General features: G+C 50.1%; 33 protein-coding genes. 17 read left to right on the forward strand and 16 right to left on the reverse strand.

All coding sequences use genetic code 11. The annotated features are described in order from the left end of the window. From ACMHXE_RS09485 to ACMHXE_RS09510, 6 genes are all read right to left on the reverse strand, one after another. A partial coding sequence (locus tag ACMHXE_RS09485) for a transposase (protein WP_413732083.1) occupies positions 1-548 on the reverse strand: 548 nt, incomplete at its 3' end. A 161-nt stretch (positions 549-709) separates the two neighbouring features. Beyond that, positions 710-892 (reverse strand): DUF3545 family protein, encoded by a 183-nt coding sequence (locus ACMHXE_RS09490; RefSeq protein WP_071477005.1) that lies wholly within the window; start codon positions 890-892, stop codon positions 710-712. A 189-nt stretch (positions 893-1,081) separates the two neighbouring features. Further along, positions 1,082-2,719 (reverse strand): glucose-6-phosphate isomerase, encoded by a 1,638-nt coding sequence (gene pgi / locus ACMHXE_RS09495; protein ID WP_413732085.1) that lies wholly within the window; start codon positions 2,717-2,719, stop codon positions 1,082-1,084. 38 nt (positions 2,720-2,757) lie between these two features. Next, positions 2,758-3,711, reverse strand: coding sequence for a transaldolase (tal, locus tag ACMHXE_RS09500; protein ID WP_101055509.1), 954 nt, complete (start codon positions 3,709-3,711; stop codon positions 2,758-2,760). Between the two features lie 243 nt (positions 3,712-3,954). Further along, positions 3,955-5,058, reverse strand: a complete 1,104-nt coding sequence (locus ACMHXE_RS09505) for an OmpA family protein (RefSeq protein ID WP_101055511.1) — start codon at positions 5,056-5,058, stop codon at positions 3,955-3,957. Between the two features lie 287 nt (positions 5,059-5,345). Continuing rightward, the gene (locus ACMHXE_RS09510) at positions 5,346-7,712 is read right to left on the reverse strand and encodes a phosphoketolase family protein (RefSeq protein WP_101055513.1); all 2,367 of its coding nucleotides are present in this window, start codon (positions 7,710-7,712) and stop codon (positions 5,346-5,348) included. A 428-nt stretch (positions 7,713-8,140) separates the two neighbouring features. Between ACMHXE_RS09510 and ACMHXE_RS09515 the strand changes: the two genes are divergently transcribed. Next, on the forward strand, positions 8,141-9,628 hold the full coding sequence (locus tag ACMHXE_RS09515) for an alanine/glycine:cation symporter family protein (protein ID WP_101055597.1): 1,488 nt from the start codon (positions 8,141-8,143) through the stop codon (positions 9,626-9,628). A gap of 112 nt (positions 9,629-9,740) precedes the next feature. Continuing rightward, entirely contained in the window at positions 9,741-10,517 is a 777-nt protein-coding gene (gene yaaA, locus ACMHXE_RS09520) for a peroxide stress protein YaaA (RefSeq protein ID WP_165565426.1), read from the forward strand. A gap of 75 nt (positions 10,518-10,592) precedes the next feature. Here yaaA and ACMHXE_RS09525 read toward each other — a convergent pair whose 3' ends face one another. Then, on the reverse strand, positions 10,593-11,996 hold the full coding sequence (locus ACMHXE_RS09525) for a M28 family metallopeptidase (RefSeq protein WP_101055517.1): 1,404 nt from the start codon (positions 11,994-11,996) through the stop codon (positions 10,593-10,595). 135 nt (positions 11,997-12,131) lie between these two features. Here ACMHXE_RS09525 and ACMHXE_RS09530 point away from each other — a divergent pair, with 135 nt between their 5' ends. After that, on the forward strand, positions 12,132-12,428 hold the full coding sequence (locus ACMHXE_RS09530; RefSeq protein ID WP_025011907.1) for an ArsR/SmtB family transcription factor: 297 nt from the start codon (positions 12,132-12,134) through the stop codon (positions 12,426-12,428). 63 nt (positions 12,429-12,491) lie between these two features. On the opposite strand, the gene rpsT is transcribed toward ACMHXE_RS09530, so the two are convergent. After that, positions 12,492-12,758: a 30S ribosomal protein S20 gene (rpsT, locus tag ACMHXE_RS09535; protein WP_025011908.1), complete on the reverse strand. Its 267-nt coding sequence runs from the start codon at positions 12,756-12,758 to the stop codon at positions 12,492-12,494. A 255-nt stretch (positions 12,759-13,013) separates the two neighbouring features. Between rpsT and murJ the strand changes: the two genes are divergently transcribed. The 12 genes from murJ to ACMHXE_RS09595 all read left to right on the forward strand — a co-directional run bounded on the left by murJ (position 13,014) and on the right by ACMHXE_RS09595 (position 26,843). Then, entirely contained in the window at positions 13,014-14,573 is a 1,560-nt protein-coding gene (gene murJ / locus ACMHXE_RS09540) for a murein biosynthesis integral membrane protein MurJ (protein ID WP_101055598.1), read from the forward strand. 65 nt (positions 14,574-14,638) lie between these two features. Further along, entirely contained in the window at positions 14,639-15,574 is a 936-nt protein-coding gene (gene ribF, locus ACMHXE_RS09545; protein ID WP_039034885.1) for a bifunctional riboflavin kinase/FAD synthetase, read from the forward strand. A gap of 33 nt (positions 15,575-15,607) precedes the next feature. After that, entirely contained in the window at positions 15,608-18,433 is a 2,826-nt protein-coding gene (gene ileS / locus ACMHXE_RS09550; RefSeq protein WP_412486337.1) for an isoleucine--tRNA ligase, read from the forward strand. An 11-nt stretch (positions 18,434-18,444) separates the two neighbouring features. Continuing rightward, entirely contained in the window at positions 18,445-18,960 is a 516-nt protein-coding gene (lspA, locus tag ACMHXE_RS09555; protein WP_101055523.1) for a signal peptidase II, read from the forward strand. A gap of 5 nt (positions 18,961-18,965) precedes the next feature. Further along, positions 18,966-19,388 (forward strand): FKBP-type peptidyl-prolyl cis-trans isomerase, encoded by a 423-nt coding sequence (gene fkpB, locus ACMHXE_RS09560; RefSeq protein WP_025887209.1) that lies wholly within the window; start codon positions 18,966-18,968, stop codon positions 19,386-19,388. Between the two features lies 1 nt (position 19,389). After that, positions 19,390-20,343: a 4-hydroxy-3-methylbut-2-enyl diphosphate reductase gene (gene ispH / locus ACMHXE_RS09565; RefSeq protein WP_039034882.1), complete on the forward strand. Its 954-nt coding sequence runs from the start codon at positions 19,390-19,392 to the stop codon at positions 20,341-20,343. A gap of 255 nt (positions 20,344-20,598) precedes the next feature. Continuing rightward, positions 20,599-21,144: a type IV pilus modification protein PilV gene (gene pilV, locus ACMHXE_RS09570; protein ID WP_413732090.1), complete on the forward strand. Its 546-nt coding sequence runs from the start codon at positions 20,599-20,601 to the stop codon at positions 21,142-21,144. A 4-nt stretch (positions 21,145-21,148) separates the two neighbouring features. Beyond that, positions 21,149-22,123 carry a PilW family protein gene (locus ACMHXE_RS09575; RefSeq protein ID WP_413732092.1) on the forward strand — a complete coding sequence of 325 codons (975 nt, stop codon included), beginning with the start codon at positions 21,149-21,151 and terminating at the stop codon, positions 22,121-22,123. Positions 22,124-22,133: 10 nt separating this feature from the next. Continuing rightward, positions 22,134-22,592, forward strand: a complete 459-nt coding sequence (locus ACMHXE_RS09580; protein WP_039034932.1) for a PilX N-terminal domain-containing pilus assembly protein — start codon at positions 22,134-22,136, stop codon at positions 22,590-22,592. After that, a complete protein-coding gene (locus ACMHXE_RS09585; protein WP_413732094.1) occupies positions 22,589-26,143 on the forward strand; it encodes a pilus assembly protein in 3,555 nt (1,184 codons plus the stop codon). Before ACMHXE_RS09580 ends, ACMHXE_RS09585 begins: the two co-directional genes overlap by 4 nt. 8 nt (positions 26,144-26,151) lie before the next feature. Next, positions 26,152-26,547 (forward strand): type IV pilin protein, encoded by a 396-nt coding sequence (locus tag ACMHXE_RS09590; RefSeq protein WP_039034878.1) that lies wholly within the window; start codon positions 26,152-26,154, stop codon positions 26,545-26,547. Continuing rightward, complete coding sequence (locus tag ACMHXE_RS09595) at positions 26,544-26,843, forward strand: TapY2 family type IVa secretion system protein (protein WP_165565420.1); 300 nt, start codon at positions 26,544-26,546, stop codon at positions 26,841-26,843. Before ACMHXE_RS09590 ends, ACMHXE_RS09595 begins: the two co-directional genes overlap by 4 nt. A gap of 35 nt (positions 26,844-26,878) precedes the next feature. On the opposite strand, the gene ACMHXE_RS09600 is transcribed toward ACMHXE_RS09595, so the two are convergent. From ACMHXE_RS09600 to ACMHXE_RS09625, 6 genes are all read right to left on the reverse strand, one after another. After that, positions 26,879-27,286: a CBS domain-containing protein gene (locus tag ACMHXE_RS09600; protein ID WP_071477011.1), complete on the reverse strand. Its 408-nt coding sequence runs from the start codon at positions 27,284-27,286 to the stop codon at positions 26,879-26,881. Positions 27,287-27,337: 51 nt separating this feature from the next. Next, entirely contained in the window at positions 27,338-29,086 is a 1,749-nt protein-coding gene (locus ACMHXE_RS09605; RefSeq protein WP_413732096.1) for a GNAT family N-acyltransferase, read from the reverse strand. A gap of 15 nt (positions 29,087-29,101) precedes the next feature. Continuing rightward, complete coding sequence (locus ACMHXE_RS09610; protein ID WP_412502684.1) at positions 29,102-29,968, reverse strand: UDP-2,3-diacylglucosamine diphosphatase; 867 nt, start codon at positions 29,966-29,968, stop codon at positions 29,102-29,104. An 89-nt stretch (positions 29,969-30,057) separates the two neighbouring features. Continuing rightward, positions 30,058-33,708 (reverse strand): two-component regulator propeller domain-containing protein, encoded by a 3,651-nt coding sequence (locus ACMHXE_RS09615; protein WP_413732098.1) that lies wholly within the window; start codon positions 33,706-33,708, stop codon positions 30,058-30,060. Positions 33,709-33,845: 137 nt separating this feature from the next. Continuing rightward, positions 33,846-35,204 (reverse strand): YjiH family protein, encoded by a 1,359-nt coding sequence (locus ACMHXE_RS09620; RefSeq protein ID WP_335904200.1) that lies wholly within the window; start codon positions 35,202-35,204, stop codon positions 33,846-33,848. A gap of 290 nt (positions 35,205-35,494) precedes the next feature. Then, positions 35,495-37,039: a methyl-accepting chemotaxis protein gene (locus ACMHXE_RS09625; protein ID WP_101055549.1), complete on the reverse strand. Its 1,545-nt coding sequence runs from the start codon at positions 37,037-37,039 to the stop codon at positions 35,495-35,497. Between the two features lie 526 nt (positions 37,040-37,565). On the opposite strand from ACMHXE_RS09625, the gene ACMHXE_RS09630 reads away from it, so the two are divergent. Continuing rightward, positions 37,566-38,273 (forward strand): hypothetical protein, encoded by a 708-nt coding sequence (locus ACMHXE_RS09630; RefSeq protein ID WP_165565416.1) that lies wholly within the window; start codon positions 37,566-37,568, stop codon positions 38,271-38,273. 36 nt (positions 38,274-38,309) lie between these two features. Here ACMHXE_RS09630 and ACMHXE_RS09635 read toward each other — a convergent pair whose 3' ends face one another. Further along, positions 38,310-39,170 carry a U32 family peptidase gene (locus ACMHXE_RS09635; RefSeq protein ID WP_413732101.1) on the reverse strand — a complete coding sequence of 287 codons (861 nt, stop codon included), beginning with the start codon at positions 39,168-39,170 and terminating at the stop codon, positions 38,310-38,312. Positions 39,171-39,180: 10 nt separating this feature from the next. Then, entirely contained in the window at positions 39,181-40,182 is a 1,002-nt protein-coding gene (gene ubiU / locus ACMHXE_RS09640) for a ubiquinone anaerobic biosynthesis protein UbiU (protein ID WP_101055558.1), read from the reverse strand. A gap of 140 nt (positions 40,183-40,322) precedes the next feature. Here ubiU and ubiT point away from each other — a divergent pair, with 140 nt between their 5' ends. Further along, positions 40,323-40,841 carry a ubiquinone anaerobic biosynthesis accessory factor UbiT gene (gene ubiT / locus ACMHXE_RS09645; protein ID WP_165565414.1) on the forward strand — a complete coding sequence of 173 codons (519 nt, stop codon included), beginning with the start codon at positions 40,323-40,325 and terminating at the stop codon, positions 40,839-40,841. The last annotated feature ends 571 nt before the right edge of the window (positions 40,842-41,412 follow it).

The following is a 41,412-nucleotide window of genomic DNA, read 5'->3' on the forward strand; positions in this document are numbered from 1 at the left end:
ATGGTGTACACAGCTTTGCTGACAAAGCGGCCATTCTCTTTGATTTTATAGTGAATAGCATCAAGCCAGAGGATGGGATACAGGGCTTCTAAATCACGTTCACGCCAAGCCTGAAGCTCAGGTAGCAGTTTATCAGTAATGGCGCTAATGGTGCCATTGGGGACTTCAATGCCGTAGATATCGGCGATATGGGCACGAATATCCTGATAACTTGTGCCCAGTGAAAATAGCGCAATGATTTTCCGCTCCATCTCATCGGTCAGGTATGTCTGGTTCTTTTTTACAACTTGAGGCTCGAAGGTGCCATCTCGGTCACGCGGAGTATGCAGCTCAAAGCTACCGGTAGCGGTCTTCAGTGTCTTACTGGTCTTGCCATTTCTGCGATTACCAGGCTGCTTATCTTCAAGATGTTGGTCGAGCTCAACATTGAGGGCCGCTTCAGTAAGCTGTTTAATGAGTGGGGTGAGAATACCATCTTTGCCGGTCAGGTCTTTACCTGCACGCAGAGCTTCAATGGCGGCTTCCATGTCGAATGTAGGTTTGGTCATTTGAATATCCTTTTGGGTGTATATTACTCAAATGACACAGATTTATGAACACTACCTAAAAATGAGTAAAAACAAGTATCCCATTAAGCCTAAGAAAAATGCCGTTCACACTAAGTGAACGGCATTAAGCGCTACGCGCTCTTTTTTAATGACTCTCATATTCAGAGGAGGCTATCGATATCATAATTAAAACTGCTGTCTATCTCCTGTAACTCTTTCAGCAGACGATGCTTGTCTTTCAATGCTTCAATCTCTCGCCATTTACGCTTCTTGCTGGAGCTTCGAGAGCGGCTTGGTCTTTCAACGACTTCATCTAGCGCACTACCATAATCCAAACGATCCATGGCAACCTCCTTTGTTGTATGTTTTATCAACACTTAAATATCATACTTGGCAAACAGGGTGCAAGAAGAATGTTTCTTTTTTGTTAAAGCGAGATGATGCTTTGATGAAGTCGTTTAGATGAGATGGGTGGTAAAAAAATACCAGCCAGTGGAGCTGGCTGGTATTTCTTGATTTGTAAGCTGAAAAGGCTAGATTTTACCTTGTCTGAAGAGATTAATTAGAGCATTGCTGGAAGAGTCTAGATCCTTACTGTCTAGCTCTGCACCAATACGCGACAGTACTTCATTCCCCAGCTTTTTACCCAGCTCGACCCCCCATTGATCGAATGAGTTAATATCCCAGATAGCGCCTTGAACCAGCGTCCTGTGTTCATAAAGGGCAATCAAGGCGCCCAGGGTTATAGGGGTCAACTTGTCCATCAACAAGGTATTGCTCGGCTTGTTGCCTTCCATGACCTTATGTTTGGCAATAAGCTGTTTCTCTGCCTCAGTGAATGAGCTGTCTGCCAGTTCGGCCAAGGCTTCATCAAAGGTTCGTCCCTGCATCAGCGCCTGGGTTTGACCAAAACAGTTGGATGCCAGTTGCGCATGATGCTCCCCAATAGGGTTATGGCTTTGCAGCGGCAGGATAAAGTCAGCCGGGATCAATGCAGTACCTTGGTGCAACAATTGGTGGTAGGCGTGTTGGCCATTTGTGCCTTCTCCGCCCCAAATGACCGGGCCTGTACTGTAATCCACTGCATTGCCGTCCAGAGTGACGGACTTGCCGTTACTCTCCATATCCAGTTGCTGGAAATAGGCCGGAAGTCCTCTGAGGTAGTGGTCGTAGGTCAACACCACATGGGACTGGGCATTGAAGAAGTTGTTGTACCATACAGAGAGCAGGCCCATGATCACAGGCATATTCTGCTCAAGGGGCCTGGATGCGAAATGTACATCCATAGCTCTGGCGCCTGCCAGCAGTGCTTTGAAGTTATCCATGCCTATCAGGGCGGCTATGGGCAAACCTATGGCCGACCAAAGAGAATAACGCCCGCCAACCCAATCCCACATGGGGAAGATATTGTCTTCATCTATGCCAAACGCCGTTGCCTTGGCGACATTGGAGGTAATTGCCGCAAAGTGCTTGCCGATATCTTGCTGTGAGCCACCTTTGGCCAGGAACCACTCTTTGGCGCTGAGGGTGTTGGTCAGGGTTTCCTGAGTGCCAAAGGATTTTGACGACATCAGGAACAGGGTGGTTTCAGGATCCAGCTTCTTCAGTTTTTCACTGATGGCCGTGCCGTCGACATTGGCGACGAAGTGACACTGTAGCTTACCGTTCCAATAGGGACGCAGGGCCTCGGAGATAATCTTGGGGCCGAGGAAGGAACCGCCAATACCTATGGAGACAAGATCTGTGATTTTCTTGCCGGTATAGCCGCGCCACTGACCTGAATAGAGCGCCTCGACAAAAGCCTCCATTTGAGCCAGGGTTTGCTGAACTTCAGGGACTACATTGACGCCATCGACGCGAATATCCGCATCGGCCGGTGCTCTCAGGGCTGCGTGCAACACGGCACGCTGCTCCGTGGTATTGATTGCTTCGCCGGCAAACATTGCCGCTATTTTTTGCTCAAGTCCGGCTTCTCGGGCGAGCTTGAGTAACTCCTGCAGAACCGCCTCAGTGAGGCGGTTCTTGGAGAAATCTAACAGCAATCCACAATCTTTAATCGACAGTTGATCAAAGCGCTGCGGGTTTTCGGCAAAGAGTTCACGCATGTGAGGCAGATCTGCACTCATCGCCTTGAGAGTCTGCCAGGTAGCAGATTGAGTCAAATGTGTCATGAGTAGTCCCTGATCTTCAGTTTCAGAACAATCCTTGATTAGCTCAGTTTAGCTTTAAGCATGGTCTCGAGTTTGCCCTGATCTATGGCAAAGTTACGGATACCTTCGGCCAGTTTTTCCACTGCCATGGGATCTTCGTTGAACTCCCAGCGGAACTCAGCCTCGGTCAGTGGCTTGGGTGGCTCTTGGGTTTCAGTGGCCGGTTGCAGCTTGGTTATTATCTGGGTGTTTGAGTTGGCCAGTTCTTCCAGCAAAGATGGGCCTATAGTCAGACGATCACAGCCGGCGAGTTCAATGATTTCACCTGTGTTACGGAAGCTGGCGCCCATAACCACAGTCTGATAACCATGCTGTTTGTAATAGTTGTAAATCTGGGTCACTGAGATCACACCAGGATCTTCACTGGCATTATATTCTTTGCCAGTATCTTTTTTATACCAGTCGAGAATGCGGCCGACAAAGGGTGAAATCAGGTAAACTCCGGCTTCGGCGCAGGCTCGGGCCTGGGCGAAGCTGAACAAGAGTGTCAGGTTGCAGTTGATACCCTTTTGTTCCAGTTCCTTGGCGGCGCTGATGCCTTCCCAAGTGGAAGCCAGTTTGATCAGAATGCGAGACTTGTCGATACCGGCCGCTTCATAGAGTTTAACCAGCTTGTTGGCTTTGGCAATTGAGCCGGCTTTATCGAATGAAAGGCGAGCATCTACTTCGGTTGAAATACGTCCCGGTACCAGCTTGAGAATTTCCACCCCTATGTTGACAGCCAACTTGTCTGCGGCGTCTTCCAGTTGTTGCTGTGGATCCTGGCTCTGAGCTTTAGCCCAGGAAATCGCATCATCGATCAGTGGCGCATACTCTGGGATTTGCGAGGCTTTGAGGATCAGCGATGGGTTGGTGGTGGCATCCTGTGGATGATAGAGCTTGATCGCCTCGATGTCACCGGTATCAGCAACTATGGTTGTAACGGATTTGAGTTGCGTGAGTGTGTTTGCCATGAAAAACATCCTTCTCAGATTGCGGCCGTTTACGCGGAAATTGCATTACGCTATTAAAAGCGATTTTGCCTCTGTTTCCAACCAGGATTGAAAAAAAATTACAAAAATGGTGAGAAATTGTCAATGAAGGCCGTTGTCGGTTAAAGGAAGTGTACTCCCATAGCCGAGGGAATTCTAATGACAAAAAAGAGTGAAAATAAAAAAGTCGCTGCAGGGCAGCGACTTTTTCAGAAGAAGTTCAGCTTATTTCAGCAGGGCTTCTTTTTCTTTAAAGCTCAGGAGAGCTTCGATACGGCGGTTAACCTTGTTGGCTTCTGCAGAAGAACCCTGCATCAGCGGCTGGCTTTCACCGTAGCCCTTGGCGCTGATACGGCTGGCATCGATGCCATACTGTTCAACCAGTACTTTGGCAACTGCGTCGGCGCGCTTTTGAGACAGCCACTGGTTGTAATCGGCTTTACCTGGCAGAGAGGCGTGGCCGGCGATTTCCAGATCAGCTTTAGGATACTTGCTCATAAAGTCAGCAACTTTCTGGATTTCAGCCATAGAGTCGGCTTTCAGTACAGATGAGTTGTTATCGAACTCAGCTTTAACTTCCAATGTTTCCAGTTTTTCAACATAGATAGAGCAGCCATTGGCGTCTACCTTGTGGTTGGCTGGTGTGTTTGGACACTGGTCCATATCGTCGTTAACACCGTCGTTGTCGCTGTCAACGGGTTCTACGACCACAGGAGCGACTACAGGGGCTGGTTTTGAAGTGCTGCCGAAACGGTAGCTCAGTTCAAGACCCCAGTAGTTACTTTCCATTTCCAGAGTGTTCCACTTTTCTTCGTCGAGGTTTTCATAACGACGATACTTGGCGGCCAGTTTCAGGTTCTCTGTGATGTTGTAACCGATACCGGCACCGAAGTAAGGCGCAACACCGCTATCGCTGTAGTACTCGCTACCCCATTGTTTGTTGTTGGAAATGTGGTAGTTCATGGCACCGGCTTCAGCAGACAGGCTCCACTTATCGGCGAAAGGCCAGAAAGCCACCAAGCCCAGAGTGGCGCCCTTGACACCAACGTCGTTGAGTTTGTTGCTATAGTCGGTCCATTCGGCACGACCCAGGTCGCGGTACCCCAGTTCTACACCGAAGTAATCATTGAACAGGTAACCTGCAAATACGTCCCAAGCATATGGATCGTCTTCACCACAGGTTTTCATGGTTTTCTGATCACAGTTTGGTTCGTAGTTGTTTACGCCGAGGCCAGCACCGACATACCATGGGCTGAGCTCATCTGCTGCAGATGCTGCAAAAGGCATCATAGATGCAAGCAACAATACTTTAAATGTCTTATTCATCATGTTCTCCAAGTCCATTGCTATTTAATTACCCATATGTCCCGTATAGGAAACACGACTAGCACTTAATGTGGGGTTCCGTTTAGTGTTTTAGCTAGCTGGCTCAATTATCCATTGAAATAAAGCAATTTTCCACTTTTCAAGCGATAATTTTATTGTTCACTATTTGAACTGCTTGGTTTTTTAACAATTGAGACTAAAGAAAAAGCGCCTGTTAGAAGGCGCTTTTTTATTTTTGCAAAACAATTTCTTAACTAAAATTTTTGCTTTTTGTTTAGCTATGGTTCAGCTTAACGGGTCCAAATCCAGTTTTCGATATACTCAGGATCAACACCATTGGCCTTGATATAGTTTCTATGGTCAACCAAACGTTGCAGCATATCTGTGGTAATCGCTACGTGACGGGTCTCATCAATAACACCTTGCTGGAATAATTTGTAAGCCATATCTATTACCAGGTGATAACGAGAAGTACCGTTACGTACGCCCATATCAAATGGCGTGGTGGTTGAGCCTTCTTCTTCATAACCCTTAATTCTGAATCTATGGCTACCTTTGTAATCGAAGATCAGTTTTTTGATGGTGTTTGGATAACCGTGATAGTTAAATACCACACCTTTGTCTTCGGTAAATATCTCATCCATCAACCAAGGCTTTTCCTGGAATTTAAGGCTACCCAGACCACTGCTGTGTAATTCAGTGACGCTGACAAAGCGGATACGCACTCTTGGCAGTAATTCGCGGATTAATACCAATGCCGCCATACACTCCTGAGTGACATAGTCACCACAACCTGCCAAGACGACATCCGGGTTTTCATCAGAGGCAAAATCCCACACCATTACACCTTCTTTGGCTTGTTTACGGGCCTCTTCAAGGCTCAGCCATTGCGGCAGCTCTTTCTTACCGGCGACCAGAATATTCAACTTGTCACGGTCGGCGAAAGCTCGCTCTGTGTAAACCAAAGTGGTGTTGGCATCGGCTGGCAGGTAAGCCGAGATTATCTTGGGGTGTTTCTCAAGCATGGCCCCCAGGAAAGAAGGGTTCTGGTGAGAGTAACCGTTGTGATCCTGACGCTCCAGCAGAGAGGAGAGAACTACGTTACAGGCCGGCAGCGGCTTACGGAAGTGAACCCCTTGGCTGGCATAGACATACTTACAATATTGGTCGGCCATGGAAGACACTACCTGAGAGAAGGATTCATAGGTAGGGAACATGGCGTGACGGCCGGTAACTGTGTAGCCGTGCATCATGCCGAACAGCAGGTTTTCAGATAACAGCTCCATGACCCGACCATCACGGCTCATATCTTCATCCCAGCTTTCAATTGGCCATTGCCAGGCGCGATCTGTGGCTTCAAATACTGCTTGCAGCTGGTTGGAATAAGTTTCATCCGGGCTGAAGATCCGCAGGTTGCGCTGATCTTTATTGAGGCGGAAGGCTTCGCGCATCCACTGACCCATTTTCAGCATGGAGTAACCACGATGGCCTCTTGGGACTTCAGGGCCGTAGGCCAGCTTGGATAGGTCAGGATTGCTGAGGGCGCGCACCACTTCACCACCATAGCTCATCTTTTGACGGCCACAGCAGAGCTCCGCTGGGGGCAGCAGTGACTGGATGTCTTTGTCGAAGACAATCTGGTTCTGCTCGTTGATGGAGTAGAGTTCGGAGAACTTGTAGCTGTCGAGCCAGCCATCTAATGCGGCCAGATGACCTTTGTCGGTGGCACACTTATTGACAATTACCTGGTGAGACTCGCAGTTGCCTTCGAGTTTCTTGCCATCGTATTCGGGAACACCTGTCCAGCCTTTTGCTGTACGCATCAGGATTACCGGCCAACGTGGCTTGACGACATCTTCGCCGTTGCGGGCACGTTTCTGAATATCGTTAATCATCTCATAAGCCGTATCCATCGCCTTGGTCATCTGCAGGTAGACATCTTCTTCCTGCTCGCTGTCCACTATGATGGGATGGTAACCCAGGCCTCTGAATTCAAGTTCCAGCTCTTCGTGGCTCATGCGTCCCATACGGGTAGGGCCGGAAATCTTGTAACCATTAATATGAACAATCGGCAGTATGGCACCGTTGGTGGCGGGAGAAACCAGGCGGTTGGCATACCAGGATGCAGCCAGTGGACCAGTTTCAGATTCGCCGTCACCGACAAGCACTGCGGCAATCAAGTCTGGATTATCCAGCACCGCACCCCAGGCTACAGACAAGGAGTAGCCTAGCTCGCCCCCTTCAAGGATTTGTCCCGGAGCTTCGGGGTTGGCATGTGAAGGGTAACCGTAAGCGGCGGAGAATTTACGGCAGATATCTTCAATACCGGTTTCGTTGTAGGGGATGGTTTCTGGATAGAAGTGGCTTAGAGAGCCTTCAAGGAAGAGGTTGGCCTGTACGGCGGGGAAACCGTGGCCCGGGCCAACCAGATAGAGGAACGGACGCTTGTGCTTGGTAATCAATCTGTTCACGTTAGCATATACAAAGTTGATCCCCGGGCAGGTTCCCCAATGGCCCAAGAGCCTTGGCTTTATATCACTGTGTTGTAACGGGCGTTTGTACAATACATTGTGCTTGAGGTAAATCTGTGAGGTTGCCAGGAAGTTAGTGGCCCGGACAAATTTCTTCAGTGCACCTATCTCTTGCTTTTGGGTCATATCGTGCCTCGCTTGAGCTAGCTAAAAGTGAATCAGATTATCTTGTGGCTACTATATTTGTAGTTTTATTACAAAAACGTGCCCAACATCCAAGTTTTGAAAGTTTGTTTAGCTGGTGGTTTTTTTAGAAAATTCGTGTGACACCATTGTTGTTCAAGTTAAAACTCTAGTTTGTTCTGGTATTTTTATGGTGAATTTACTGTCGGTCGAGTGATTAAGTGTGATCTTGATCACGCGGTAATTTCAAGTTCCTATGCTATTTTCTTCGCCCTCAAGCCCGGCCGGCATACCTTGGGGTATGTAGGATAATTCGAAAAGAAACTGGCCGATGCTTATCCTTTTTCATTCAGGAAGGAATCTTAACCACAAACTTGGCGATATACCGTCAGAGATGGGCCAGGTTTGTCACGGGAAAGCTTACAATTATGATAATAGAAACCATAGTCGATTTTTTGAACTCTCTGCTTTGGGGAAAACTATTGGTCTATGCCTTGGTGGGCGCTGGCTTGTACTTCACTCTAAGGCTTTTGTTCATTCAGCTCACTCACCTGGGGCATTCTGCCAAGGTGATGGCTACCAGTAGGCAGGGCTGTGACAGCGGCTTGTCTTCATTTCAGGTATTTTGTACCAGTATGGCCGCAAGAGTCGGTGCCGGTAATATGGCCGGGGTGGCCGTTGCCATAGGTGCAGGTGGCCCTGGTGCAGTTTTTTGGATGTGGCTCATCGCTCTGTTGGGTATGGCTACGGCCATGATTGAGTCTACTCTGGCTCAGATCTATAAAGTAAAAGATAAAGATGACCAGTTTCGTGGCGGTCCTTCTTATTATATGGAAAGGGGGCTTGGCCAGCGCTGGATGGGGATTCTTTTCTCCGTATTCTTGATCATCGCCTTTGGTTTGGTTTTCAATGCCGTTCAGGCCAATACCATTACGGGGGCATTGGAAATTGTGTTTGATGTCAAAGAGGCTTACTGGTTTGACATTAAAGCAACTTATTGGATAGGTATTCTGCTGGTGATCACCAGTGGCTTGGTCATCATGGGTGGGCTGCGTAAAGTTGCGCGGGTATCCGAGGTAGTTGTACCTATTATGGCTTTTGCTTATATCTTGATCGCCTTGGTCGTTGTCGGGATGAATATTGAGCAATTGCCGACCATTCTCAAACTGATAGTCAACAGCGCCTTCGGTTGGCAAGAGGCCGCTGCCGGTGGGGTGGCTTATACTGTGGCTCAGGCGATGCAGTCCGGGATCGCTCGTGGTTTGTTCTCTAACGAGGCGGGCATGGGGAGTGCTGCCAACGTCGCTGCCAGCGCCTCACCGACACCAAACCATCCTGCCTCCCAGGGGTTTGTACAGATGATAGGGGTGTTTATGGACACTATTGTTATCTGTAGTGCAACAGCCGCAATAATTTTGCTGGCCGGTGATCTCAGCAGTGTTAATATCGGCGAGGGGGACAAAGGGATCCAACTGACAATAGCGGCATTGACCACTCATGTTGGAGATTGGGGTGGCTTTTTTGTGGCTTTTGCCATCTTACTGTTTTGTTTCACCTCAATAATCGCCAACTACTCTTATGCCGAAACCAATGTGCTGTTCCTTTCCAATAATAGCCGTAAGGTGTTGCCCCTGTTCCGCTTGTGTGTGCTAGGCATGGTGATGTTTGGAGCTGTGGCGAAAATAACCTTGGTATGGAATTTGGCCGATCTTTCCATGGGCTTGATGGCGACAGTCAACATCATTGCCTTGGTACTACTTTCCGGTATTGCCATGCGGGTGATTAATGATTACCGCGATCAGTTGAGTGAAGGCAAAGAACCTGTGTTTGACAAGAGCAAGTTTCCTGAGCTTGAAGAACATATTGAAGAGGGTATCTGGACCGGTGAACCTGTGGTTCGCAGTGACAAAGGCTGGTAACTGAATCCGGCCCCAGATTGGGGCCATCGGAAAAACCACGCTATCAATGCGTGGTTTTTTTATTTACTGCCAGTATCATGGGCAGTTCTATACCAAATAAGACGGAGTGAATATGCTGATTTTGGTTTCACCGGCCAAGACGCTGGATTATGACAACCCGGCGGCGGTATCTGAATACAGCCTGCCACAGTTTCTCGAGCACAGCAGCGAGCTTATTCAGGTTTGCCGGGATCTGACCCCAGCCAATATTGCTTCTTTGATGAAAGTCAGTGACAAAATTGCTGGCTTGAATGCCGCCAGATTCGCCGAGTGGCAGCCTGAATTCACCCCCGAGAATGCCAAGCAAGCACTCTATGCTTTCCGTGGTGACGTATACACAGGTCTGGATGCAGACAGCCTTGCCCCGGAAACGGTTGCTCGGGCTCAGCAGCATCTGCGTATTTTATCCGGGCTCTATGGTCTGTTGAGGCCTCTGGACTTGATGCAAGCTTATCGGTTAGAAATGGGTACCTCTTTGGCTAATCCCAGGGGCAGTAACCTGTACGCCTTCTGGGGGAATATCATCACAGATGCCATTAATCAGGCATTGGCTCAGCAAGGGGATGATATTGTAGTGAATTTGGCGTCCAACGAGTACTTCAAGGCGGTTAAGCCCAAGCAGGTTGCCGGACGTATTATCACGCCGGTGTTCAAAGACTGCAAAAATGGTCAGTATAAGGTAATAAGCTTCTACGCCAAGAAGGCCAGAGGCATGATGGCGCGCTACCTGTTGGAGCAAGAGGAACAGACTCTGGAGCGATTAAAGGCATTTAACAGCGCCGGCTATTATTACAGTGAAGCCGAGTCCAGCCCAGGCTCCCCTGTGTTTTTGCGGGAAGAACAGAGCTGATACCCCGTCCCGATATATAAAGATAAGAAAGCCGTTCATTATTGAACGGCTTTTTGCTTCTAAAGCGTGTGTGATTTACTGTTTGGCAGGCAGCGGCCGCAGTTCCAGTTCTGACTGTGCCATCAAATAGGCGAACTGGGCATAGGCCGCAACGTTTTGTGCCAGCGCCTTGGGATCTATCTTGTCCAGGGTATCGTTGGGGGTATGGTGGTAGTCAAAGTAATCGGTACCATCCTGGCGCAGGGACGCCACAGGAACGCCACTGGCCGGTAGCATGGAAACATCCGGGCCACCATAGGCGCTGTTGTCACCTGCGGCAACGCCGTTTCGCTGCATTACTTGGGTCAGTTGCTGTAGTTTGGGCAGCACTTGCTCATTGACCTGAAAGTCGATGCGATAGATAGGGCCAGCCCCGAAATCGGATTCGGCGGCGATATAGTGTTTATCCAGCTCTGCAGCGTGGGCCTTGGCATAAGCCTTACCACCAACCAAGCCTATCTCTTCGGCCGCATAGAGCACGACACGTACTGTGCGTGCAGGTTTTTCCGGTAAATCCTGGATAAGCTTACCGGCAGCGGTGACAATCGCGACCCCGGCACCGTCATCTATGGCTCCCGTGCCTTCATCCCAGGAGTCCAGATGAGCGCCAATCAGCACGATTTCATCTGGCTTGCTGCTGCCGGTGACTTCGGCGATGACGTTATAGGAAATGGCACTGCCCTTGTTCTCGGGTGACATCTTTAAAGCGAGGGTGATATCGGCAGATCGCTTGAGCATGGCATTGACCAGATCCGCATCCGGCGCCGACATGGCCGCTGCCGGGATCCGCTTTAAGCCTTCTTCATAACGCATGGTGCCGGTATGGGCCATACGGTCATGATCTGTACCTATCGAACGGATAACTATCGCCAAGGCACCTTTTCGCGCGGCCTCTATTGCTCCTCGTGAGCGGCCACCTACGCTCTTGCCATAACCTTTACCTGTCTTGTGGCGCTCGGTTTTCTGATCGATAAAGACAATTTTCCCGGTAACATCATCAGGATTGGCTTCTTTAAGTGCAGCCAGGCTGTCGAAACGAACTATCTTGGCCGTGATCCCTTCTGCCGGAGTGGCCACACTACCTCCTAATGCCGTGATAACCAGAGGCTGTTGGAAGGGGGCCACTATGCTGGCACTGGCTTCACCGCGTTCCCACACCGGGACTTCCACTGCTTCTTTATAAACACGGTCAAAACCCAGTGACTGCAGCTTTTTTTCCGCCCAGGCAACCGCCACAGCGTCTTTTGGGCTACCAGCCAGGCGAGGGCCAACTTCCACTGTTAAAGATTCCACAATTTGAAAGCCGAGGTCAGAACCTAGGGCTTTTTGCTGCAATGATTCAGCAAGCAGTTGATTTGTATCGGAAGGTGAGGGGGATTGACAGCCAATAAGTGATGAAATCAACAGTGGAAGTAACAGGGCGGTTCGATAGTTTTTCATGTGTTTCCTTTGTTTTTATTAGGTATGTCCCATTTTTGAAAACAATCTAACAAAAAGTGTGCTTTATGTCCCGACTATCTCCGTAAGGCAAGGCTATATTAGGGACGGAGTTTGTATTAGGAGAATAGGCTCGTCATGAATATTGAGTTGATGCAGCAGCGAGCGGACCATGCCGTCGTATTATTGAAGGCGCTGGCCAATGAGAGGCGTTTATTTATTCTGTGCTATCTCCTGAGTGAGGGAGAGATGTGCGTTGGGGAAATGAACAAGAAACTGGGATTGAGTCAGTCGGCTTTGTCTCAGCATCTGGCTTGGTTGCGTAAAGACAATCTGGTGGCAACCCGCAAAGAAGCCCAGACAGTGTACTATTCGCTCAAGAGTGAAGAAGTGCGCGAAATCATCAAGCTGTTGAATAACATCTATTGTCATTGATGTTATTGAATTTCAGATATAAAAAAACCGGCAAATGCCGGTTTTTTTTATGCTTGTATCGAATTAAGCAGCCAGTGCTTTGATACGAGCGTTCAGACGAGCCTTATGACGGGCAGCCTTGTTCTTGTGGATCAGGCCTTTGGTTGCCATACGGTCAAGAATGGGTTGTGCAACAGCGAAAGCTTCAGTAGCCGCTTTGTGATCGCCAGCTTTGATAGCAGCGATAACTTTTTTCACGTAGGTACGCAACATAGAGCGACGGCTAGCGTTGTGTTGACGACGCTTTTCTGATTGAAGCGCGCGCTTCTTTGCAGTCTTGCTATTAGCCAAGGTGCAACTCCTAAAAACTGGATTTGATACTTTTAAAGGCCGAGGAGAATGCCCGGTTTTCGCCACTTTGTCAATGACAATGATTGAATATCCATCATAAAGATAAATTAATCCAACCTGATTTGGCTATCCTCAACCCAACTCGTGTAAGATGTGGCGCAATTCTACCAGCAATTGCTGGCATGTGACAGAGCTTAAGTGGAATTTTTGAGACTTGTCGCCGTTTATGGCGGCCTGAGTCTTCTGGGGGAATATTTGAGCAAAAAATTGGTACGGTCCGGCGCCATTGTCAGCGTCATGACCTTGATTTCCCGTGTGTTGGGATTAATACGGGATGTGGTAGTCGCCAACTTGATGGGCGCAGGCAGCAGTGCCGATGTGTTCTTTTTTGCCAATAAGATCCCTAACTTTTTGCGGCGATTGTTTGCTGAGGGTGCCTTTGCTCAGGCCTTTGTACCTGTATTGACTCAATATCAGGAGAAAGAGTCCAGCGAAGAAGTCAAAATCTTATTATCAAAGGTTGCCGGTACCTTGGGGTTATTGGTGACAATAGTGACCCTGATTGGGGTTCTGGCTTCGCCAATACTGACGGCTTTGTTCGGTGCCGGCTGGTTTATGGCCTGGGTTAATGGTGAGCCTGACGGCGCCAAGTTTGAACTGGCCTCGTTAATGTTGAAGATTACCTTTCCCTATCTATGGTTTATCACTTTCACCGCCTTGGCCGGCTCGATTCTCAATACCCGGGGCCGCTTTGCCGTTTCAGCTTTTACCCCGGTATTTCTCAATGTTGCCATTATCGCTGCAGCCCTGTGGTTGAGCCCCACCCTTGATAAGCCTGAAATAGGTTTGGCCTGGGGAGTATTCTTCGGCGGTGTGATTCAGTTTTTGTTTCAAATTCCTTTTCTGCTGCAGGAAAAAGCGTTGGTCAAGCCCTCATGGGGCTGGAATCATCCCGGGGTGGTCAAAATCCGTACTCTGATGATCCCGGCATTATTTGGGGTTTCTGTGTCGCAAATTAACCTGCTGCTGGACACTTTTATCGCCAGTTTTTTGGTCACAGGTTCCATCAGTTGGCTCTATTATTCTGACCGCTTGTTGGAGTTTCCGCTGGGGTTATTTGGTATCGCCATTGCCACAGTTATTTTGCCTGCCTTGTCCAAAAAACATGTCAATGCCGAGGGTGAGGGCTTTGGTCGCACCATGGATTGGGGGATTCGCGCCATTCTGCTGCTGGGTTTACCGGCCATGATGGGGCTGATTGTATTGGCTCAGCCCATGTTGATGGTGCTTTTTATGCGTGGCGCTTTTAGCATTAGTGACGTGGAAATGGCTTCCTATTCTCTGGTGGCCTACGGCACAGGTTTGTTGAGTTTTATGCTGATCAAGGTGCTGGCGCCCGGATATTATGCCCGTCAGGACACTAAGACACCTGTGCGTTATGGCATCATTGCTATGGTTAGCAACATGGGTTTCAATATTATTTTTGCGGTGCCATTTGGGTATGTAGGACTGGCGATCGCCACTTCGCTGTCTGCTTTACTTAACGCCGCCCTGTTATATCGAGGTTTGCACCTGGCTGGTGTATATAGAGTTAGTAGGCAAACTATTATCTTTTTTATCAAGACTTTATTGGCAACAGCGGCAATGGTTTGCCTGCTGATCTATTTTTCACCAGAGCAGGCTCAATGGCTTGAGTGGTCATTTATTGAGCGAGTTAGTCATCTGTTTTCCCTGATACTCGGCGGTGCTTTAGGGTACTTTATGGCACTGGTACTACTTGGGATCCGTCCGTGGCGGCTCAAAGCCCGGAACTGAGGGCTGATTCTGCTGCCGAGCTGTTATATAATCCGCCAATTTACGTTTGAGCAGTCATTGATTTCATGGAACTGATTCGCGGAATACACAATATATTGCCGGCCCATCGCGGTTGTGTGCTGACCATAGGTAACTTTGATGGTGTACACAGGGGCCATGCCGAAGTGATAGCCAATCTGGTCAAGAAGGCGCGTCACTTTGGTTTGCCCGCCACCCTGATGACATTTGAGCCGCAACCGCAGGAACTGTTTCGCGGCCAGGATGCCCCTGCGCGCTTGAGCCTGCTTCGTGATAAGGTCAGGTTGCTTGCTGAACTGGGAATAGACAGACTTGTGTGTGTCAATTTCAATCAAAAGTTTGCCCAAATGCCGGCCAAGGAGTTTGTCGAAGAGCTGCTGGTGCGTAAACTTGGGGTCAAGTATCTGGTGGTTGGTGATGATTTCTGTTTTGGACGGGCGCGTCAGGGCAACTTTGAACTGCTTCGAACAGCCGGTGAACAACATGGTTTTGCGGTAGTCAGTACCCAAAGCTTTTTGGTTGGCGATCACCGGGTCAGTTCCACCATGGTCAGAGAAGCGCTGGCCAAGGGCAATCTTGATCAGGCCAGACGTTTATTGGGACATCCCTATACTCTCAGTGGTAAGGTGGCCCATGGCAAAAAGCTGGGCCGGACGCTGGGGTTCCCCACAGCTAATATTGCTATGAAGCGTAAAGTGGTTCCTGTTAGGGGCGTCTTTGCGGTCAGGCTCTGGTGGGACGGCAGTGAGCAATACGATGGTGTTGCCAATGTGGGTTTTCGCCCGACGGTTCAAGGACAAAACTGCCAGTTGGAAGTGCACCTGTTTGACTTTGACGGTGACCTCTACGGGCGTAAAGTAGAAGTGGAATTAGTGGCCAAGATCCGTGACGAGAAACCGTTCGAGTCCCTTGAGGCACTTAAGAAACAAATAATGAATGACGCTGATGAGGCTCGCGCCTTACTCAGCAATGAAGCAGGCTGAGCTCTCTTAGCTAAATTAATGGTATTAGGATCAATGAGCGACTATAAATCAACTTTGAATTTGCCGGAAACCGAGTTTCCGATGCGTGGTAATTTGGCAAATCGCGAGCCAGAGATGTTGAAACGCTGGACCGAGGAGAATCTGTACCAACAGATCCGTGATAGCCGTATTGGCCGCAAGCTTTTCGTTCTGCACGATGGCCCTCCATATGCGAATGGCGATATTCATATTGGTCACTCAGTTAACAAGATCCTCAAAGATATTATTATCAAATCCAAGACTTTGTCTGGCTTTGATGCGCCTTACGTTCCCGGTTGGGATTGTCATGGTCTGCCGATTGAACTCAAGGTAGAACAGAAAGTGGGTAAGCCAGGGCAGAAAATCTCTGCTGCCGAGTTTCGTGACGAGTGCCGTAAGTATGCCGCCAAACAGGTGGATGGTCAGCGTAATGACTTTATCCGTCTCGGTGTGCTCGGTGACTGGTTTAAACCTTACCTGACCATGGATTTCAGCACTGAGGCCAACATCATTCGCTCATTGGCCAAAGTGATTGATAACGGCCACCTGCACAAAGGGGTTAAGCCGGTGCATTGGTGTACCGACTGTGGTTCTGCCCTGGCCGAAGCCGAAGTGGAATATGAAGACAAGACTTCACCGGCTATAGACGTGGCCTTTACCGCTGCGGACAAGGCTAAGGTTCTGGCCGCTTTTGGTGTTGACGCCTACCAAGCCCAAGTCTCCATGGTTATCTGGACTACCACTCCCTGGACCTTGCCAGCCAACCGCGCGCTGTCTCTGAGCCCGGATTTGGACTATGTGCTGGTAGAGGTAGAGTCTGAAGACGGCGCCAAGCAAGCCGTTATTCTGGCTGAAGCCCTGGTGGAAAGCTGTATCGCCCGTTATGGAGTTAAGAGCCATCAGATCCTTGGTCGTGCCAAAGGTGCCGAGCTTGAGTTGATGCAGTTCCAGCACCCTTTCTATGATTTCAGTGTACCGGCGATTCTTGGCGATCACGTAACCACAGAATCAGGTACCGGTGTGGTACACACAGCACCTGGACACGGTCAGGACGACTTTGTGGTTGGCCAGCAGTATGGTCTGGAAGTGGCTAATCCTGTGGGTGATAACGGCGTTTACAAGGCGGATACCCCGCTGTTTGCCGGCAAACATGTGTTCAAGGCCAATGATGAAATTGTGGCGCTGCTGCAGGAAAAAGGTGCCTTGCTGCACCGCGAAGCTTATCGTCACAGCTACCCTCACTGCTGGCGCCACAAGACTCCTATTATCTTCCGTGCCACACCGCAGTGGTTTATCTCCATGGATAACAAAGGGCTGCGTACTCAAGCCATGGGTGAAATTGAGCAAACTCAGTGGATCCCTGATTGGGGACAGAGCCGGATTGAGAAGATGGTCGAGAACCGTCCTGACTGGTGTATCTCGCGTCAGCGTACCTGGGGCGTGCCTATCACTCTGTTTGTTCACAAGGAAACCGAAGAGCTGCATCCAGACAGCGTGGCTTTGATGGAGCGTGTTGCTCATCGCATTGAGCAGCAGGGCATTCAAGCCTGGTGGGATCTGGATGAGTCTGAGATCCTGGGTGAAGATGCGGCCCAATACCGCAAAGTGACCGACACTCTGGATGTTTGGTATGACTCAGGTTCTACCTTCTCATCAGTGGTTGCCGCCCGCCCTGAATTCCAGGGGCAGGGAATTGACCTTTATCTGGAAGGCTCGGATCAGCACCGTGGTTGGTTTATGTCATCACTGATGATTTCAACTGCCATGAACGGCAAGGCTCCTTACAAGCAGGTACTGACTCACGGCTTTACCGTGGATGGCAAGGGCCGCAAGATGTCCAAGTCTATCGGCAATGTGATTGCACCACAGCAGGTAACCAACAAACTGGGCGCCGATATTCTGCGTCTGTGGGTGGCTTCTACCGACTACAGCGGTGAAATGACGGTATCCGATGAGATCCTCAACCGTAGCGCCGATGCTTATCGCCGTATCCGTAACACAGCCCGCTTCCTGCTGGCCAACCTGAGCGGTTTTGAGCCAGAGACAGACATGATCGCCATCGAAGACATGGTGGCGCTGGATCGCTGGGTGGTGCGCCGCGCTGCCAAGCTGCAGGAAGAGTTGTTGGAAGCCTATGATGCTTACAACTTCCACATAGTGACCCAGAAGCTGATGCAATTCTGCTCGGTTGAATTGGGCAGCTTCTATCTGGATATCATCAAGGACAGACAGTATACCGCCAAGCGTGATGGTCACGCCCGTCGCAGTTGTCAGTCGGCTCTGTATCTGATTGCCGAAGCCATGGTGCGTTGGGTTGCCCCTATCCTCAGCTTCACTGCCGATGAAATCTGGCAGTTGCTGCCCGGTAAGCGTGACGCCTATGTGTTTACTCAGGAATGGTTCCAGGGCCTCAAGGCCGTACAGCTGGACTCAGATCTGAGTGATGAATACTGGGCTCAGTTGCTGCAGGTTCGTGATGAAGTCAACAAGGCGCTGGAGCAGGGCCGCCGCGATAAACTGATCGGCGGCGCGCTGGAAGCCGAGGTAACTCTGTTTGCCGATGCAGCGCTGACTGAAGCTTTGGCCAAACTGGGTGACGAGCTGCGCTTTGTGCTGCTGACCTCCAAGGCTGTGGTCAAGCCGCTTGCCGATGCACCTGCCGATGCCCGTGAAACTGAACTGGCATCACTTAAGCTCAGCGTCGCCAAGTCCGAAGCGGCCAAGTGTGACCGCTGCTGGCACCACAGAGAAGACGTTGGCCAGATCGCCGAGCATCCACTGCTGTGTGGCCGCTGTGTGACCAATATCGAAGGAGAAGGTGAACAACGCCTGTTCGCCTGAGGATAATAAACATGCCCGCAGACTGGAAACAAAGTGGCCTGCGCTGGTATTGGGTGGCTGTGTTGGCTTTTTTGGCTGACCAGCTGTCCAAACAGTGGGTATTGGGTAACTTCAAGCTGTATGAGTCGGTGCAGCTGTTGCCTTTTTTTAATCTGACCTATGTGCGCAACTACGGCGCAGCCTTCAGCTTCCTTAGTGATGCCGGTGGCTGGCAGCGTTGGTTGTTCACCGCCGTCGCCGTCGGCTTCAGTGTGTTGCTGACCGTTTGGCTTAGACGGCAATCGGCTGGATTGTGGCGCCTAAACCTGGCTTATACTCTGGTGATTGGCGGCGCGCTGGGAAATCTTGTCGATCGTCTGATGCATGGTTTTGTGGTGGATTTCCTCGATTTCTACTGGAAAACCAGCCACTACCCGGCATTCAATATCGCTGACTCGGCTATTTGTGTTGGCGCAGTCCTGATCATCTGGGATTCATTTTTCGGCGGTGACAAGGCCGCTTCCAAGCAGAATGAAGCCAAGGAGTAACGCAGATGTCTGATGTAAAATCCCTCTTGTGCCACCTGAATATCCTGCTGGAAGACGGTTCGACCGCCGACAGTACCAAAGCCTCCGGTAAACCTGCCAGGCTCAATATTGGCGACGGCAGTTTGAGCCCGGCGTTTGAAGCTGAGCTCCTTAAGCTGAAAACCGGCGACAATCACAGCTTTACCTTGGCTCCTGCCGATGCTTTCGGCGAGTCCAATCCCGATGCCATTCATCATCTGGATCGCAGCCGATTTCCGGCAGATATGACGCTGGAACCCGGTGTTATTGTCAGCTTTGCTGGCCCTGGCGGCAGTGAAATCCCCGGAATCGTGCGGGAGATAGCCGGTGATTCTGTCACAGTCGATCTTAACCATCCGCTGGCGGGCCATCAGGTGACCTTCGAACTGGAAGTATTGCAGGAGCTTTGATATGTCAGTAGCAAAATCTACCGGTCTTAACATATTGCTGGCCAACCCCAGAGGCTTCTGTGCCGGTGTTGACCGGGCTATCAGCATAGTGGAACGGGCGCTGGAACTCTTTTCCCCGCCTATCTATGTGCGCCATGAAGTAGTGCATAACCGTTATGTAGTTGAAGATCTCAAGCAGCGCGGGGCGATTTTTGTCGATGAACTGGATCAGGTGCCTGACAACAGCATAGTGATTTTCAGTGCCCATGGGGTGTCGCAGGCGGTGCGCAATGAGGCCAAGCGTCGTGGTCTTAAGGTGTTTGATGCCACTTGTCCTCTGGTCACCAAGGTGCATTTGCAGGTGACTCGTGCCAGCCGCAAGGGGATTGAGTGCATTCTTATCGGTCATGCCGGCCATCCCGAAGTGGAAGGCACCATGGGGCAGTACGATAACCCGGAGGGCGGTGTTTATCTTATTGAGTCTCCGGCCGACGTGGATGCATTGCAGGTGAAAGAGCCGGACAACCTTTGCTTTGTTACCCAAACCACGCTGTCGGTGGATGATACCCTGGATATTATTGCCGCGCTGCAGAAGCGATTCCCTTCGATTGAAGGGCCCAGGAAAGACGATATCTGTTATGCGACCCAAAACCGTCAGGATGCGGTACGTAAAATGGCCCAGGATGTGGACTTGCTGATAGTAGTAGGCTCCAAAAACAGCTCCAACTCCAACAGACTGCGGGAACTGGCGCTCAAGTCTGGCACTCAGGCCTATCTGGTCGATAATGCCGATGATGTCGAACGTGAGTGGTTTGATGGTGTCAGCAAGGTTGCGGTTACCGCCGGGGCTTCTGCTCCTGAGGTGTTGGTGCAGCAGGTTGTTGAGGCTATAGCCAAACTGGCGCCGAGCGTGGTGACCGAAGTGGAAGGGCGCAAGGAAGATACCGTATTTGCCGTACCAGTTGAGCTAAGGTAAGAAACCGCGAGTTTATCGCGCTTATTTAAGCGAACAGCATTTTAAAAAGAGGCTATCTAAGCCTCTTTTTTTTATGGAAAAAATACTTCTTATCAGGCTTGAATTTATTAGCGATACTTGTTACTGGCGATTTACATTCGACTCAACTATCATTAACAGGTATTATTGTTGCGTTTAGCTAACTATAAGATATTAAAGAACTAATAGGCTGAATTTATTGTCAAAAACATGGCGCTGTCTGGAGATTTGACACCTATGAAAAAACGCAGGGAGGGGTTCTCTCTGATTGAGGTTATGGTAGCGCTCGTCATTTTGGTGATAGGGCTTATCGGGATATTTAACTTACATATAGTAGCCAAGCGCGCCAGCTTTGAATCATTTCAACAGACTCAGGCGGCCTACTTTGCCAACGATATCCTCAATCGAATGAAGCTCAATAACAAGGTTTTGAGTAGTTATGAGGGCTCCTATGATGGAAGCGGAAGTGCCCCGGCAAAATCCTGTGATGTGGGCCTTGGCGCCACTGTGACCTGCACTACTGCCGAGACTTTGGCTTGGGATCTTTACCAATGGCAGGAGCTCTTTACCGGCGCTGCTGAAAAGGCAGATAGCCGGAATGTCGGCGGCCTCGATAGCGCCACTGCTTGTCTGACTGTCGATGGCAGTGATGTCACTATCGTGATGGCATGGCGAGGCATTCAGGAAACCGCCGGCACCGCCTATGAAGCGACTGACTGCGGCGATAGCCTGGGGAAGCGTCGGCGGGTTTTTATCCTCAAGACTGTGATTAACCAAGGTTAAGGCGATGAGAGTAACAAATTCAAAGCAGTCGGGCTTTTCTCTGGTTGAACTCATGGTGGGCATGGTTATCAGCCTGTTTTTGACGCTAGGTTTGTTTGCCATGTTCAGTATGTCTGCCACCAATGTTACTACCACAGGGCAGTTCAATCAGTTGCAGGAAAATGGCCGTATCGCGCTGGCTATCATGGTGCCGGATCTGAGCCAGGTAGGTTTCTTCGGAGATATGACGGGTACAGACTTTGTGCTGGATACCAACACTCGGGTCGATAATACAGTTGGGACAGATTGCTCCGGCGAGGGGCTCAACAACGCCACTCTGCCTAATGATAAACCTGCCCACTTCAGACGTCTTTGGGGCTATGAGGCCGGGGTGAGTACCGGCTCACTGAGCTGTGTCAGTTCAGCGATGACAGGGACAGATGTGATTCAGATTAAACGACTGGTAGGCCCTCCTGGAGCCACCAGTGGTTTTCGGGTAGCGACAACGGCCAGCCAGGCGGTGTTTTTTAGCGATACAGATCCCGGCCTTGAAAACCAAAGGGTGTGGGAATATCAACACCATGTCTACTTTATCAAAGACAATAACGGCGTGCCGGTTCTGACCCGTAAATCACTTTCTAAAAGTGGAATGGATGTGGACGAACCCTTGGTCGAAGGGATAGAGAATATGCGCATTCTCTATGGGTTTGATGAGGATGGTGATGACACAGCCGATAGCTTTATGCCGGTGCAGAGTGTGACGGATCTAATGTGGGATAACCAGCTGTTTCAGCGAATTGTGGCCTTGAGAGTCTTTTTACTGGTACGTTCAGTTGCAGAGGACAAGGCATATACAAATGAGAATACCTATCAAATAGGTGATAAAACAATTACATACCCAAGGCCTGACAAGAATGACAATGTAAAACCTGATCACTTCCGCCGTAAGGTGGTTTCGACCACTGTGGTACTTGAAAACCCGGTGTTGATAAGGAATTAAGTAGATGAAGATAAGGCAGCAGCGGGGAGTTGTACTTTTTTTTGCACTTATCCTCCTGATTATTTTGACCTTAATTGGTGTGGCACTGGCGGTTAACTCCAGTCAGTCGCTGCGCATGGCCGGCGCCGGTGCCGAGCGAGTGGAAGCCAAAGCCTTGGCCGATGGTGGGCTGCAGGCGGTATTGAACGCCAAGAGCCAGGCAGAATTGGCAACGATGACAGCGGTTGATGATGATAATAGTTTTTTGGGTGGTAGTCAGGTTTTGACACCTTTGCCATTGAAGAGTGATGGCACTGTGGACGCCAAGAATGTTGCCTGTCAACGGAGCAGAGCTGCCAGCGGTACAGATCTTATCAAGTGCCGGCGAGTTGAGGTTTCAAGCCAAGTGCAGTATGGGCGGGATAATCTTGGACAACTGACAGTTATCGAAGGGGTTGAGCAGGAAGTGCTTAACGGGAGCGGATCATGAAACTCAAAAAGTGTTTATGCGGTTTGTTGTTTGTGCTGGTTGGCTCTTCCGGGCAAGTCTCGGCAGATGATACAGACCTATACCTGATACCTCCTCCTAATCAAGGGCGAGCCAAGGTGTTGATTATCTTTGATAACTCAGCGTCCATGGATACTATAGAAACAGGAGTGCCAGGTGGGTACGATCCTGACGAAGAGTATCTTCCCGTAGGTTCTTCCCATTCCTATGATGAGCGGTTGATCTACTTTACCGTTGGCTCCGGAATGGATGAAAGCGCATTACCCGTACCGGACAGCCCCTCGGAGTCGCGCCGCTTCAATCAGCTTCTTAATGGTTGCGCTGTAGCCCAAGAAGCTCTGGATACTTATGGTCGTTTTACCGGTTATATCCGGGAGTTTGTGTTTTCCGGCAACGGCGCGGGTACTTGGCAACCTATTAAGGAAAACAGTGGTGCAGAAAGGAACAACCCGATTGATTGCTGGGAAGATATTGCAGGAGATAACGCAAGCAATAATGACGTGTATCCTAATGGCTACCCTCAAAATAGCGTTGGAAATAATAAAAATTATCAGCCATATGGTGGTACAGATGCTGCGGCGTTGGAAAATGCTGAAAAACTTGGCTTCAATCAAGGTGAGTTGGTAACTCTTTACACAGATAATTATCTACGTTGGTATACCCGCTATAAGAACGATTTACTGGATGATGTTCAGGATCTTAGCCGGTTGGATATTGCAAAAACTGCGATTTCCGGGGTGATTAGCTCTATGCCGTCGGTTGATTTCGGCCTGGCAGTATTTAATATGAATTATGATGTGGAAGGGCAGCGAGATGGCGGCCGAATCATTGCCGGTATTCGTAATCGCACCGCATCACAGAAAGACGTTTTGCTTAATACAATTGAAAATCTACCGGCTGAAACCAACACTCCACTTTGTGAAACTTTGTTTGAAGCCTATCAGTATTTCAGTGGTGGCCCCATTACTTTTGGTCATAGTGACTTTAAGTATGATGGGAATGGCATACATTACACTCCTAATCGACCCCCATACGATATAAATGTAGAGGATAATGGTAGTTACCTGTCTCCAATGAGTGTTTGTAGTGATATTGCTTATATCATCTATATTACCGATGGTGTGCCTACCTTGGATGCTTCGGCTAACGATAAGATTACTTCTCTTGTCAATGAGGCGAATGACGAGGGAAATTACTTTCCTTATACTTTCATAGGTAATAATGGCGAAGAAATCAGCTATCTGCCGGCGTTGGCCAGCTATATGGCGCATAACGATATACTGCCGGATACGGAAAAGTTTCAACGGGTGGTGACTCACACTATAGGCTTTGCGCTCGAGGAAGGTTCTGCCGCTGAGCCTTTGCTGGAAGAGACGGCCAGGAGAGGTAACGGCCATTATTATACCGCCAACAGTGTGGCCGATTTGCAGCAAGCCTTCAGTAATGTGCTTGACAGTATCACGGATGAAGGCCAAAGGTTTTCGGCGCCCGGGGTGGCCTTTAGTAATGCTGACCCAACTCGGACCCTGGACTCAGCTTATTATGCGCTGTTTCGTCCATCTCAAGGACCCAGATGGGTCGGCAATTTGAAAAAGTTAAAAGTTAATCCCTCAGGGGTTTTGATAGATGCCAATGGTGAAGCAGCCATTTCAAAAACAGGTGGTATTTCTGATTCGGCCTGTAGTCTATGGAGTAGCTGCTCTCCGGACCCTGATGGTAACGATGTACAGGAAGGCGGGGCGGCCAGAACCATAGTGCCTGATAGCCGTACTATCTACAGTAACATCAAGGTAGGTGGTGACCTGGCAATTTTGAGTAAGAACCAGGCTTCCAGCTATGCCGGTGGTGACATTGACTTGTTGGCCCATATGAACATGAGTGTGGCCGCCGGTACTGAAAGCGCTGAGCTTGAAAAAGCCTTTGAGTGGATCAAGGGGAAAAATGTCGATATAGATGAAAATGACGAGTTTACCTCTGACGATTATAATGGGGTTCGCGGCGATATCATGGGTGACCCCATGCACTCGCAACCACTAGCCATTGATTTTAGTAGCGGTGATAGCACCAATGTGCGCATTTTCGTTGGCACCAACCATGGTATGTTGCATGCCTTTAAAGATACAGGTAGCAGTGTTGAAGAGAGTTGGGCCTTTATGCCCTATGAGTTTCTCAGTAATGTGCAGGAGCTCAGGGATAACAGTTATGCCAATGGCCACAGTGTTTATGGCATAGATGGTTCGCCGGTTTCCTATTTGGAGCGCAATGAGTCGGGTGTTATTACCAAGGCCTGGCTATTCTTCGGTATGCGTCGGGGCGGGAGTGCTTACTATGGCTTCGATGTTACCGCACCGGATTCACCTATACTGATGTGGCGGATTGACAGCAGTAGCGCCGGTTTTGCAAACTTGGGACAAACTTGGTCGACACCTGTTGTGACTAAGGTGCCGGGTTTGGATACCCCTGTAGTGATTTTCGGTGGCGGTTACAATCTGGGCTATGACGCCAACACAGGCAGTAACTCAGATGGCCGCAATGTGTACCTGGTCAATGCCGAAACCGGGAAACTCGAGCATAGCTTTGGTGTTGATGGCAACACGGCTTTGACCGGCATAGAGCACAGTATTGCCGGTTCAATTGCCACCCTCGATAGCAACAGCGATGGCGCAACTGACAGGCTGTATGCCGCAGACCTTGGCGGTAATGTCTGGCGCATGGATATGCCCTCTGAAAATACAGCCAGTTGGAGTGGCTTTAAGTTTGCCTCTTTGGGAGGTGCGCTGGCTTCTTCTGATCGTCGTTTTTTCTATGAACCAGTGGTTGCTCAGACGGTATTTACCAATGTCACCCAGGTGACAGTGACAGATGCTGATGGTAATACCAGCACGACTACGGCCTATCAAAATGTACCTTACGATGCTGTGACTTTGGGCAGTGGTAACCGGGCCTCACCTTTGGACAGCGCCGTGGAGGATATGTTCTTTGTGCTACAGGATCGTCATGTGGTGACCAAGACTTTTGGCGGCTCCGGCGCGATTGTTCCTAGTCCCATTACCTTGACCAACCTCTATGACGTGACATCGGCGGCTCCGAGCAGCGACAGTGAGAATATTGAATTTGGTACCAAGCTGGGTTGGTTCCGTAATTTCTCCATTGCCGGGGAAAAGAGCCTGTCGCCTTCGGCCATTATTAAGGGTGACGTTTATTTCACCTCCTTTGTACCCGCGCAAACAACACCGGAAACAGCAGACAGTTGTCTTATCTCCTCGACTGGGCGTTTATACCGCTATGACCTGCATAAAGGTGGGCGTTACAATTATGAGTTTTTGGAAGTGTGTGAAGATTGTATTCCTCAGCCGCCCAAAATTATTACCCCGCCCAAAGATCCTGATGATCCGGATAATCCGGACAATCCAGATGCTGCCTTGATTATTGGTCGCGGTGAGTGTGATGAAACCGGTGAAAACTGTTCAGGTACAGTGGCATTGGAGACGGGTCTGACTACCAACAAGATTTATTACCATGTAAATGAGTAGGATAAGAGATGAAAAGACCAGCGGGTTTTACCCTGATAGAAGTCATGATCACTGTGGTCATTATCGGCATACTGGCGTCTATCGCTTATCCATCTTATGTGCAGTACATTGCCAAGAGTACTCGCTCCGAGGCTCATGCGGCCTTGATGCGACTGGCCAATCTGCAGGAGCAATACTATTTGGATAATCGCACTTATGCCACGGATATGACCAAACTGGGGCTCAATGCCAGTCCCTTTATTACTGAGAATGGTCATTACAGTATCGCGTCAACCGGCACAGCGGATTTCACCCTGACCGCAACGGCACAAGGAGCGCAGGCCAGCCGCGACAGTAAGTGTAAAACGCTGACCTTGACCGATGCCGGGATTAAAAGTGGTGCTTCAACGGAGTGTTGGAAATGATGAGATCAATTAAATATGGTTTGCTCCTGCTGCTGCCCGGTATGCTATTTACAGCCCAAGCCGCCGATCGGCAGGATGTTAAGTGTCACTTGATTACCAGTAAGGGAGAGCAAATCGCCTTTTATCGCTGGGACTTGGACAAGCAGCAGCTATTTATGGCACGTTTGAGCGGTAAGTCGTTAAAGGATGCCCGCGGTAAGCGTTACTTTATCAGGGAAGCCAGAGAGTGTGTGTTGCTCAAGGAAGCATTCAGCTCTGAGAAGGCCCGTAAGTTGGATGAGATGACTCTAAGATAACTTTCCCTAAGTCATGACACTTGAGCTTGTTCGGGTTAACAGCAATAGGCTCGTAATAGATCCTTCCAGGTCACTATACCGACAATTTCGCCGTCTTCCAGTACCGGCAGTGAACCTATATCTTTCTCCAATAAGAGCCTGGAAGCCTGCGCCAGGCCTACGTGGGGCGCAACGGTTACAGGGTTACGGCTCATTACTTGGTGTGCCCGCTTATTGAGGGTTTCCAGATCTCTGCTGCTGGCGGTATCGCTGCCAAGGTTGGGGCTTAAGGCTCGCAGCAGATCGCGCTCGGACAGGACGCCTTCCAGCTTGCCTTCATCATTCACTACCAGTAAGTGATGAAAGCCTGCATGATGAAATATCTCTTTGGCCACACTCAGGCGATCGTCCATTTCCACTGTGACAACCCGGGTGATCATGATATCGGCGATGCAGAGCTGCATAGGGATCCTCCATAACCTTTTCTTTGTTATATCAGAGCCCTGTCAATAATGCTAACTCAGAGCATTTTCATCTTGCTGATTGAGCTCCTGCAGATGGCAATCGATATAGCGGCTGCGTTTTTTGAACTTGAGTTTGTCCAAGTCTACCAGCACCAAGCCATCGATACAGTCGGCAAAGTCGGCATCCACTCCAAAGGCGAGGAAGCGCACCCCATCAGGCTGACAAAGTTCGCCGTATTGCTTGTAGAGAGTAGGCACAGCGGCTCCCATACTGGCAAGGGTCTGCTTGAGCTGTTTAAACGCGTCTTGATAACCTGAATCGATATAGAGTTTGTCCAGCTCAGTCTGGCGCTCAGGTGACAGACCAAAAGGCGCGAAAGACTGTGCCAGTTGTGTTTTACAGGGAAACTGCTGCAGGTAGAAGTGTACTAACATCTCCTTGGCTGGTGCCGGCAGTTGGTTGCTTATGGTCACCGGCCCGAACAGATAGCGGTAGCCGGGATGACGAGCCAGAAAGGCACCTATGCCGTACCAGAGGTAATCGAGACTGCGCTTTCCCCAATATTTAGGCTGTACAAAGCTGCGGCCGAGTTCCAGGCCCTTGGCGAAATAGGGCGCAAATTCTGTTTGATAGTGAAACAGTGACTCACTGTAGAGGCTTTCTCCGGCGCTGTGCAAGTTCGCAACTTCGGCAAAGCGGTAGGCGCCGACTATTTCCAGCTCCTTGGGATCCCAGAGTACCAGGTGCAGATAACTGGAGTCGTACTTGTCTATGTCTCTGCGTTTTCCCGTACCTTCACCCACGGCGCGAAAAGCCAGTTCCCGCAACCGACCTATTTCCCGCATCACAGGGCTGCAGCCCTGATGGCGGTAGAGGAAAATCTGCTTGTCATCCTGAGTTTGGCCAAGCTGCTCGCACTGCAATAAAGCCTGTTGCAATTCACGACGTTTTTCCGGATGGGCGATGGCGCTTTGGGTGTTGAACAGTGGGCTGCGGTTCTTGCCGATGCGATAGAGGTGGTTCTTCAGCAGACTGACCCGGGTTTTGAGCGGGAAGTCACTGCCGCTGACCGCTTCGGCCGGGATAAGCTCGCCGATACGCACCGGCAAAGTGTTACTGGCTTGTTTAAACATCTCCTTGACCAATAGCAGAGTCGCCAAAGGTTTATATAACATGGAAGCGCCGTAAAAGGTGGCCGAGTTCTTGGCATCGACATACATGGGCAGCAGCGGCGCATTGCAGCTGATAGCCATCTTCAGGAAGCCGGTCTGCCACTGGGTATCGCGAATGCCGTTTGGTCTGAGCCGGGAAACCTCACCCGATGGAAAAATGAGCAAGGCGCCTTCACTGCGCAAATGTTGATGGATCTTCTCCAGGTGTTGTCTGGGGGTTCCGCCAGTCATATTGCGAACCGGCAGCAGGATGTTGTGCAGTGGCGTCAGTGTCATCAGCAGCTCGTTGGCAACCACTTTAATATCAGGCCTGACTTCGCTGATAAGTTTTATCAGCACCAGAGCATCCAGCGAACCTATCGGATGATTGGCGAAGATAACGACCCGGCCCTGATGGGGAATGTTTTCCACCTCACTGTCCGGCACCGTATAGCTGACGGCAAAGCTTTCCAGCACTTGTTCAACAAAATCCACGCCCTTGAGAAAACTGAATTGGCCAGCGATATCATTGCACTCCCGCTCATTGAGCAGATAACGCAGTAAGGCCTTGGTTGGCTTGGCGAGCCAAGGCTTGCTGTTGATGTTGGGCAGATTGGATTCCACGACTTTATCGACGGTAAACATCATAATGGGGTACCTGATTTAAGCAGCTTGTTGTTCTTGTCCCTGCCAGGCGAAGCGTTTCAGTACTTCGGTCCGGCCCAGTTGTTCATTCCAGCGCTCGAGTTGCAGTTCGCCCTCGAGGGTTTCAGTCAATAGGGTGCAGTTCTCTACCCAGTCACCATCATTGGCATAGATAAAGCCGCTCATTTCCGTGAGCTCAGGCTGGTGAATATGACCACAGATGATGCCGTCCACCTTCTGTTTGCGACCATAGCGCACCACGGCTTCGCGAAAACTGTTGATGGCTTGTTGAGCCTTGCCGACTCTTTGCTTGATAAAGCCGGCCAAAGACCAATAGGGATAACCGAGACGGCGGCGAACCTTGTGCAGATGGCGGTTAAGAAACATCAAGACATCGTAGAGGTGATCGCCGAGACGGGCGGTGATACGGCCGATACAGACTTCGGAGTCAAACTGATCGCCATGCAGCATTAGCAGGGTTTTGCCGCTCAGGGTTTGATGTCGGTACTCTTTGCTGATAATGACATCGGCGAGTTGCAGCTGGTGGTAGTCCTTAAACAGCTCGTCATGGTTGCCGGGCAGATACACCAGTTTGATGCCGCTCTGCGCCATCTGCAGCAGTTTTTGCAGCAGTTGGTTGTGACTCTCGGGCCAGAATACCCGGCGTTTGAGGGCCCAGATGTCGACTATGTCCCCCACCAGATACAGCACCTTGGGTTGAACGCTGTTTAGGAAATGCAACAGGTATTCGGCCTTGCAGTCAATGCTGCCCAGGTGAATATCCGAGAGCCAGAGGGCGTTGAGCTTGGTGACAGACTCGGCTACGCGGCGGGAGTATGGGTGAAATGTCGATGGTTTGTTGACCAATGACTTGCTGCCTTTCATCGCGGCTCCTGGATAAAACCAGTGAAACGGGTTTGACTGTGAAAGACTCTAAGCCAGCTATTTGACCTTGAAGTGACGTCTTGATGACCTTATTGTGACGCCCTGGAACTTGCCTCGATATCATAGGGCAATATGATGCGAAACTCGCTGCCATGCCCCGGCGCACTGATCAGACGGATCTCGCCGCCAAGCACTTGAGTCACCAGGTTATAAACTATGTTCATTCCCAGGCCACTGCCGCCTTGACCACGTTTGGTGGTAAAAAAGGGAACAAAAATATTCTGTTGTACCTCGGTATTCATGCCGCAGCCATCGTCACGATAGACAAGCTCTATACCACAATCGCTACGGTTGACATCAAGCGACATCTGTCCCTCGCTTCCTTCTGGAAAGGCGTGTACCAGCGAATTGGTAAACAGGTTGCTGATAATTTGGTAAAAGACGCCCGGAGTGGCGTAGAGGGTGATATCGGCCGGACATTGATAGCTGTACTTGTGCGGTGAGCGGTGCAGCATGGGGTTGAGCGACAGGAAAATCTCATCCAGATAGTGCCCCAGGTTAAATTCCCGCAGTTCTTCATGGGACTGATCGACGGAGAGTTGTTTGAAGCTGCGGATCAGCTTGGCGGCGCGCTCCAGGTTGGTCAGCATCAGACGGCTGCAGTCGACCACTTCATTCTGGTACTGTTCGAAATCCTGCTGATCGACATCCTCGGCGTAAAAGCGTTTGTTGAAGGCTTTAACATTCTCCGCCAGATGCGAAGCCGCGGTGACACAGATACCTATGGGAGTGTTGACTTCATGGGTGATGCTGGCAACCAGACCACCCAGAGTGGCCATTTTCTCCTTATCCAGCAGTTCAGACTGCGCCAGTTGTAACGCTTCCAGGGTGTGGTTCAGTTCATCATTGCTCTGTTGCAGCGCTTCAGTGCGCTGTTTAACCCTCAGCTCCAACTCCTGATTGAAGCGGCGCAGTGCCGATTCGGTTTCTTTCAGTTTCTGAATATCCTTGATGGTTCCTGTAATCCTTAAAGGGCGCCCCTTTTGATCCCTGGTCATGACCCGGCCACGATTGAGTACCCAAAGCCAGCGCTCATCACGGGTTTTGCCGCGATAGCTGAGTTCAAATTCTTGCCGGCCTTTATGAAGGCAGGCATCAATCTCGGGCCAGATGAGCGGCAAGTCCTCTGGATGGACACAGCGCTCCAACGTATCTTTCAGGTGGGTTTCGGGCTCGGGATACCAGAGAAAGGCGTTATTACGCTTGGCCTGCTGCGTTCGCAGATCCCAATCCCAAAACTCATCGCCACTGCCGATAAGTGCCAGTTGCAGCTTTTGCTCGCTGCTCGCCACTTGTTGCAGCAGCTTTTGTTGCTCAATAAACTTCTGCCACCTGTTATAGGCAAAGCCAAATATCAGGCTCAGCAGCAATAAGCTGTAAATAGTATAAGCCCAAGGGCTTTGCCAGGGCCTGGGGGTTATGCTCAGCTGCAGGCTCTGCGCCGGGCTGGTATTGCCGTCAACATCCACGGCTCTGACCATAAAGCGATAGTCACCGGGTTTGAGCGTCGGGAAGAAGGCGGTTCTGGCCCCCTGGGTATTGAGCCACTCCTGCTGCAAGCCTTCGAGCTTGTATTGATACTCAAGATGCCTGGCGTGATGCAGGTTCGGGCTGTGGAATTTGAGACTCAGCGGCAAGGCATCAACCCCCAGAACCAGTTTCTGTCGGCTCCAGGGTTTTGGTGCGTGCTCTTGTGTCTGCCCCAGCGCCTGCAGTTCATCTATGATCGGCTGCTCAGGTGGTTTCCTTGCGGTTATAGCGGAGGGGTGAATATGGTTGAGGCCTTTTACACCGCCGAGAAACAGACTACCGTCCCTATCGAGAAACCCGGCGCCAAAGTTGAACTCGTTGGCTTGCAAGCCATCTTCATAAGCAAAATTCCGGCTTGTGCCTGCTGCGGGATCCAACCATGACAGACCGCTGGCGCTGCCAATCCAAAGTTTGTTGTCGGCATCATGTTGCATCAGGTAGGCGACATCGCCTATCAGGCCGTGTTGGCGGTCAAACATTTGATACTGCCCGCTATGTGGGGTGAATGAAAATACGCCGTCGCTGGACGCTATCCATAACTGTCCATCCGGGTGTTGATAGATGGAAAACAGGTGCTTGCTGGGTAGAGGAATTTCAGTATCTGTGGACCAATGAGATACACTGCCATCCGGCTTGAGCCTGAATAGGCCTTCACCGTAACTGGTGATCCAGATATTGCCGCCGTCATCCTCCAGTATCGAGGTGGTTTCTGTTTTGGGCAGCGGCGTGGCATCCGGCGCGGCAAAGCCTTTTTCGATACCAAGATAACGGCTGACTCCGGCTTCTTTGGTGGCTATCCAGGCGATGCCACTTTGATCAAAGGTTAAACTGTAGAGGGTGTTGGCCGGTAGTGAGCCAGGTTCATTGGCCTGATGGCGATAGTGCAGATAGCTGTCGCGCTCGGCATTGAAGATCAGTAAGCCTTCGCCCCGGGTGCCAATCCACAGCCGGCCCTGACTGTCTTCTTTGATAAAACCGATAAAGGCCTTATCCAGCAGTTGGCTTGCCAGCGGCGAGGGTTTGAAGCCTTGAATTTTGCCCGAGTCAGACTCCAGTGCCTGATAAAGGCCGCTGGCGGTGCCGACCCAGAGTTGCCCCAGATGATCGCGAAAAATCGCTCTGACATCGCCATTACCCAGGTTGTGGCTTTCGAAACTGTTGGGGAGCAGTTTTCCCATGGCTTCCTGATTGAGATCCAGCTTACCGAGACCGGCTCCCTTGGTTGCTATCCAAAGTTGGTTGCTGTCATCCAGATGCAGCGTCTGAATGGTCTTGCCATCGCTGTTTGGTTGCCAAAGAAGCTCCCGGGTTTGAGGTGTAAACCGCACTAGACCGAATTTATCCACCGCCAACCAGAGCCGTTGCTGTGGATCCAAAACCATATGTCGAATGCCGGCATCGCCAAGTTGGTTGATGGAGTAAGGTACAACTTCGGTTCCCAAAGACCAGTGCCAGAGTGCTCCTTTGCCCGCGAGCCATAAACTGCCGTCTTTGGCCTGTATCAGAGACTCGACTTGAGCAAGTGCTGGCAATATTGTCATCTGTTGCCATGACTTGCTGTCATCCAGCTGCCAGAGCGAGTCTCCTGCAAGATACAAGTCGCCGGAAGGCGTTGCATAAAACCTCAGTTGTGAAACGGCATTGGTCTGAAGCTGCTGGCTACCCAGGCGTTGGCGGCGTTTGGGGTCGTAGCGCCAAACCTTGGCATCATCCATCAGCAGCCAGAGCATGCCTTGCTTGTCTTCTGCCAGCTCGCGGATCCCGGTCAGCGGCAGATCGGCTTCGGCACCCAATATTTCAAAGCGACCACTGTCCGGATGATAAAGATTCAAGCCATCACTCAAGGTCAGCAACCACAGCTCATCTTGGCTTGAAAACAGCAACCTTTCAATGTGATTGCCACTGGGACCGTAGGGGGCGTCTTGCTTACTGTAGAGCCTGAAGTGTTCACCATCGAAACGGTTCAATCCGGCTTGAGTGGCTATCCAAAGATGACCGCGATCATCTGTGGCGAGGTCATTGACAGTATTCATCGACAAGCCGTCTTCGGCCTGAAATTGCTCAAGGACGGGGCGATAGCCCAATGACGGCGTCAGGCTATCGAGACACCAAAGTGCCGTAAAAAGGAGTAGAAGCGCAGAGATTTTCACCGAAAAGCCTCAAAAACGAACTTTTTTCAGTGTAGATGCTGGTGGCTCAAATGCGAATTTTGTCAGCACATTCTAGTGCTTATAAATAAAACGGCCGCATGTAGCGGCCGTTGTCGGGAGGTTAGGTTACATTGTCCCTAGAACAGCAGATGTGCCATTCCGGCAATTACCGGCAGGGTGACCAGGGTACGCAGCAGGAAGACTGCGAACAGCTCCCAAATTTTCACCGGTATCTTGCTGCCGATAAGCAAGGCGCCTACTTCACTCATGTAGATCAATTGGGTGACCGACAGCGCCGCAATCACAAAACGTGTCATGTCGGCTTCTATGCTGGTGGCCAGAATTGAGGGGATAAACATATCGGCAAAGCCAACGACTATGGTCTTGGAGGCCTGGGTGGCTTCGGGAATTTGCATCAATTCCAACAGCGGAATAAAAGGCATGCCGAGATAGTCAAATACCGGGGTGTATTCGGCGATGACCAAAGCTATGGTGCCTATAGCCATTACGACAGGGAGCACCCCGAAGATCATATCGATGACATTCTTTATCCCTTCGGAGAGCACCTTGAATATACCGCCGGTATTGGCTGCCTTGGTGAGCGCCAGATCCAGCCCCCAGGACAGGGAGTTATGGCCTTCGGGCAGCGACTCATCATCTATCTGCCTGGGGCTGCCATCAACATAGACATCTTTCTTGCGTGACAGCGGCGGCAACTTGGGTACAACTATGGCGGCAACAATACCGGCCAGGCAGACGGTCAGGTAAAAGGGCACAAACATCGCCTGCAGTTTTACTTGAGTGAGCACCACAAGGGTAAAGGTGATGGAGACTGCCGAGAAGGTAGTGCCGATAACCGCCGCTTCACGTTGGGTGTAGAAGCGGTTTTCATACTGCTTACTGGTTAGCAGAATACCGACACTGCCATCCCCGAGCCAAGAGGCCATGCAGTCGATGGCGCTGCGTCCCGGCAGGTTGAACACCGGCCGCATCAATTTGGTCAGCAAGGTACCGAAGAGTTCCAGCAGGCCAAAGTTGAGCAATAAAGGCAGGAACATACCGGCAAAAAAGAACACACAGAAGAGCAGCGGCAGCAGGTCATTCATCACCAAGGCGCCGGTGGAATCCGCTCTGAGCATCTCTGGGCCAACCTGGAAGAAGGTCAGGCAGATAAATATAGCTCCCAACACTCTGACCAAGAGCCAGGCAGGGCTGATATTCAACAGGGAATTGAGAAACTTGCTGTGGCGAACGAAGCCGGGACGAAGGAGTTTTACCAACACACTGGCCGTGGCCATAAATACCACTATGGCGCAAATTATGCCGGTCAAATAATCATTGAGCAAACTTTTGAGTTCACCGGCCAACACAGCTACAGGGATCGTCAGTTCGTTGTTATAACTGATAGGTGTCATAAAGAGTAAGACACCGAGCAGAGATGGCACCAGGAAGGTGAGTATGGTTGCTATGTTGCGGGGTTGTTTTTCGCTTGCCACGTTTGTTACACCCTGAATTTACACTAATGAATGAGTAAAAAATTACTCGCCAGGGGCAATATTGGCTTTGGATGCATTTTCATTCAGCCAGCCCCAGAATTTAAGGGGGCAAGATTACCCCCTTAATGCGGCTATGTAAATTCATTCGCTGTCAGTTCTGTCTCTTTGATCACAACAGCATAGTTATTAGCAGTCTTTGCGTAATTATTGTTTGAGCAGTTCCTAATGAAAAAGTCTTCAAAAATAAATAGTTAAATAATTGTTGCTCAAGCCGGATCCGGGCTTGAGCGTTAACCGAAGGTTTGTCTCAGATTTAGTGACCTGTCGGCACTGGCCTTTAATTGCAATACGGCTTGCTCTACTTGACCTAGGGCAGAAACGTTGTCATTGGTGGCGCCATGAATCATCTGGATGCCGTTTGCTATTTCCTGTACCACTTGCCCCTGCTGGGTGGCTGCCACGGCATTTTGTCTGGCGAGATCGTGTATTTCACTCATTCCCTGGTTAACTGTGTTGATGGACTCAACTGCCGATAATGCTTCGGTTGCACATTTCTGTGCTTGCTGTCTACTGGCTTCCATCTCAGTGGCCCACTTGGTCAGCATGTTGAACATAGTCTCTATGCTGGCTGAAATGCTTTTGGTGGACTCTTGGGTGCGAGCCGACAAGGCTCTGACCTCGTCGGCGACCACGGCAAAGCCGCGTCCTTGCTCACCGGCTCTGGCTGCTTCTATGGCCGCATTGAGGGCCAGTAGATTGGTTTGATCGGCAATGGCATCGATTTCCGACATGGCATTGGCAACCTGCTGAGCTTCATCGTTCAGATGCTTGGCATTGGAAGCCGCTCTGGCTACATCATCGGCCAGGTGGAGAATATGTTCGCTGTTCTGATGCATCACATCTCGGCTTTGGCGGCAGAGACCATAAGCCTCATCTATACGGCCAGAAGTTGCTCGGGTATTGTCGGCTACCTCGCTGATAGTAGCGTGCAACTCTTCAATGGCGCTGGCAATTTGATGCATCTGTTGCTGCTCCAGATCCATACCGACTCTGGCCTGCTCGGTGGCCACCACTAATTGAGCGGCAATATCATTGGTTTTAAGCGCCTGATCCTGAGTCCGGCCCAATACGCCTTGAAGCATGGCAGCTTTACGTTGTAACTGGAATTCGAGCACAGATGAGGTATCGTGCCCGGCATAGATGAAGCGACTGACAGAGTCGTACTCTTGCTTGAGTGTTATCAGTCGGGCGGGAATACGAAAGGCTTCGTCATAGAAGATTGCCAGATTGAGCGCCATCAGTATGGCTCCGGCCAACATCACGCCCCAACCCCAAATATAACCACAGAGCAGCAGACCTGCCCCGGCCATCAGTGCTGAAAGTAAGCGTTTTTGTGTCAGCGTCAGTGGATCTTTAACTACTTTCCCTTGGTTCAGGCGGCGGTAAACTTTGATGGCCCGCTTAACAGTCTCTTGGCTTGGCTTAACTCTGACGGATTGATAACCAATGATTTTTCCCTGCTCAAAGATAGGAGACACGAAAGCATCGACCCAATAAAAGCCACCGTCTTTACAACGATTTTTGACCAACCCTCGCCAGGATTGGCCAGCCTTGAGGCATTGCCACATTTCGGTAAAGGCCAACTTGGGCATATCGGGATGGCGAACCAGGTTGTGACTGTGGCCCAATAACTCGGCTTCAGAGAAACCCGATATCTTGGCAAAGGCAGGATTGACGTAAGTGATAACGCCGCGAAGATCTGTAGTAGAGATGAGTTCGTCGGTGGATTGCAGACAGACTTCCCTGTCTGTAGTGGTGGAATTCCTTCTGGACATCTTTATTCCGGCTCAGAGTTAGTGGCCCTATGTCGATCCGGGCCTTATTATTACTTTAAGTGTGATAAGCATAACATTTTTGTGGTTATTGGAGTGAGTGCTTTTTTGACAAATATTCTAGAAACCAGTATTTGCATATCATTGATATGAATACTAATTGTAAAATTCGGCGGTCAGAGTTTTGGCCGGGATAAAACGCTATAAACAGACAGACTATCGGCTGGCTACAGTGAAATCTGCTGCCGCTTTTTTTGCCCTTGGATAAGTCATAACAATTTACGTGGTTGTCATCATCTTGACGATTAGAATCAATATCATCAGTTAGTTACTGAATATGCCAGAGCATCAACGAACCTGAATCTATACTCTGACGCCAAAATGCAATAATTCGACCGGGAGCGACTTTTGTTGTTTAAACTCGGGTAAATAAGCGATCAGTAACGCAAAAAGACCTTGCCCGGACTTTAAAAAAAATCTGGAGCATGTAAGTTAGACTGCAGAAACCTAATCCGGGGCAAACACTGGCATGTTAAGAAGACAGAGACTGGCAAGAATGGCGTTGAGCTTTGGTTTGCTGGGACTCTTTGGACTGCTGCTGGGCCTGGGGTTGGTTGTCTGGGGCTATCATAGTAGCGATGGGCGGGACTTCAGTTTACTCAATCACAGTTTGAGTGAATTGGGCAGTTATGGTCATTCATCTTTGGCTGTGGTTCTCAATGGTGGCCTGTTCTTCGGCAGCTTGAGTTTGGTACTCTGCTGGTTGTTTACCCTGCAGCTATCTCGCCAATTGAGTGGTCATCTTCTATATCTCAGTTTGACTCTGACTTGCATGGCGCTCGCCGGGGTGGGCTTATTCCCGGTCAATGTCTATCACCTCCACACTATGATGCTGAAGTGGTTTTTCATCTTTGGCAGTATCAGCGTAGGTTGTTATTTAATTTATCTAGTGCAACGTCCCTTTGTCGCAGCAACCTTATGGACTTTGATCCCGGCGCTTATCAGCGGCATCAGTTTGGGGGCTTTTCTGATTTTGCCATATCTGGAGCTTGGTATTACCGAGGGGGACAATCCTTTTTACTATGAGTTGGTACTGCAATTACCGCGGCCCGATTTTTGGTTACCGGCGGTGCTCGTATGGCTGGGACTCGGTAGTTTTATGCTCTGGGTTCTGTGTTTGCTGCTGTGTACAAAAGAGGCTCCCGATGAACAGGAGCCTATTGAAAGTCCATATTAAAGGCTGGAAAGTCCAAAGTACCGGCTTGCTTAAGACCTAACGTCTATAGTCCATGCCTGGCGCGTCGTGCCAGTATCCATTACAGGCTTCTTTGCCTATTTCAGGGTCGACTTCACTCCCTGCATCTTGCCGTAAAGATTCCGCCAGAGCGATAGAATCATGGCCATCCGGTGATACCCTGAACCAGTCAACGCCCAAACGTTCCATTTCTGGAATATCCCGTCTGAGATCGCAGCGGCCTGCCGACTGAGTCTGGATACCATTGAGTCGCAATAGCGGCTGTTGCTCCTGGGTTTGGGCGACCAGGCCTTTGGGGTGCTGGATGCATATTGTCTGACAGTCATCTTTGGCTAGTCCCTGATGGCGGGCGGTGAAGCAGCGAGCCGAGTGGGCCAAGGGCAGATAACCATAGCCCAATAACTCGACTTCAAAGCTTGGTGTCGGAGTGATGACTTTCTGTAGCCAAGTCTTCGACAGTTCAATGGGCATCACAAAGCGCCGCATACCCCATTGATGCAGCTTGTCCAGGCTGGCCCTATTGTAGTTATTGATACTGGCGCCACAGACAAAGGGCAGTCCCTGCTCTCGCGCCATACCTACTGCAGCCATATCGTTGGCTTCAACAATAAACTCGCCATTATCGAGTTGTTTTTTAAGCTCTTTAAGCTCTGATTGTGCTTCTATCAAGGCCAGGGTAGAAAGTACAACCTGTTTACCGGCATCTTTGAGTTCATGGGCCAGGGCCAGATAATCGGCAAACTTCATCTGCCTGCGGCGGCTGCAAACGGCTTCTCCCAGATAAACCAGTGGAATAGTGCTGTCTGCAACTTCACGGTAGAAGGCCTGTACCTGTGTTTTGGGCCAGCAATAAAGCAGCGGGCCAAGAGAAATATTCATAGAAAACTTCCTATTGCCAGCTGCGCTCGTAGGCACCCAGCGTAGTGGTTTGTCCCTCGGAAACTTTGGCCAGCGCGGCATGCCATTCTGGTTTGGATTGGAACCGCTCAGGTGCATTTTGATAGGTGTCCAGAGCCTGACGCCAAACCCGGGTAACCTGTTCTACATAGGCGGGACTGCGCTGGCGGCCTTCAATTTTGAGCGACACTATGCCAGCCTGAGCCAGGTCTGGTAACAAGTCCAGGGTATTGAGGCTGGTGGGGGACTCCAGCAGGAACCCTGGTTGGCTGTCTTCTTCGGTCAAATAACGTCCCTTGCACACAACCGGGTAACCCATCTGTTCATTCAGTCCCGAGCTGTCAATCAAGACTTCGTTGAGGCGGGTCTGGCGACAGCCTTGATTTTCCTGCCAGCGCACATGTTTTGCCGGTGAGCAGGAGCCACCTGAATTGGGCGATTCCCCGGTCACATAGGAAGACAACTGACAGCGGCCTTCGGCCATGATACATAGACTGCCGAAGGCGAACACTTCCAGATCAACCGGACTGGCTTTGGCGAGATCCTTGACTTGCTTGATGGAAAGCACTCTGGGGAGTACGGCGCGCTCAATGTTGAATTCACGCTTATAGAGTGACAAGGCGCCGATATTAGTGGCGCTGGCTTGTACCGATAAATGCAATGGCAGGTGAGGGTAGTGGCTATGGGCATAATCCAGCAGCGACAGATCGGCCATGATCAGCCCATCAATATCAGTGTTGGCAGCCAGATCGACGGCTTGATACCAACGTTTCTCTTCACCCGGTTGCGGAAAGGTATTAATGGTCAGATACAGTTTGCGCCCTTGTGACTTTACCTCTTTGGCTGCCTGTTGCAGCTTGGTCGGTGTGAAGTTCAACCCGGCAAATGAGCGGGCGTTGGTGTCGTCTTTCAGCCCCAGATAGAGGGCATCGGCGCCGGCGTTGAGAGCGGCCTTGAGTGAAGCCAAGTTCCCGGCCGGACACAGGAGTTCCATGTTAATTTTCTCCCTAATTACAAACAAAGCCGCAGTTTATCGACCTTTGGATCTCATAGAGTTGATATAAAACAGGTTTATGATCATAAAACTTGGTTAGACTGCCGGAGTTTAGGCTTTTTTATCAGGAGTAACTCAAGATGCGCACGGCTTTAGCCGCCAAGGCGGCGCGCGATATTCTCACCCTGGCTCCCAAGTTGGCCGGGAAACCGCTGACTTTGGTTCCTTTCACTATCAAAGCGAGTGTACTGCAACAGTTATTGGCGGTATTGCTCAGCGAACAGGTTCAGGATGGCGAGTTGGATTTTCTTGAAGGGCAATGGGTTGGCGTTCGGGTCGAGGATATGGAATTGGCATTTGAAGTCAGTTTTGAGCAAGGTTTCAAGGTGCGACCTTTTACGGCACCGGAAGTCACCTTCAGCGCCAATAGCGCCGAACTCTTGCTGGTAGCAGCGGCCAAAGAGGACCCTGACACCCTGTTTTTCCAGCGCCGACTCAGTATTGAAGGCGATACCGAATTGGGGCTCGAGGTTAAAAACTTGCTGCTCGGCATAGATGTTCAAAGTATGCCAAAGGGGTTGAAGCTGATGTTGGATAAGCTGGCCAATATGCTGACCACACTCCTGCAAAGTTCACAAACTGCACCTCAATGGGCCTGACAAACAGTAAAACAGTAAAATCCTGACATAAAAAAAGCGACCCATTTGGGTCGCTGTCAGAGTTCAATCTAAACTCTGGATGGTGCGCTAGAAACCATCTTGAAGGGAGGATAATGATGAAACACTCGGTTCACTAATTCTGACTGCCGATTTTTCCGCGAGTTCCCGCACCAAGCAAAATAATTCAGTTTTATTTGCTTCACGCCTATCTGTAGTTCCCCAAAAAGTCTGTCAAATTATGGTCTTACAGTGAGTTTGATTCAGCTTTTTCATTTTCTTGAATGGCAATATTGGCATTAACTATTTATCTATCCGAATGAGTCGAGCTGTAGGATAAAAAAATGGCAACCCAAGGGGCTGCCATACAAACTCGTACAAAACTGATTCGTACAAAAAGTCGTGCAAAGAATGAAAACCCGCTGCGCTAGCGTCGGGCCCCCATCCAAGGGAGGTGATGATGAAACACTTAAAAAAGGTTCTGTTATTCAGAGTCGGCTTTGATGAAAAAGTTTCCTTGAAGGAGAAATTTTTTTGCTGGCCTTGGTATGCAATGAAAAACCGGGGATAAAAA

The sequence above is a fragment of the Shewanella sp. BJSY2023SW007 genome (assembly GCF_047314525.1).
Lineage (GTDB): Bacteria > Pseudomonadota > Gammaproteobacteria > Enterobacterales > Shewanellaceae > Shewanella > Shewanella chilikensis.

Bases quoted from the DNA above. Each gene is read 5' to 3' on its own strand.
- ACMHXE_RS09490 (WP_071477005.1), bottom strand. From the start codon at position 892: ATGGATCGTTTGGATTATGGTAGTGCGCTAGATGAAGTCGTTGAAAGA.
- pgi (WP_413732085.1), bottom strand. From the start codon at position 2,719: ATGACACATTTGACTCAATCTGCTACCTGGCAGACTCTCAAGGCGATG.
- tal (WP_101055509.1), bottom strand. From the start codon at position 3,711: ATGGCAAACACACTCACGCAACTCAAATCCGTTACAACCATAGTTGCT.
- ACMHXE_RS09505 (WP_101055511.1), bottom strand. From the start codon at position 5,058: ATGATGAATAAGACATTTAAAGTATTGTTGCTTGCATCTATGATGCCT.
- ACMHXE_RS09510 (WP_101055513.1), bottom strand. From the start codon at position 7,712: ATGACCCAAAAGCAAGAGATAGGTGCACTGAAGAAATTTGTCCGGGCC.
- yaaA (WP_165565426.1), top strand. From the start codon at position 9,741: ATGCTGATTTTGGTTTCACCGGCCAAGACGCTGGATTATGACAACCCG.
- ACMHXE_RS09525 (WP_101055517.1), bottom strand. From the start codon at position 11,996: ATGAAAAACTATCGAACCGCCCTGTTACTTCCACTGTTGATTTCATCA.
- ACMHXE_RS09530 (WP_025011907.1), top strand. From the start codon at position 12,132: ATGAATATTGAGTTGATGCAGCAGCGAGCGGACCATGCCGTCGTATTA.
- ribF (WP_039034885.1), top strand. From the start codon at position 14,639: ATGGAACTGATTCGCGGAATACACAATATATTGCCGGCCCATCGCGGT.
- ileS (WP_412486337.1), top strand. From the start codon at position 15,608: ATGAGCGACTATAAATCAACTTTGAATTTGCCGGAAACCGAGTTTCCG.
- lspA (WP_101055523.1), top strand. From the start codon at position 18,445: ATGCCCGCAGACTGGAAACAAAGTGGCCTGCGCTGGTATTGGGTGGCT.
- fkpB (WP_025887209.1), top strand. From the start codon at position 18,966: ATGTCTGATGTAAAATCCCTCTTGTGCCACCTGAATATCCTGCTGGAA.
- ispH (WP_039034882.1), top strand. From the start codon at position 19,390: ATGTCAGTAGCAAAATCTACCGGTCTTAACATATTGCTGGCCAACCCC.
- pilV (WP_413732090.1), top strand. From the start codon at position 20,599: ATGAAAAAACGCAGGGAGGGGTTCTCTCTGATTGAGGTTATGGTAGCG.
- ACMHXE_RS09575 (WP_413732092.1), top strand. From the start codon at position 21,149: ATGAGAGTAACAAATTCAAAGCAGTCGGGCTTTTCTCTGGTTGAACTC.
- ACMHXE_RS09585 (WP_413732094.1), top strand. From the start codon at position 22,589: ATGAAACTCAAAAAGTGTTTATGCGGTTTGTTGTTTGTGCTGGTTGGC.
- ACMHXE_RS09590 (WP_039034878.1), top strand. From the start codon at position 26,152: ATGAAAAGACCAGCGGGTTTTACCCTGATAGAAGTCATGATCACTGTG.
- ACMHXE_RS09595 (WP_165565420.1), top strand. From the start codon at position 26,544: ATGATGAGATCAATTAAATATGGTTTGCTCCTGCTGCTGCCCGGTATG.
- ACMHXE_RS09600 (WP_071477011.1), bottom strand. From the start codon at position 27,286: ATGCAGCTCTGCATCGCCGATATCATGATCACCCGGGTTGTCACAGTG.
- ACMHXE_RS09605 (WP_413732096.1), bottom strand. From the start codon at position 29,086: ATGATGTTTACCGTCGATAAAGTCGTGGAATCCAATCTGCCCAACATC.
- ACMHXE_RS09610 (WP_412502684.1), bottom strand. From the start codon at position 29,968: ATGAAAGGCAGCAAGTCATTGGTCAACAAACCATCGACATTTCACCCA.
- ACMHXE_RS09625 (WP_101055549.1), bottom strand. From the start codon at position 37,039: ATGTCCAGAAGGAATTCCACCACTACAGACAGGGAAGTCTGTCTGCAA.
- ACMHXE_RS09630 (WP_165565416.1), top strand. From the start codon at position 37,566: ATGTTAAGAAGACAGAGACTGGCAAGAATGGCGTTGAGCTTTGGTTTG.
- ACMHXE_RS09635 (WP_413732101.1), bottom strand. From the start codon at position 39,170: ATGAATATTTCTCTTGGCCCGCTGCTTTATTGCTGGCCCAAAACACAG.
- ubiU (WP_101055558.1), bottom strand. From the start codon at position 40,182: ATGGAACTCCTGTGTCCGGCCGGGAACTTGGCTTCACTCAAGGCCGCT.
- ubiT (WP_165565414.1), top strand. From the start codon at position 40,323: ATGCGCACGGCTTTAGCCGCCAAGGCGGCGCGCGATATTCTCACCCTG.